The organism is Leifsonia sp. Leaf264 (assembly GCF_001422325.1).
Classification (GTDB): Bacteria; Actinomycetota; Actinomycetes; order Actinomycetales; family Microbacteriaceae; genus Orlajensenia.
In genome coordinates this window covers 1-57,545 of the sequence record NZ_LMMR01000009.1, presented here as the reverse complement: position 1 = coordinate 57,545, position 57,545 = coordinate 1, and the positions used below count along the sequence as shown (strand labels likewise).

The 57,545-nt window shown below is 69.3% G+C and carries 52 protein-coding genes and 2 tRNA genes (1 of these 54 running past the window's edge); 43 read left to right on the top strand and 11 right to left on the bottom strand.

Going from position 1 to position 57,545, the window contains the following annotated elements:
• Together ASF30_RS20730 and ASF30_RS22920 are read left to right on the top strand one after the other, a co-directional pair.
• A protein-coding gene (locus ASF30_RS20730; RefSeq protein WP_235480444.1) for a sugar transferase crosses the window boundary here: on the top strand, positions 1-469 show its end. It extends 986 nt beyond the left edge of the window; the window shows 469 of its 1,455 coding nt (coding positions 987-1,455); its start codon lies beyond the left edge, outside the window; it ends in the stop codon at positions 467-469.
• Between the two features lie 163 nt (positions 470-632).
• Positions 633-797: a hypothetical protein gene (locus tag ASF30_RS22920; protein WP_157497554.1), complete on the top strand. Its 165-nt coding sequence runs from the start codon at positions 633-635 to the stop codon at positions 795-797.
• 51 nt (positions 798-848) lie between these two features.
• On the opposite strand, the gene ASF30_RS20725 is transcribed toward ASF30_RS22920, so the two are convergent.
• The 3 genes from ASF30_RS20725 to ASF30_RS20715 form a co-directional block, all read right to left on the bottom strand.
• Positions 849-922: transfer RNA gene (locus ASF30_RS20725), tRNA-Pro, on the bottom strand.
• 73 nt (positions 923-995) lie between these two features.
• Entirely contained in the window at positions 996-1,982 is a 987-nt protein-coding gene (locus tag ASF30_RS20720; protein WP_055911232.1) for a metallophosphoesterase, read from the bottom strand.
• Positions 1,983-1,984: 2 nt separating this feature from the next.
• Positions 1,985-4,564 carry a transglycosylase domain-containing protein gene (locus tag ASF30_RS20715; RefSeq protein WP_235480442.1) on the bottom strand — a complete coding sequence of 860 codons (2,580 nt, stop codon included), beginning with the start codon at positions 4,562-4,564 and terminating at the stop codon, positions 1,985-1,987.
• A gap of 122 nt (positions 4,565-4,686) precedes the next feature.
• Between ASF30_RS20715 and ASF30_RS20710 the strand changes: the two genes are divergently transcribed.
• Both ASF30_RS20710 and ASF30_RS20705 read left to right on the top strand, forming a co-directional pair.
• Positions 4,687-4,914, top strand: a complete 228-nt coding sequence (locus ASF30_RS20710) for a hypothetical protein (RefSeq protein ID WP_055911228.1) — start codon at positions 4,687-4,689, stop codon at positions 4,912-4,914.
• Positions 4,914-5,384 carry a RidA family protein gene (locus ASF30_RS20705; RefSeq protein WP_055911226.1) on the top strand — a complete coding sequence of 157 codons (471 nt, stop codon included), beginning with the start codon at positions 4,914-4,916 and terminating at the stop codon, positions 5,382-5,384. The genes ASF30_RS20710 and ASF30_RS20705 overlap by 1 nt, the downstream gene beginning before the upstream one ends.
• A gap of 78 nt (positions 5,385-5,462) precedes the next feature.
• On the opposite strand, the gene acs is transcribed toward ASF30_RS20705, so the two are convergent.
• The gene (gene acs, locus ASF30_RS20700) at positions 5,463-7,409 is read right to left on the bottom strand and encodes an acetate--CoA ligase (protein WP_055911225.1); all 1,947 of its coding nucleotides are present in this window, start codon (positions 7,407-7,409) and stop codon (positions 5,463-5,465) included.
• A gap of 460 nt (positions 7,410-7,869) precedes the next feature.
• Between acs and ASF30_RS20695 the strand changes: the two genes are divergently transcribed.
• The 5 genes from ASF30_RS20695 to ASF30_RS20675 all read left to right on the top strand — a co-directional run bounded on the left by ASF30_RS20695 (position 7,870) and on the right by ASF30_RS20675 (position 10,891).
• Entirely contained in the window at positions 7,870-8,937 is a 1,068-nt protein-coding gene (locus ASF30_RS20695; protein WP_235480440.1) for a TadA family conjugal transfer-associated ATPase, read from the top strand.
• Positions 8,934-9,878 carry a type II secretion system F family protein gene (locus ASF30_RS20690; protein WP_055911223.1) on the top strand — a complete coding sequence of 315 codons (945 nt, stop codon included), beginning with the start codon at positions 8,934-8,936 and terminating at the stop codon, positions 9,876-9,878. The genes ASF30_RS20695 and ASF30_RS20690 overlap by 4 nt, the downstream gene beginning before the upstream one ends.
• Before the next feature lie 104 nt (positions 9,879-9,982).
• The gene (locus tag ASF30_RS20685) at positions 9,983-10,174 is read left to right on the top strand and encodes a DUF4244 domain-containing protein (protein ID WP_055911221.1); all 192 of its coding nucleotides are present in this window, start codon (positions 9,983-9,985) and stop codon (positions 10,172-10,174) included.
• On the top strand, positions 10,158-10,535 hold the full coding sequence (locus tag ASF30_RS20680) for a TadE family type IV pilus minor pilin (protein WP_055911219.1): 378 nt from the start codon (positions 10,158-10,160) through the stop codon (positions 10,533-10,535). Before ASF30_RS20685 ends, ASF30_RS20680 begins: the two co-directional genes overlap by 17 nt.
• An 8-nt stretch (positions 10,536-10,543) precedes the next feature.
• Positions 10,544-10,891: an Rv3654c family TadE-like protein gene (locus ASF30_RS20675; protein WP_082468253.1), complete on the top strand. Its 348-nt coding sequence runs from the start codon at positions 10,544-10,546 to the stop codon at positions 10,889-10,891.
• Between the two features lie 12 nt (positions 10,892-10,903).
• Here ASF30_RS20675 and ASF30_RS20670 read toward each other — a convergent pair whose 3' ends face one another.
• Positions 10,904-11,128, bottom strand: coding sequence for a hypothetical protein (locus tag ASF30_RS20670; protein ID WP_055911215.1), 225 nt, complete (start codon positions 11,126-11,128; stop codon positions 10,904-10,906).
• Between the two features lie 184 nt (positions 11,129-11,312).
• Here ASF30_RS20670 and topA point away from each other — a divergent pair, with 184 nt between their 5' ends.
• The 9 genes from topA to ASF30_RS20625 all read left to right on the top strand — a co-directional run bounded on the left by topA (position 11,313) and on the right by ASF30_RS20625 (position 22,306).
• Entirely contained in the window at positions 11,313-14,087 is a 2,775-nt protein-coding gene (topA, locus tag ASF30_RS20665; protein ID WP_082468226.1) for a type I DNA topoisomerase, read from the top strand.
• A 2-nt stretch (positions 14,088-14,089) separates the two neighbouring features.
• A complete protein-coding gene (gene tmk / locus ASF30_RS20660; RefSeq protein WP_055911213.1) occupies positions 14,090-14,743 on the top strand; it encodes a dTMP kinase in 654 nt (217 codons plus the stop codon).
• 76 nt (positions 14,744-14,819) lie between these two features.
• On the top strand, positions 14,820-15,995 hold the full coding sequence (locus ASF30_RS20655) for a DNA polymerase III subunit delta' (protein ID WP_055911210.1): 1,176 nt from the start codon (positions 14,820-14,822) through the stop codon (positions 15,993-15,995).
• Positions 15,996-16,042: 47 nt separating this feature from the next.
• The gene (locus tag ASF30_RS20650) at positions 16,043-17,575 is read left to right on the top strand and encodes an alpha/beta hydrolase (RefSeq protein ID WP_055911208.1); all 1,533 of its coding nucleotides are present in this window, start codon (positions 16,043-16,045) and stop codon (positions 17,573-17,575) included.
• Between the two features lie 140 nt (positions 17,576-17,715).
• A tRNA-Thr gene (locus tag ASF30_RS20645) sits at positions 17,716-17,788 on the top strand.
• Positions 17,789-17,901: 113 nt separating this feature from the next.
• Positions 17,902-18,885, top strand: coding sequence for a Gfo/Idh/MocA family protein (locus ASF30_RS20640; RefSeq protein WP_055911206.1), 984 nt, complete (start codon positions 17,902-17,904; stop codon positions 18,883-18,885).
• Between the two features lie 51 nt (positions 18,886-18,936).
• Positions 18,937-20,394 carry a D-alanyl-D-alanine carboxypeptidase/D-alanyl-D-alanine-endopeptidase gene (locus ASF30_RS20635; protein WP_082468224.1) on the top strand — a complete coding sequence of 486 codons (1,458 nt, stop codon included), beginning with the start codon at positions 18,937-18,939 and terminating at the stop codon, positions 20,392-20,394.
• Positions 20,395-20,420: 26 nt separating this feature from the next.
• Entirely contained in the window at positions 20,421-21,590 is a 1,170-nt protein-coding gene (locus ASF30_RS20630) for a M20/M25/M40 family metallo-hydrolase (RefSeq protein WP_055911204.1), read from the top strand.
• A 71-nt stretch (positions 21,591-21,661) separates the two neighbouring features.
• A complete protein-coding gene (locus ASF30_RS20625; protein WP_055911202.1) occupies positions 21,662-22,306 on the top strand; it encodes an isochorismatase family protein in 645 nt (214 codons plus the stop codon).
• A gap of 39 nt (positions 22,307-22,345) precedes the next feature.
• On the opposite strand, the gene ASF30_RS20620 is transcribed toward ASF30_RS20625, so the two are convergent.
• The gene (locus tag ASF30_RS20620) at positions 22,346-22,960 is read right to left on the bottom strand and encodes a class I SAM-dependent methyltransferase (protein ID WP_055911200.1); all 615 of its coding nucleotides are present in this window, start codon (positions 22,958-22,960) and stop codon (positions 22,346-22,348) included.
• Between the two features lie 61 nt (positions 22,961-23,021).
• On the opposite strand from ASF30_RS20620, the gene hflX reads away from it, so the two are divergent.
• From hflX to metE, 3 genes are all read left to right on the top strand, one after another.
• Positions 23,022-24,572 (top strand): GTPase HflX, encoded by a 1,551-nt coding sequence (hflX, locus tag ASF30_RS20615; protein ID WP_055911198.1) that lies wholly within the window; start codon positions 23,022-23,024, stop codon positions 24,570-24,572.
• Positions 24,573-24,756: 184 nt separating this feature from the next.
• Complete coding sequence (locus ASF30_RS20610; protein WP_055911196.1) at positions 24,757-25,731, top strand: methylenetetrahydrofolate reductase; 975 nt, start codon at positions 24,757-24,759, stop codon at positions 25,729-25,731.
• Positions 25,728-28,067, top strand: coding sequence for a 5-methyltetrahydropteroyltriglutamate--homocysteine S-methyltransferase (metE, locus tag ASF30_RS20605; RefSeq protein ID WP_055911194.1), 2,340 nt, complete (start codon positions 25,728-25,730; stop codon positions 28,065-28,067). The genes ASF30_RS20610 and metE overlap by 4 nt, the downstream gene beginning before the upstream one ends.
• A 94-nt stretch (positions 28,068-28,161) precedes the next feature.
• On the opposite strand, the gene lexA is transcribed toward metE, so the two are convergent.
• The gene (gene lexA, locus ASF30_RS20600; RefSeq protein WP_082468222.1) at positions 28,162-28,881 is read right to left on the bottom strand and encodes a transcriptional repressor LexA; all 720 of its coding nucleotides are present in this window, start codon (positions 28,879-28,881) and stop codon (positions 28,162-28,164) included.
• 265 nt (positions 28,882-29,146) lie between these two features.
• Between lexA and ASF30_RS20595 the strand changes: the two genes are divergently transcribed.
• From ASF30_RS20595 to ASF30_RS20560, 8 genes are all read left to right on the top strand, one after another.
• Positions 29,147-29,506: a LysM peptidoglycan-binding domain-containing protein gene (locus ASF30_RS20595; RefSeq protein ID WP_055911192.1), complete on the top strand. Its 360-nt coding sequence runs from the start codon at positions 29,147-29,149 to the stop codon at positions 29,504-29,506.
• A gap of 56 nt (positions 29,507-29,562) precedes the next feature.
• The gene (locus ASF30_RS20590; protein WP_055911190.1) at positions 29,563-30,654 is read left to right on the top strand and encodes a histidinol-phosphate transaminase; all 1,092 of its coding nucleotides are present in this window, start codon (positions 29,563-29,565) and stop codon (positions 30,652-30,654) included.
• A complete protein-coding gene (hisB, locus tag ASF30_RS20585; protein WP_055911189.1) occupies positions 30,651-31,262 on the top strand; it encodes an imidazoleglycerol-phosphate dehydratase HisB in 612 nt (203 codons plus the stop codon). Before ASF30_RS20590 ends, hisB begins: the two co-directional genes overlap by 4 nt.
• Entirely contained in the window at positions 31,259-31,891 is a 633-nt protein-coding gene (gene hisH / locus ASF30_RS20580; protein WP_055911187.1) for an imidazole glycerol phosphate synthase subunit HisH, read from the top strand. The genes hisB and hisH overlap by 4 nt, the downstream gene beginning before the upstream one ends.
• A gap of 78 nt (positions 31,892-31,969) precedes the next feature.
• On the top strand, positions 31,970-32,716 hold the full coding sequence (gene priA / locus ASF30_RS20575) for a bifunctional 1-(5-phosphoribosyl)-5-((5-phosphoribosylamino)methylideneamino)imidazole-4-carboxamide isomerase/phosphoribosylanthranilate isomerase PriA (protein ID WP_055911185.1): 747 nt from the start codon (positions 31,970-31,972) through the stop codon (positions 32,714-32,716).
• Positions 32,700-33,536, top strand: a complete 837-nt coding sequence (locus ASF30_RS20570) for an SseB family protein (RefSeq protein ID WP_055911183.1) — start codon at positions 32,700-32,702, stop codon at positions 33,534-33,536. The genes priA and ASF30_RS20570 overlap by 17 nt, the downstream gene beginning before the upstream one ends.
• 57 nt (positions 33,537-33,593) lie before the next feature.
• Entirely contained in the window at positions 33,594-38,141 is a 4,548-nt protein-coding gene (locus ASF30_RS20565) for an ATP-dependent helicase (RefSeq protein WP_055911181.1), read from the top strand.
• Between the two features lie 16 nt (positions 38,142-38,157).
• Positions 38,158-38,937, top strand: coding sequence for a DNA-formamidopyrimidine glycosylase family protein (locus ASF30_RS20560; RefSeq protein ID WP_055911173.1), 780 nt, complete (start codon positions 38,158-38,160; stop codon positions 38,935-38,937).
• Positions 38,938-38,980: 43 nt separating this feature from the next.
• On the opposite strand, the gene ASF30_RS20555 is transcribed toward ASF30_RS20560, so the two are convergent.
• Positions 38,981-39,355, bottom strand: a complete 375-nt coding sequence (locus ASF30_RS20555) for a DUF1844 domain-containing protein (protein WP_157497552.1) — start codon at positions 39,353-39,355, stop codon at positions 38,981-38,983.
• Positions 39,356-39,562: 207 nt separating this feature from the next.
• Between ASF30_RS20555 and infC the strand changes: the two genes are divergently transcribed.
• The 13 genes from infC (at position 39,563) to ASF30_RS20490 (ending at position 52,967) form a co-directional block, all read left to right on the top strand.
• Entirely contained in the window at positions 39,563-40,207 is a 645-nt protein-coding gene (gene infC, locus ASF30_RS20550; protein ID WP_082468220.1) for a translation initiation factor IF-3, read from the top strand.
• The gene (rpmI, locus tag ASF30_RS20545; RefSeq protein WP_055825339.1) at positions 40,200-40,394 is read left to right on the top strand and encodes a 50S ribosomal protein L35; all 195 of its coding nucleotides are present in this window, start codon (positions 40,200-40,202) and stop codon (positions 40,392-40,394) included. Before infC ends, rpmI begins: the two co-directional genes overlap by 8 nt.
• Positions 40,395-40,423: 29 nt before the next feature.
• Positions 40,424-40,807: a 50S ribosomal protein L20 gene (rplT, locus tag ASF30_RS20540; protein ID WP_055825341.1), complete on the top strand. Its 384-nt coding sequence runs from the start codon at positions 40,424-40,426 to the stop codon at positions 40,805-40,807.
• An 85-nt stretch (positions 40,808-40,892) separates the two neighbouring features.
• A complete protein-coding gene (locus ASF30_RS20535; protein ID WP_055911169.1) occupies positions 40,893-41,693 on the top strand; it encodes a TrmH family RNA methyltransferase in 801 nt (266 codons plus the stop codon).
• Positions 41,694-41,773: 80 nt separating this feature from the next.
• Positions 41,774-42,814, top strand: a complete 1,041-nt coding sequence (pheS, locus tag ASF30_RS20530; RefSeq protein WP_055911167.1) for a phenylalanine--tRNA ligase subunit alpha — start codon at positions 41,774-41,776, stop codon at positions 42,812-42,814.
• Between the two features lie 2 nt (positions 42,815-42,816).
• Positions 42,817-45,336 carry a phenylalanine--tRNA ligase subunit beta gene (pheT, locus tag ASF30_RS20525; protein ID WP_055911164.1) on the top strand — a complete coding sequence of 840 codons (2,520 nt, stop codon included), beginning with the start codon at positions 42,817-42,819 and terminating at the stop codon, positions 45,334-45,336.
• Between the two features lie 347 nt (positions 45,337-45,683).
• The gene (gene argC / locus ASF30_RS20520) at positions 45,684-46,727 is read left to right on the top strand and encodes an N-acetyl-gamma-glutamyl-phosphate reductase (protein WP_055911161.1); all 1,044 of its coding nucleotides are present in this window, start codon (positions 45,684-45,686) and stop codon (positions 46,725-46,727) included.
• Positions 46,724-47,875, top strand: coding sequence for a bifunctional glutamate N-acetyltransferase/amino-acid acetyltransferase ArgJ (argJ, locus tag ASF30_RS20515; protein ID WP_055911159.1), 1,152 nt, complete (start codon positions 46,724-46,726; stop codon positions 47,873-47,875). The genes argC and argJ overlap by 4 nt, the downstream gene beginning before the upstream one ends.
• Before the next feature lie 9 nt (positions 47,876-47,884).
• Positions 47,885-48,793 (top strand): acetylglutamate kinase, encoded by a 909-nt coding sequence (gene argB, locus ASF30_RS20510; RefSeq protein WP_055911157.1) that lies wholly within the window; start codon positions 47,885-47,887, stop codon positions 48,791-48,793.
• Between the two features lie 29 nt (positions 48,794-48,822).
• The gene (locus ASF30_RS20505) at positions 48,823-49,992 is read left to right on the top strand and encodes an acetylornithine transaminase (RefSeq protein WP_442914991.1); all 1,170 of its coding nucleotides are present in this window, start codon (positions 48,823-48,825) and stop codon (positions 49,990-49,992) included.
• On the top strand, positions 49,989-50,921 hold the full coding sequence (argF, locus tag ASF30_RS20500) for an ornithine carbamoyltransferase (protein WP_055911153.1): 933 nt from the start codon (positions 49,989-49,991) through the stop codon (positions 50,919-50,921). Before ASF30_RS20505 ends, argF begins: the two co-directional genes overlap by 4 nt.
• A complete protein-coding gene (gene argH / locus ASF30_RS20495; protein WP_055911151.1) occupies positions 50,921-52,354 on the top strand; it encodes an argininosuccinate lyase in 1,434 nt (477 codons plus the stop codon). Before argF ends, argH begins: the two co-directional genes overlap by 1 nt.
• 7 nt (positions 52,355-52,361) lie before the next feature.
• Entirely contained in the window at positions 52,362-52,967 is a 606-nt protein-coding gene (locus tag ASF30_RS20490; RefSeq protein ID WP_055911149.1) for a DNA-3-methyladenine glycosylase, read from the top strand.
• A 17-nt stretch (positions 52,968-52,984) separates the two neighbouring features.
• Here ASF30_RS20490 and ASF30_RS20485 read toward each other — a convergent pair whose 3' ends face one another.
• Both ASF30_RS20485 and ASF30_RS20480 read right to left on the bottom strand, forming a co-directional pair.
• Positions 52,985-53,557: a hypothetical protein gene (locus ASF30_RS20485; RefSeq protein WP_055911147.1), complete on the bottom strand. Its 573-nt coding sequence runs from the start codon at positions 53,555-53,557 to the stop codon at positions 52,985-52,987.
• On the bottom strand, positions 53,554-54,189 hold the full coding sequence (locus tag ASF30_RS20480; RefSeq protein ID WP_055911352.1) for a SatD family protein: 636 nt from the start codon (positions 54,187-54,189) through the stop codon (positions 53,554-53,556). The genes ASF30_RS20485 and ASF30_RS20480 overlap by 4 nt, the downstream gene beginning before the upstream one ends.
• Positions 54,190-54,311: 122 nt before the next feature.
• Between ASF30_RS20480 and tyrS the strand changes: the two genes are divergently transcribed.
• The gene (tyrS, locus tag ASF30_RS20475) at positions 54,312-55,613 is read left to right on the top strand and encodes a tyrosine--tRNA ligase (protein ID WP_055911145.1); all 1,302 of its coding nucleotides are present in this window, start codon (positions 54,312-54,314) and stop codon (positions 55,611-55,613) included.
• A 43-nt stretch (positions 55,614-55,656) separates the two neighbouring features.
• On the opposite strand, the gene ASF30_RS20470 is transcribed toward tyrS, so the two are convergent.
• Positions 55,657-56,940, bottom strand: coding sequence for a CoA transferase (locus tag ASF30_RS20470; protein ID WP_055911143.1), 1,284 nt, complete (start codon positions 56,938-56,940; stop codon positions 55,657-55,659).
• Between the last annotated feature and the right edge of the window lie 605 nt (positions 56,941-57,545).

Here is a 57,545-nt window from a genome sequence, read left to right as displayed (position 1 = left end):
CATCGGCCTGCGGGGCGAGCGCTTCGACATGCTCAAGTTCCGATCCATGTACATGGACGCCGAGGACCGCCTGGCCGAGCTCGAGAACGTGGCCCGCGCTGAGGGGAACTCGGTCATGTTCAAGATGAAGAACGACCCGCGCGTCACGCCGATCGGCGGATTCCTCCGCCGCTTCAGCCTCGACGAGCTTCCCCAGCTGTTCAACGTCTTCCGCGGCACGATGTCGATCGTCGGCCCCAGGCCGCCCCTCGAGCGCGAGGTCGAACAGTACGACCAGCACGTGCACCGCCGCTTCCTCGTGAAGCCGGGCATCACCGGTCTCTGGCAGGTCAGCGGTCGCTCCAACCTGAACTGGGAGGAGACCGTGCGTCTCGACCTGTACTACGTCGAGAACTGGAACCTCACGGGCGACCTGCTCATCCTCTGGAAGACGGCCCGCGCCGTCCTCGGCAGCGACGGGGCGTACTGAGCCGCGCGGCACGCTGCGAGCGGTCTCCCCCGGCACCCGGATGCCCCCCCGAATGAGGGGTACGCGGTGTACAGTGACTGCTCAGAGGAGCACCGTAGGCTGACGCCTGACCCGGCATGACCGGGGGAGTGCTCGAGGGGAACGACTCGAGGAGGAGTCGAGAATGGCGACAGCAGTCGTGGCAGGGATCATCGTCGTGTGGGCGCTGGTCGCCTCGGGCGCGGCCATGCTCATCGGAGGCGTCATCGGTCGCGCCGATCGCGAGGAGTGTGTCGTCGTGGAGCCGCACGCATCGGCCTTCTCCGACTCCGTCGCACAGCGCAGCTGACCTTCTCGCGGATACAGCGAAGCCCCCTTCCAGTGGAAGGGGGCTCATCTGTCGGGGTGGCGGGATTCGAACCCACGACCTCCTCGTCCCGAACGAGGCGCGCTACCAAGCTGCGCCACACCCCGATGGCCCGAAGGCCTCACTAAGAATAGCCGATAAAAAGCATCGCGTTGACCAGCGGATGCCGCCGGAGGGGACTCAGCGCTCGTTCTCGGGAACCAGCGTGAGCAGAGTCGCCTCGGGCGGGCAGGCGAATCGCACCGGAGCGTAGATCGAGGTGCCGAGGCCAGCCGAGACGTTGAGGTAGGCGTTGCGCATCCCGTGCCACCAGAGGCTCAGGCCCTTGACCTGCTTGCGCGGGATGTCGCAGTTGGTCACCAGGGCGCCGAAGCCCGGCACGCAGACCTGCCCGCCGTGCGTGTGCCCGGCCAGGATGAGCTGGGCGCCGTGGTTGACGAACGAGTTCAGCACGCGCTGGTAGGGGGCGTGGGTCACGCCGATCGAGACCGTCGACCGGCTCGCCGGGGCATCGCCGCGGTCTGGCCAGGTCTCATCGCCGAGGGGATCGTCGGCGCGCAGCTCATCGATGGCTCGGGTGATCAGTTCCGGTCGATCGAGCTTCTTGTGCGGGTCGTCGACCCCGAAGAACTCGAAATGGGTGCCGGCGATGTCGGCCGAGCTCGCCGCATTGTTGAGGTCGAGCCAGCCCAGGCTGTCGAAGTACTCGAGCAGCGCGGCAGTGTCGAGCTTCTCGGCTCGGCCGGTGTGCTTGGACGGACCGGAGAAGTACTTGAACGGGTTCTTCGCGACGGGACCGTAGTAGTCGTTCGAGCCGTTGACGAAGACCCCGGGGATTCCACGGAAGCGTTCGAAGGCGTACCGGATGCCGTCGATCCCGTCGCGGTGACCCAGGTTGTCGCCGGTGTCGACGATGAGGTCGGGCTTGAGGTCTGCGAGCGAACGCACCCACTCCTGCTTGTCCCGTTGCCACGGGGCCATGTGCAGGTCGGAGAGGTGGAGCACGCGGATCGACTTCGACCCGACGGGGAGGACCGGCACCCGCGCCTCACGCAGCGTCCACATGGTGCGCTCCACGAGCGTTCCCCATGCGAGTGCGGCGAGAGCCGCCGCGACCGTCATGGTGACGGCCGCGGCGGCTCCGGATCGAGCGGGGGATGAGGCCATCGCTAGCCCTTTCCTGGCTTGGAGTCCTTGAACTTTCCAATGCTGATCGTGACCTGCGAGCCGGGCTTGACTCCGGCTCCGGCTCCGGGATCGCTTGACTGCACGATGCCGTTCTGCTTTTCATCGGTCACGGTGACCTCGACGGTCTTGACCGAGAACGAGCCCTTGAGCTGGTTCTTCGCGTCGCCCTCGGAGAGTCCGACGACGTTCGGCATCAGGACCATGGATCCGTTGGACGTGTAGGCCGTCACGAGCGAACCGCGCGGGGCATCGCCCGACGGGTTCGTGCTGGTGACCTGGCCGGCGGGCAGCTCGGAGTCCTGGGCGCCGCCGTCGGCGAAGCCGAATCCGGCTGCCTCGATCAGCGACTGGGCCTCGGCGATCGACTTGCCGCGCACATCGGGGACCGTCGCGGTGACTGTCTTCAGCGACGAGGGATCGGCATCCGGGAATGCGTCTCCGCCGTACTTCGCATTGGCGACGGACATGATGCGCGGCCAGATCTCGTGACGGATGACGGCAGCCTGCACGCCGTTGAAGTAGGTCTGGCGCAGGTTGACGTGACCGCTCGCGTTGTAGACGCCGACGGTGGTGGCGACCTTGGTGCTCGCGCCGCTCATCCATGTGGCCTCTGCGTCGTCGGTGGTACCGGTCTTTCCGATCATCGGCACCTGCGGGTAGGTGCGCGAGTTCGACGACGAACCGGTTCCGCCCGACATCACGCGCTGCATGGCGTAGGCCATGGCCGCGGTGACCTTGGGGTCGACGGACTGCGCGCAGCCGGCGGACGGCGGAGTGATGGACTTGCCGTCCTGGGTCATGACCTTGTCGATCACGATCGGCTTGCAGACCGTGCCGTTGGCGGCGACGCCGGCGAAGGCCTCGGCCATGGTGACCGGAGCGATCTCGTTGGTTCCGAGCACCGATGCCGGACCCTGCTGGAGCTCGTCACCGTCGGCGCGGTGCACTCCGAACGACTCGGCGGTCTTGCGGATGCCGCACAGATCGAGCTGCTTGGCCATGGCCACGAAGCCCGTGTTCTCGGAGTTCTGCGTGTTGTACAGGGCCGTCCACGAGCCACCGTTTCCACCCTCGTCGTTGACGGGGCTCCAACCGGGCACGGAGATCGGACCGTTGCAGGAGTCGTTGAACGTGCCCCAGTCGCTGCGACGGTAGGCGTTCACGTACTCGTTGAGCGAGTGACCCTCCTTGATCCATTCGCCGAGGGTGAAGATCTTGTAGGTCGATCCGGGCTGGAATCCGCTCGATCCGCCGTAGTCGAAGTCGGTGTTGAAGTTCACCGCGCTGGACTGCGGGTCGACCGAGAGCACCTCGGGGTCGTTGGAGAACTGCTTGTTCTGCGCCATGGCGAGCACGCGACCGGTGCCCGGCTGAACCGAGACGGCACTGGCGCCGACGTCGATGCTCGGGTCGGAGCGCGGAACGGTCTCGTTGATCGCCTGCTCGGCGGCAGCCTGCAGGTCGAGGTCGAGGGTCGTGTAGATGTCGAGTCCGCCCTGGCGGAGAAGCTTGAGCCTGTCGTCCTCGGTCTCGCCGAAGGCGGGGTCGTTGGCGATGGTCCAGTACACGTAGTCGCAGAAGAACCCGGCTCCACCGGCCGTCGCGCATCCGGTGCTCGGCTCCTTGATCGAGGGAGCGATGGGCTCCTTGATCGCGGCGTCGTGCTCCTTCTGCGTGATCTTCTTGTACTTGAGCATCGAGTCGAGGATGTAGTCCCGACGCTCCTGGGTCTTGGCGTAGGGAACGACCTTGTCGCCGACCTTGGTCTTCGCGCCGTTCGTCTTCGAATCGGGCTGGTCGAGGCGGAACTTCTCGGGGTTGTTCACGATGGCGAGCAGCGCGGCAGCCTGCCCGAGGGTCAGGTCCTTCGCGCTGGTTCCGCCGAAGTAGTACTGCGCAGCCGACTGGATGCCGTAGACACGGCCGCCGAATCCGGCGATGTTGAGGTAGCCCTTGAGGATGTCGTCCTTCGAGTACTTCTTCTCGACGCCGATGGCGAGGCGCATCTCCTTGAGCTTGCGGTCGGGAGTGGGGTCGGTCGCCTCGGCGTACGCGGCCTGCATCTCCTCCTCGGTCTTCGCAGCGGCTTCGGCCTTCTGCACGAGGACGTTCTTCACGTACTGCTGCGTGATGCTCGATCCACCCTGGGTCGCGCCGCCCAGCACGTAGGTGGAGATCATGGCGCGCGCCGTGCCCTGCACGTCGATGCCGCCGTGCTCGTAGAAGCGGGGGTCCTCACCGGCTACTGCGGCATCCTTCGCGTACTGCGAGATGTCGTCCCAGCTGACCTCTTCGTGGTCCTGGTCGAAGAACGACGCGAGAAGGTACGGGTTGCCGTCGTTCTTGACCGCGTAGACGTTCGTCTTCTGGGCCAGGGCACCGATCTCGAGATAGCTCGGCAGGTTCTCGAACATGTTGATGCCACTGGTGGCGGCCATGCCGCTCACGGCGATGGCAGGGGTCACTGCGGCTGTCACGAGGACGCCGGCCGCGACGCTCATGCCGACGAAGGCCAGGAAGCCTCCGAGCACGCCGCTGGTCGTTCGTTTTTGGGCAGACATATAGTTGAGCTTAAGGGAGCAAGCTGGCAAAGTGCTCAGCCGGTGCTGTGTGCCGCCCTGACATCACGCCGCCCTCCACGCGTGCTCTCCACCCCATCCTCACGCCTCGACGAAGGAGCACCATGCCCACCTGGGAATACGTCACCACCCCGCTCATGATCCACAGCACCGCCGCGATCCTCAACAACTGGGGCTCCGACGGCTGGGAGCTCGTCCAGGTCGTCAGCGGCCCCGAGGGCGGCCTCGTCGCCTACCTCAAGCGTCCCGTCGGCGGGGGAGACTCCGGCGCGGCCAGCGCAGGAGCGTCGGCTGCGGCATCCGCCGCCACCGCATTCGAGGGCGGCAACTGATGTCGCAGATCGCCGATCGTCTCGCCGAGCTCGGGATCAGCCTGCCGGCGGTCGCGACGCCCGTCGCCGCCTATGTTCCCGCGATGGTCAGCGGCAACCTGGTCTTCACCTCGGGCCAGCTCCCCTTCACCGACGGCGTCCTTCCGGCCACAGGCAAGGTGGGCGAGGGCGATGGACTCGTCCCCGCCGCTGACGCCAAGGCCTACGCCGCCACCTGCATCCTCAACGCCCTCGCGGCCGCCGAGTCGGTCATCGGCTCCCTCGATCGCGTCACCCAGGTCGTGAAGGTCACGGGCTTCGTGGCGTCGGACCCGTCGTTCACGGGTCAGCCCGGTGTCATCAACGGTGCCTCGGAGCTCCTCGGCGAGATCTTCGGTGAGGCCGGGAAGCACGCCCGCTCGGCCGTCGGCGTCGCGGTCCTGCCGCTCGACGCCCCCGTCGAGGTGGAGCTGGTCCTCTCCTTCGCCTAGACGGCCGCGCTCCGACACGCGCAGATCGGCCCACCCTCCGAGGCGGAGGGTGGGCCGACCTGCGTCATCCGGATGTCGTCAGCGCACCTGGTCGGTGATCGACTGCATGACCGCGGTGTCGGCGAGGGTCGTGGTGTCGCCGATCTCGCGACCCTCGGCGAGGTCGCGCAGCAGGCGCCGCATGATCTTGCCCGACCGGGTCTTGGGCAGCTCGTTCACGATGAACACCTGGCGCGGACGCGCGATGGCACCGATCTGACGGGCGACGTGTGCTCGTAGCTGCTCGCTCGCCTCCTCGTTCGTCATCTGGATGGTCTGGCGTTCCTTGAGGATCACGAAGGCGACGACGGCCTGACCGGTGGTCTCATCCGCGGCTCCCACGACGGCGGCCTCGGCGGTCATGTCGTGAGCGACCAGCGACGACTCGATCTCCGCCGTGGAGAGGCGGTGACCCGAGACGTTCATGACGTCGTCGACGCGGCCGAGCAGCCAGATGTCGCCGTCCTCGTCGCGGCGGGCTCCGTCGCCGGCGAAGTACTTGTCGCCGAACTTCTCCCAGTACGTCTCCTTGAAGCGCTCGGGGTCGCCCCAGATGCCGCGCAGCATCGCGGGCCACGGCTCGGTGATGACGAGCAGGCCGCCATCCGTTCCCGAGACCGGCTCGCCCTCATCGGTCACGATGTCGAGCGAGATGCCTGGCACCGGGATCTGCGCAGAACCCGGCTTGAGGTCGGTGATGCCGGGCAGCGCCGAGATCATGATGCCGCCGGTCTCGGTCTGCCACCAGGTGTCGACAACGGGGATGGAGCCACCGCCGATCACGTGGCGGTACCAGATCCAGGCCTCGGGATTGATGGGTTCGCCCACCGAGCCGAGCACGCGGAGCGAGCGCAGGTTGTACTTCTGCGGGATCTGCCGGCCCATCTTCATGAACGAGCGGATGGCCGTCGGCGCCGTGTAGAGGATCGACACCTTGTACTTCTCGATGATCTCCCACCAGCGCCCCGGGTGCGGGGTGTCCGGCGTGCCCTCGTAGAGCACCTGGGTCGCACCGTTGGCGAGCGGGCCGTAGACGACGTAGGAGTGGCCGGTGATCCAGCCGACGTCGGCCGTGCACCAGTACACATCGGTCGCCGGATGCAGGTCGAAGACGTTGCGGTGGGTGAACGCCGCCTGCGTCAGGTAACCGCCGGAGGTGTGCAGGATGCCCTTCGGCTTCCCTGTCGTGCCCGAGGTGTAGAGGATGAACAGCGGTTGCTCGGCCGGGAAGGCCTTCGCCTCGTGATCGGCGTCGACCTGTGCGAGCTCATCGCCCCACCAGAGGTCACGGCCGTCCTCCCAGGCCACGTCGTTTCCGGTGCGCTTGACGACGAGCACGTGGGCGACACTCGGCGCGCCCTTGCCCAGGGCGGCGTCCACGGTGTCCTTGAGGCCGAACACGCGCCCCTTGCGGTAGCCGCCGTCGGCCGTGATGACCAGCTTGGCCTCTGCGTCGAGGATGCGGGAGTGCAGGCTGTCGGGACTGAAGCCTCCGAAGACCACGGAGTGCACGGCGCCGATGCGCGCGATAGCCAGCATGGCGATGACGGCCTCGGGGATCATGGGCAGGTAGATGGCGACGCGGTCGCCGACCTCGATGCCGAGACTGGTGAGCAGGTTCGCGGCGCGCTTCACCTCGGCCGTGAGCTCGGCATAGCTGATGTCACGGCTGTCGCCGGGCTCGCCCTCCCAGTGGATGGCGATCCTGTCGCCGTGGCCGGCCAGCACGTGCCTGTCGAGGCAGTTGTAGGCGACGTTCAGCTCGCCGTCCTCGAACCAGGTCGCGAACGGAGGGTTGGTCCAGTCCAGGGTCTTCGTGAACGGCTTGTGCCAGTGCAGCTCACGGGCGCGATCCGCCCAGAATCCGAGTCGATCGGCGGCGGCATCCGCGTACAGGCCCGGCTGTGCGACGGACTGTGCGGCGAACTCGGGGCTCGGACGGAATCGGCGGATCTCTTCGAGGTTGTGATCGATCTGCGCGTTCATTGCTTCTCTGTCGCTCCTTTGCGAGTGGCCTGCGCGGTGCTGCACCGACCGCGGAATCGCAACGATACAGCGTCAGCCCCTCACCCGGCCGCTCACCCGTTCGCGCACTCGTCGAACGGGCGCGTGGCACCCCGGACCTCTGCTCGGATGAGCACCGGATGCGGCGCGGGATGAGAGTTTTCGCCTTGTCCACAGAAATGAGGACACGTGGGCTTGCGCAGAGAGTTCTGTGCCGTAGACTTTCCATGCGCCTGAAAGCTTTTTCGGGTTCGTGCTGCGGAGCGATTCCCCCCAATCCCCGCGACACTGAGGCGGCACCTGTTCCCCCCAATAGGTGCCGCCCCTTTCTTTTAAGCGCCTCGACGGCGGCTCTCCTCCCCAGCATCGATCGATTCGGCGAAAGAACCCGGGCAGTTCTTGTACCCCGATCGGATGCATCGAGCCGTCTAGATTCGCTCGGGTGGATGAGCCGTTCGTCGCAGTGCCGATGCTGCAGGCGGCACGCCCCGGCGCGGAATTCGGGGGACAGGCCGTCGACGATGGTGAACCGGGGCACGGTCGCCATCGCTTCAGCGACACCGATCATGGTCCCCCGCTCGCGCCCGTGGACCTCGAGGTGCTCGGACCTCTCGCTCGCTTCGCCACCGACCAGGTCAGCGACCTCCTCGTGAACGGATCGGCCGGCCTGTGGGTCGACGCCGGGCACGGCCCGCGCCGTGATCCGGAGTGGGAACTCGGCGAGCGCGAGGTGCGCGACCTCGCCGTCCAGCTGGTCGCGAGCGGCGGCCGGCACGTCGACGAGGCCCATCCGTGCGTCGATGTGCGCCTCGGGGGTGGCATCAGGGTGCACGTCGCCCTCCCGCCCATCTCGACGACGGGCACTCTCATCTCGGTGCGGATACCCCGGGGCGAACACTCCGACCTCGCGGCGCTCCGCCGCAGCGGGATGCTCGATGCCGCGCAGGAGCGCGAACTGCTCGCCGTGGTGCGGCGTCGCGAGAACGTGCTGGTCACCGGGGCGGCCGGGGTCGGCAAGACCACCCTCCTGGCGGCGATGCTGTCGGCGTCGTCGACGCACGAGCGCATCGTCGTGGTCGAGGACGTCGCCGAGCTCAGGGTGCGGCATCCGCATGTCGTCGGCCTCGAGGCCCGTCAGGCCAACGTCGAGGGCGCCGGCCACGTCGGGCTCGACGCGCTGGTTCGGGAGGCCCTGCGGATGCGGCCCGACAGGCTCATCCTCGGCGAATGCCGTGGCGCTGAACTCCGCGAGCTGCTGACGGCGCTCAACACCGGCCACGACGGTGGCGCTGGCACCCTGCACGCCAACTCCCTCGCCGATGTGCCGGCACGCATCGAGGCGCTCGGCTCCCTCGCCGGCATGGGAGACCGGGCTGTCGCACGACAGACCGTGAGCGCCATCGGTCTCGTGCTGCACCTGGAGCGGGTCGACGGGGTGCGCCGCCTCGCCCAACTCGGACGGTTCGCCATCGACCATGACGGTCGTCTCACCATCTCCGAGGTCGGATGAGCGCCCGCCGTCCGGCGATCGAGGCGGTCGCCGCGACAGCGCAGCGTCTCGCCGTGCTGCTCGCCGCCGGGGTGCCTCCTGCCGCCTCCTGGAGGTACCTCGCGGCGACGGAGCAGCCCGGCGACGCCGGTCCCGTCGTGCGCGCTGCGGCGCAGGCGACGGGAGGCGACGTCGCACAGGTGGTGGCATCCGTCGGCGGATCGGCCTCGTCGGCGGAGACTGCGAGCGCCTGGCGAGCTCTCGCGGCCGTGTGGTCGCTCGCGCTCGAGACGGGGTCGCCGTTGGCCGGAGCACTGCGTGAGATGGCGGACTCGTTCCGGGCGACCGGCCGACTGCAGCGCGAGGCGCGGATCGCCTTGGCCGGTCCGCGCGCGACGTCGCGACTCGTGGCGCTGCTGCCGGTCGTGGCCGTCGCCTTCGGGATGGTGCTCGGCCTCGACACCATCGACGTGCTCATCACGACGCCGCCGGGATGGGCCTGCCTCGCCGGCGGCATCCTGCTCATGCTGGCCGGGGCGCGGTGGAGCGCCGGTCTCGTACGCCGTGCCGGCGCCAGCGATCCATTCCCGGGGATCGTGATCGACCTGATGGCCGTGGCGCTCGCCGGCGGCGTCTCGCTCGACCGCGCCCGCGGCTCCGCAGTGGCCACGGTCGTCACGTTCGGCGTCGTCGATGCGGACGCCGCCGCCGAACAGGCGACTCGTGCCGATGCCGTGCTCGCGCTCGCTCGTGACGCCGGAGTCCCGGCCGCCGAGCTGCTGAGAGCGGAAGCCGCCGACATCCGTCTCGCGGCGCAGACCGACGGCCAGGAGCGTGCGGCGCGGCTCGGTGTCAGCCTCATGATCCCGCTCGCGCTGTGCGTGCTTCCGGCGTTCATGCTGCTCGGGGTCGCCCCCATGATCCTCTCGGTCGTCTCCTCCACATTCGCCGGGGTCGGCTGAGATCGAACCGATGCGGCATCGCCCGCCCGCCGGCGTGCTCTCGGACTCAGGCTGGACCTGCTCGTGCCGCGATCGCGTCCTCGCGACGCACGAAGGAGATCACCATGAGCATGCTTCGCCGATTCCTGCACTCCCGCTCCGCCGCGCTCCGTGCCGAACGGGGCTCCGCCACGGCGGAGTACGCCGTGGCGACGATGGCCGCCGTCGGCTTCGCCGGCCTCCTCGTCGTCATCCTGCGCGGTGACGAGGTGCGCGGAATCCTCACCGACCTCGTGCGCGATGCTCTCACCCTCTGACGGCAGCCGTGACGGGCGGCGTGGGCTCGCGGGTCAGCGGGGGAGCGTCACCGCGGAGTTCGCCGTCGCCCTCCCGGCCGTGGCTCTCGTGCTGGCGATCTGCCTGGGCGGGGTGCAGGCCGTGTCCGTCCAGGTGCGACTGACGGATGCCGCAGCCGACGCCGCCCGCACCATCGCGAGGGGAGACGCCGCCGAGGTGGCCGTGGCGCGGCTGGCGGTCGCCGTTCCCGGCGCTCGACTCCAGGTCGACGCCGGTGCCGAGCTGGTCTGCGTCACCGCGAGTGCTCCTGCCGGCACCCGCACCGTGTTGGCGGCGCTCGCGGTGACAGCCCGGTCCTGCGCGCTGGGCGGTGGCCGGTGAGGGTGGCAGTGACCGCCCGGTTCCGTGATGAGCGCGGCGCCGGAACCGTGCTCGCGCTGGCCGTGCTCGGTGCCGTCGTCGCCGTCAGCATGGTGACAGCATCCGTGCTGGGGCTGCTGGTGGTGCGTCAGAGGGTCACGGCGGCGGCGGATGCAGCGGCGCTCGCCGCCGCCGACATCGCGATGGGTGCCGTCGCCGGAACCGTCTGCGATGCCGCCGCACGCGTGGCGGAAGCCAACGCCGCGGTTCTCGAGCAGTGCGGTGTCGACGGGGAGGAGGTCATCGTGCAGGTGTCGGGGGACTGGATGGGTGTGGTCGTGCGCACTCGATCGCGTGCCGGCCCCGCGCCGGGGTGATGGGGCGGAGGATCAGACGAAGACGGCTTCAAGGTAGCGGTACTCGACGGCGGTCGGCCGCTCCGTGCCCTCACCGTCGAACTCCAGGCCGCCTCCGCGCACGTAGAGGTAGTGCTTGGCACCACCCGGGATCTCGAGGCGAGGACGCGGGTCGCCGCCCTCGAGGAATTCCGTGGTGATGGTGCGGCCTTCGAGCGGGCCGTCGGTGAGTTTCGCGGTGTACGTCGTCGTATCCATGGCGTCCATTTTCCTCCGCCGCCATCGAGTTTCAAGGGATCGACGCAACGATGTCGATGAATGCTCAGTTTCGGGCGCGTCGAGCGATCACCCGTTCGAAGTGTGTATGGTGTGCCGTTGAGGGTGCCGCTCTCACCGCGGGTGATCGAGCAGCACCGTATTCACCTCTATATAAAGGAGTCTGGTGCCAGGCAAGAAGCTGGTCATCGTCGAGTCGCCCACGAAGATGAAGTCGATCGCCGCCTATCTGGGCGACGGCTACGAAGTCCTCTCGAGCGTCGGTCACATCCGTGACCTCATCGAGCCCAAGTACCTTCCGGCCGAGCTGAAGAAGGGCTCCCTCGGCAAGTTCTCCGTCGACGTCGACAACGGATTCGAGCCCTACTACGTCGTATCGACGGCCAAGAAGAAGACCGTCGCCGAGCTGAAGCGCGCGCTCAAGGATGCCGACGAACTCCTGCTCGCGACTGATGAGGACCGCGAGGGCGAGGCAATCGCGTGGCACCTCCTGCAGGAACTCAAGCCCAAGGTCCCCGTCAAGCGCATGGTCTTCCACGAGATCACCAAGGACGCCATCCTCGAGGCCACGAAGAAGACCCGCGACCTCGACACCGCTCTCGTCGACGCCCAGGAGACCCGTCGCATCCTCGATCGCCTCTACGGCTACGAGGTGTCGCCGGTGCTCTGGCGCAAGGTCGGCCCCGGCCTCTCCGCCGGTCGCGTGCAGTCGGCGGCGACACGCCTCGTCGTCGACCGTGAACGCGAGCGTCTCGCCTTCACGTCGGCGTCGTACTGGGACCTCGCCGCACGACTCAGCCCCTCGCTCGGTGCGGATGGCGCCGACACCGACGCCTTCGCCGCCCGGCTCGTGCGCATCGGCGGGGAACGCATCGCCTCCGGGCGCGACTTCGACGACACCGGCTCGCTCACCTCGAAGGCCACAGTGCTCTCGGAGGACTCGGCCCGTGCCCTCGCCGCAGCCCTCGAGGCGGGCGTCGATGTGACGGTCACCAAGGTCGAGTCGCGGCCGTACTCCCGCAAGCCCGCCGCGCCGTTCACGACGTCGACGCTGCAGCAGGAGGCGGCGCGCAAGCTCCGCTTCTCCGCCCGCCAGACCATGAGCGTCGCCCAGTCGCTCTACGAGAACGGCTACATCACCTATATGCGAACCGACTCCGTGTCGCTCTCGCAGCAGGCGATCACCGCGGCTCGCCGCCAGGCCACAGACCTGTACGGCGCCGAGAGCATCCCCGACAAGCCCCGCGTCTACACGGGCAAGTCCAAGAACGCGCAGGAGGCCCACGAGGCCATCCGCCCGTCCGGGGAGAACTTCCGCACGCCGTCGTCGCTGGCCTCCAGCCTGCACGGCAACGACTTCAAGCTCTACGACCTCATCTGGAAGCGCACTGTCGCATCGCAGATGGCCGACGCGAAGGGTGTCACGGCATCCGTCACCATCGCAGCCGGTCCGACCGGCGAGGCTGCGCATCCCCTGGCCACGAAGACCATCGCCGAGTTCGCGGCCAGTGGAACCGTCATCACCTTCCGCGGCTTCCTGAACGCCTACGAGGAGGGCAGGGACGAGGAGCGCAACGCCTCGAACGAACCGTCCGAGTCGAAGCTGCCGCCGCTGACGGAGGGCCAGAAGCTCGCCTTCGTGGAGATCGAGGCGAGCGGCCACGAGACGACACCGCCGCCGCGCTACACGGAGGCGAGTCTCGTCAAGGAGCTCGAGGCCAAGGGCATCGGGCGTCCGTCGACGTTCGCGTCGATCATCGACACCATCTCCAACCGCGGCTATGTCGAGCACCGCGGTCAGTCGCTGGTGCCGAGCTGGATCGCCTTCTCGGTCGTACGCCTCCTCGAAGAGCACTTCGCCGAGCTCGTGGAGTACGACTTCACCGCCGAGATGGAGAACGACCTCGACGAGATCGCCAACGGCGATGCTGACAGGGTCGGCTGGCTCACGAAGTTCTACTTCGGCGACGAACGCGAGCGTGGACTCCGGCAGGTCATCGACAACCTCGGCGACATCGACGCCAAGGAGATCAACTCCATCCGCATCGCCGACGGCATCACCCTGCGCATCGGCAAGTTCGGACCCTACCTCGAGGTTCCCGACCCTGATGCCGGGCCCGACGCGACCCCGCGACGCATCAACATCCCGCCGCAGCTGGCGCCCGACGAGCTGACGCCCGAGAAGGCGCGCGAGCTGATCGACGCCCCCATCGTCACCGACCGCGTGATCGGCATCAACCCGGACAACGGCAAGCAGATCGTCGCGAAGGACGGCCGGTTCGGCCCCTACGTGACCGAGCTCGATCCGCCGGCCCCCGAGGCCCCCGCACCGGAGCCCGCGGTCGACCCCGCGACCGGCGAGGTCGTGGAGCCGCCGAAGAAGCGTGCAGCGAAGAAGCCCGTGGCCGAGAAGCCGCGCACGGCCTCCATCTTCAAGACCATGGACCTGGCGACCGTCGACCTCGACACGGCTCTCAAGCTGCTCTCGCTCCCGCGCGTCGTGGGCGTCGATCCCGAGGCCGGCGTCGAGATCACGGCCCAGAACGGCAAGTTCGGTCCGTACCTCAAGAAGGGAACCGACTCGCGCTCCCTCACCAGCGAGGACCAGATCTTCGAGGTCGACCTGCCGGCTGCGCTGGAGCTGTTCGCCCAGCCGAAGTACGGAGCGCGTCGCGCTCCGAGTTCGCTCAAGGAATTCGAGCCCGACCCCGTCAGCGGCAAGCCGATCAAGCTGAAGGACGGCCGTTTCGGCCCCTACGTGACAGACGGCGAGACCAACGCCACGATCCCGAAGAGCGAGTCGGTCGACGACATCGAGTTCGCCCGTGCGGTGGAACTGCTCGCCGAGAAGCGCGCCAAGGGACCGGCGAAGCCGCGTGCCACCCGCACCGCAGCCAAGAAGCCCGCGGCGCGCAAGGCCGCGCCCAAGCCGAAGAAGTGAGCGTGGCGAACGCAGCCGCCGACCCGTCCACGACGGGTCGCGGCCTCTTCATCACGCTCGAGGGCGGCGACGGCTCGGGCAAGTCCACCCAGGCGCGCCTGCTCGAGGGATGGCTGGTCGAGCAGGGTCGCACCGTCGTGCGCACGCGTGAGCCCGGCGGCACCGAGGTCGGCGTCGAGATCCGCGAGATCGTGCTGCACCATCGCGGCGACATCGCTCCGCGCGCGGAGGCCCTGCTCTACGCCGCCGACCGCGCGCATCACATCGCGACCAAGGTGCGTCCGGCGCTCGAGCGCGGCGACATCGTCATCCAGGACCGTTACCTCGACTCGTCCGTCGCCTACCAGGGCGCCGGACGGGTTCTCGGCGGTCCGGAGGTGCGCGACCTGTCGCTGTGGGCCGCGGAGGGTCTGCTGCCCGACCTGACGATCCTGCTCGACCTCGACGAGACCGTGGCACGCACGCGGCTGGATGCCGCCCAGAAGCGCTTCGACAGGCTGGAGGCCGAGGCCGGCGAGTTCCACGGCCGAGTGCGCCGCGCCTTCCTCGACCTCGCCGCCGCCGAGCCGGAGCGGTTCCTGGTCGTCGACGCCGGCGACGCTGTCGACGTCATCGCCGCCACGGTCCGCGACCGCGTCGGATCGCTGCTGGCCTGAGTCCGCGGATCCCCGGCAGGAGTCCGCACACGGGTGCTGAGCGTTCGGCGTCGGTCGCATCGCCTACTGTTGGAGCATGACGGTGTGGGACGAGCTGACGGGCCAGACCGACGCTATCGCCGTGTTCCGCGCTGCTGCGGCAGCCGCATCCGCCACCCCGATCGAGGGAGCGGCGGAGCAGGCGATGTCGCACGCCTGGCTCATCACCGGGCCGCCCGGATCCGGCCGGTCCAATCTCGCCTACGCCTTCGCGACGGCGCTCATCTCCGGTGATCCCGACGGCGACGACGCCACGGCCAAGCAGGTCGCCGCGCGCAGCCATCCCGACCTCACCGTGCTCAGCACCGAGGGCGTCTCGATCAAGGTCGACGACGTGCGCGCCGTGGTGCGGTCGTCGTCCTATTCGCCGTCGGTCGGACGTCACCGCGTTCTCGTGATCGAGGATGCCGATCGCATGCCGGAGCGCACCTCGAACGTGCTGCTCAAGGCGCTCGAGGAGCCGCCCGAGCGCACAGTGTGGATCCTGTGCGCCCCCAGCGAGGCCGACCTCATCCCGACCATCCGCTCCCGCGTGCGCTCCGTGCGCCTGCGGGTGCCGAGCATCGACGACGTCGCCGCGCTGCTCGTGGCCCGCGAGGGCGTGAGTGCCGAGGTCGCCGAGCGAGCCGCCCGCGAGGCGCAGAGCCACATCGGCATGGCACGGCGCCTGGCCACGTCGAGCGAGGCACGCGAACGCCGCGACGCGACGCTCGTGTCGGCCCTCGGCATCCGTACGGTCTCGGATGCCGTCGCCGCGGCCGCCCGCATGATCGAGATCGCCGGCGACGACGCCAAGGCGATCACGCTCGAACGCGATGCCGAGGAACGCGAGAAGGCACTCCGCTCCCTCGGCGTCGCTCCCGGTCAGACCCTGCCGCCGGCGCTGCGGAGCCAGATCAAGGCGCTCGAGGACGACCAGAAGCGGCGTGCGACACGGAGTCTGCGTGACGGCATCGACCGCATCCTCGTCGACTTCTCGTCGTTGCACCGCGACGTCCTCATGCTGCAGCTCCAGGGCGACTCGGCCATCATCAACCGGGAGCTGCTGCCGCGCATCGAACAAGCCGCAGCCGGGAGCAGTGCCGCCGAGACGCTGCGATCCCTCGACGCGATCGCCCTCGCGCGCACCCGCATCGAGGCGAACGTCGCACCCCTTCTCGCCCTCGAGGCGATGCTCATGACCTTCCGCCGATCCGAGAGGGCCGCCGCGTGAACCGACGTCCGACGACAACCACCGCACGATCAGCACGCGGCGTACCGGTGCGCCGCGCTGTCAGAGCCAGGGGTGCCGCGGCCATCACCGCACTGCTGGCCCTCGCCCTCACGGGCTGCGTGCCCTGGGCGGGCGGCGGAGCCGGACCTCACACGTCCACTCCGACCGGGGAGACGGCGCCGGCGGGACTCGAGTCGTACTACGGGCAGCAGCTGACGTGGGACGACTGCGGCGACGGGTTCCAGTGCACCACCGCCCAGGCGCCGCTCGACTACAGGGCGCCATCCGGAGACAGCATCGAACTCGCCCTGGTCAGGCATCCGGCGACAGGCGACCGGCTCGGCTCCCTGCTGGTGAACCCCGGTGGACCCGGCGGATCGGGCTACGACCTCGTCAAGGACTCGCTCGACTTCGCGGTGAGCGACAAGCTCCAGGAGCACTACGACATCGTCGGCTTCGACCCGCGCGGTGTCGCGCGATCGACGGGGGTGGCCTGTTACGACCCCGCGCAGATGGACTCGTATCTCTACGACATCACTCCCGGCGAGCGTGGCAGCGATGCCTGGCTCGCAGCGAGGACGGAGCGGGCGACGGCCTTCGCCGACGCGTGCGACAGCAACACCGGCGCCCTCCTCGACAATGTCGACACCGAGAGCGCAGCGCGCGACCTCGACCTGCTCCGGGCGACGCTCGGCGACAGCACCCTGAACTACCTCGGGTACTCCTACGGCACCTATCTCGGCGCCACGTACGCCGGACTGTTCCCGACGAAGGCCGGTCGGCTCGTGCTCGACGGGGCGATCGATCCCGCCGCCACCAATCTCGATGTCAACATCGAGCAGGCCAAGGGATTCGAGAACGCGCTGCGCGCCTACCTGGCCGACTGCCTCGCCGGATCCGGCTGCCCGTTCGACGGCAGCGTCGATGACGCCATGGCCACGGTCAAGGCACTGCTCGATTCCGTCGACGCCGCTCCGATCAGGGGCACCGACGGTCGAATGCTCGGGGGAGACACCCTCGTCACGGCCATCATCTACCCGCTCTATTCGCAGTCCGGCTGGCCCGCGCTCAGTGAGATGTTCGACTCGGTCCTGGCCGGATCGGCCGACCAGGCCCTCTCGTTCGCGGATCAATACAACGGACGCGACGAAGACGGAAACTACGCCGACAACTCCACCGAGGCCTTCAACGCTGTCAACTGCATGGACTACGCCTACGTCTCGGATGCCGCCACCATGCGCGAGCAGGCGCAGCAGCTCGACGCGGCAGCGCCGGTGATCGGCGCCTACTTCGGCTACGGCGACGTCACCTGCACGACCTGGCCGTACACGACGCGCGCCGAGCGCGGGCCGATCAGCGCCGAGGGATCGCCTCCCATCGTCGTCGTCGGCACCACGAACGACCCGGCCACCCCGTATGTGTGGGCACAGGCGCTGGCCTCCCAGCTCGACGACGGACGCCTGGTCACCTTCCACGGCGAGGGCCACACGGCCTACAACAAGTCGAACAACTGCGTGAACGACGCCGTCGACACCTTCCTCATCAACGGGACGGCACCGACGACGGACCCGATGTGCTGAGAGGGCTCGCGCTGATCCCTCTCCGGTGAACGGGCGACCCCCGTCGGGACGGGCGTGTTCGTGAACGCCCGTCGGAGACTGTATGATTTCCTACTGTGCCAAGCGGCATGATCCTCCACGGATGGATCGCCGCATGCCACGCCGCCTTAGCTCAGTCGGCAGAGCGTCTCACTCGTAATGAGAAGGTCGTGGGTTCGATTCCCACAGGCGGCCCTAACACCCCACTCCGGCGACATCGTCGCGGCCCGGCAGCGGCGCGTCCCGTTCGAGGCTGGAGCCGCATCCGCCCGAGCCGCAGACCTCCCGGCATGCCCTAGCCTCGAAGCATGACTGATGCACTGCGCTGGGGAATCCTCGCCACGGGCGGGATCGCCCACGAGATGGCCAACGACCTCGTCCTGAACGGCTTCACCGTGCAGGCCGTCGGATCCCGCTCGCAGGAGTCGGCCGACGCCTTCGCCGCCGAGTTCGGCATCCCGAACGCGCACCCCAGCTATGCCGCCCTGGTGGCCGACCCCGAGGTCGACGTCATCTACGTGTCGACGCCGCATCCGTTCCACGCCGAGCACGCCACGCTGGCCCTGGAGGCAGGCAAGCACGTCCTCGTCGAGAAGCCGTTCACGCTGAACGCCGCCGAGGCGCGCCGGGTCGTCGACCTGGCCACCGAGAAGGGCCTCGTCGTCCTCGAGGCGATGTGGACGCGCTGGCTGCCGCACATGGTTCGGGTGCGCGAGATCCTCGCCGCCGGCACCATCGGCGAGGTGCACACTCTCATCGCCGACCACACGCAGGACCTGCCCGACGACCCGGGGCACAGGCTCAACTCGCTCGAGCTCGGCGGTGGCGCCCTCCTCGACCTCGGCATCTACCCCATCTCCTTCGCCTCCGACCTGTTCGGAACGCCCGAGACCATCCAGGCGTCCGCGACGTTCAAGGACACCGGAGCCGACGCGCAGGTCGCCACGATCTTCCGCTACCCGGGCGGCCAGATCGCCACCACCCTCTCGGCCAGCGACACGAGGGGCCGCAACATCGCCACGATCCTGGGTACAGAAGGCCGCATCGACATCGACACCGTCTGGTACACCCCCACGTCGTTCCGGGCCTATGACGCCTCCGGCGCAGAGATCGAGGCCTTCTCCTCCGAGGTGACCGGGCGCGGGATGCAGTTCCAGGCCGCCGAGCTCGAACGTCTCGTCGCGGCCGGCACCACCTCCGGCGACATCCTTCCCACGGCCGAGACCGTGGCCATTCTCGAGACCCTCGACGCCATCAGGGCCCAGATCGGCCTGCGCTACCCCGGCGAATGACCGGGACGGTGTTGCGGAATCTCTCAGGCGTGACAGCGTAGGCTGCCGCGAATGACTGAAACGGATGCCCCGACTCCGCCGGAGCCCGCACGTCCCGGCGGCACGTTCCGCAGGCACCGCCGCGCCTGGACCATCGCCGGTGGAGCCGTCGCCGTGGCCGTCCTGGCCGGTGCGGCCCTCGCCTCCGGCGCGGCCGTCGGCAGCCCTGCGCCGTCGGCGACCCCAACGGCCTCGGCAGCGGTCACGGCGTCGGCGACGCCGACCCCCACCCCCGACCCGCGCGCCACCCCGGCCGGGGCCCCGGTGACGAGTCGCCTGCGCACCTGCTCGGTGGCGGACCTCGCATCCGACTCCCGGCTGGCGTCCATGCAGGCTCAGGTCATGAATGCCGCGACGGGCGAGGTGCTCTTCGACCGCGGCGGCTCCACACCGTCGCGCGCGGCCAGCGTCATGAAGGTCCTGACGACGGCAGCCGCCCTCAAGGTGCTCGGCCCCGACTACCGCGCCACGACGACAGTGGTGAAGGGTTCGGAGCCCGGCTCCGCCGTTCTCGTCGGAGGCGGCGACCTGACCCTCTCTCGCCTGCCGACGGGGGAGACCTCCGCCTACGAGGGTGCAGCCCACCTCGACAATCTGGCCAACCAGGTGCGCACGGCCTGGGCCGCGGACCCGTCGAACCCGCCCCTCACGAAGCTCATCCTCGACTCCTCGCTGTTCACGGGCCCGGACTGGCAGCCCAGCTGGGACACCAAGGAGCAGTACGACGGCTACATGTCCCGCGTGACGGCCCTGCAGGTCGACGGCGACCGCGACGACCCGTACAGCAACACCTCCGCCCGCAGCGATGACCCCGTCGGCCGCGCCGGTCAGGCCTTCGCCGACCAGCTCGGCGGCATCCAGGCCATCGAACTCGGAACGGCACCGGCCGGGGCGGCGGCACTCGGCACCGTGCAATCGGCACCGGTGTCGACGCTGGTGCAGCAGTCGCTCATCGTGTCCGACAACACCATCGCCGAGATGCTCGCGCGTCTGACCGCCGTGACCGCCGGCACCGGAAGCGACTTCGCCGCCATCCAGCCCGCCGTCATCGCCGCCCTCGACAGCTACGGCGTCGACACCACCGGCATCGTGATCGTCGACGGCTCGGGCCTGTCCGACGACAACGCCATCCCGCCGTCGTACCTCACGCGCCTGTTCGTCACGATCAACGCCCGCGAGGCCAACCTCGGCGTCCTCTACGACGGCCTGCCCATCTCGGGCCAGACCGGGTCGCTCTCCTACAGCGATCGCTTCACCGGCGACGCCTCAGTGGCCGACGGGTCGGTGCACGCGAAGACCGGTTGGATCGACACCGGCTACACGCTCTCCGGCGTCATCGACTCGGCCGACGGCACGCCGCTCACCTTCGCGATCTACGCCCTCGGAGACGTGAGCGATGACGCCAAGACCGCGATCGACGCGCTCACCGCCGGCTTCTACAGCTGCGGCGACAACCTCTCCAACAACTGACCCTTCCTGCACCGAGGACTGATGCCGTGGACGACGACGAGCTGATCGACCTGGTGCGCGAGCTCGTCTCGATCCCGTCGGTCAACCCGTCGCTCGACGGGAACGGATCCGGGGAGGCCGCCATCGCCCGCCACGCCGCCGACTGGCTGGCCGTCCGCGGATTCGAGGTCTGGCTCATCGGCCGCGACCAGCGCCGCCCGAGCGTGCTGGCCATCGCGGCCGGGAGCGGTGAACGCGGCGGAGGTACCGGACGCACCCTGCTGCTCAACGGCCACCTCGACACCGTCGGCGTCGATGGCTACCAGGGTGACCCCTTCGACGCCAGGATCGACGGCGAGCGGATGCTGGGCCGCGGCGTCTACGACATGAAGAGCGGGGCGGCAGCGGCCATGCTCGCCGCGAGCCGTGCGAGCGCGGCGGGACTCCGCGGCGACGTCGTCCTCACCCTGGTCGCCGACGAGGAGTTCGCATCGACCGGCACCGAGGACGCCCTGGCCGCCATCGCCGAGCGCGGCATCAGCGTCGATGGTGCCGTCGTGGTCGAGCCGACAGGATCACGCCTCACCGTCGCCCACCGGGGCTTCGCCTGGTTCACCCTCGAGATCACCGGCAGGCCGGCGCACGGTTCGCAGCCCGAGCTCGGGATCGACGCCATCAGCCACGCCACCGAGGTGCTGCTCGCCCTGCGCGCGCTCGACGCCGAGCTCGCCGAGCGTCCGACGCATCGGTTCCTGCCGCGATCGAGCGTGCGTGTCGCGACGATCGACGCTGGAACCGACGCCGCGACAGTGGCCGCCCACGCGCGCATCACCATCGAACGCCGCACCCTCCCGGGCGAGATGCCCGCCGAGGTGCGGCGGGAGCTCGAGGCCGCCATCGCCGCCGCCCCTCCCGCCGACGGCATCCGATGGACTCTGACCGAGCTCGTGTCCCGTGCTGCCTTCGAGACGCCGACGGATGCGGCGATCGAGCGGGTGCTGAGCGATGCCGTGCAGGCCGTGACCGGAGCCGCAGCCGAGCGCCGGGGCGACCCGTGGTGGACCGACGCCGGGCTCCTCGCCGAGGCCGGCATCCCCACCGTGCTGCACGGAGTGGACGGCGGCGGCGCCCACGCACCGGAGGAGTGGGTCGACCTCGCGTCGGTGCACGCCCTCGCCGCCGTGCTCGAGCGCGCGATCCGCGACTTCTGCGCCTGACCGCGGCACGAGCCCTGCGACACGCGGTCCCGGGCGCGCGATAATCGAGGGACGAGCATCGGGAGGCTGACGTGACACGCGCACTGTTCATCATCGACGTGCAGAACGACTTCACCGAGGGCGGCGCCCTGGGGGTCGACGGCGGAGCAGCTGTCGCCGCCGGGGTGAGCTCCCTGTTGGAGCGGCATCCGGAGGCCTACGACGTCGTCTTCGCCTCCCGCGACTGGCACGACGGCGCCAACGACAACTGCGGCCATTTCGCCACGGATGCCGCCCCCGACTTCGTCGACACCTGGCCGGCGCACTGCGTCTCGGGCACGAGCGGCGCCGACTACCACCCCGACCTCGTGACCGACGGCATCGACGTGCACATCCGCAAGGGGCAGGGAGTGCCCGCCTACTCGATCTTCGAGGGCACCACCGAGGACGGCGAGACCGTGGCCGAGCTGCTGACGGCTCGCGGAGTCACGACGATCGACATCGTCGGCATCGCCACCGACTACTGCGTGCGAGCGAGCGCCCTCGACGCCGTGGAGCACGGCCAGCACGTGAGGGTGCTCACAGACCTCGTCGCCGGCGTCGCCGCCGAATCGAGTGCCGCAGCTCTCGCCGAGCTCGCCCATGCCGGAGTCGAGATCACGGCATCGGATGCCGCAGACGCCGCAGATGCCGCAGACGCAGTGCCCGACGATTCCGCATCCACGCCCGCCGACTGACGCACGACGGTCCGCGCACCGACGCCGGCGGGTGCGCCCTCAGTCGGCCCGGGCCGACGTCGCCTTGAGTACGCGGTAGCCCATTCCGACGGCCTCGCGCACGATCTCCAGCCCGGGGAACTCCTCGTTCATCCAGCGGTGCAGCGAGTCGGCGCCGAGGTTCTTCTGCACCACGAGCCAGGCCTCGGAGTCGGGGGCGAGGCGCGGCATCCAGGACTGCAGCAGCGTGTGCAGCTCGACCTTGCCGATGCGGATCGGGGGGTTCGACCAGATGGTGGAGAAGGTGATGCCCTCGGGAACATCCTCGGGTCGCACGGCGTTGATGTTGGTGACGCCGATGGCAGCGGCGTTGCGACGGACGAGTTCGAGAGCGCGATCGTTCACGTCGACGGCCCACACCGTGGCATCCGGAGCCTCGATGGCCATCGTCAGCGCGATGGGTCCCCAGCCGGAACCGATGTCGAGGAGATCACCGGTCTGCGGGGGAGCGGGAACGTTGTCGAGGAGGACGGCCGTGCCATCGTCGATGTGGTCGGGGCTGAAGACCCCGCCCGACGTCGTGAGCGTGTATTCGCGGCCGCTCAGCTGCACGGTGATCTGCCGCGGCTTCAGTTCGGTCGACGGGTCGTTCGTGAAGTAATGCTCTGAAGCCATGAGAGGGAAACTACCCGACCCGGCTGAGTGAGGCCAATGGGGCAACGATAGGATTGATGCAATGACTGAACCCGATACCACGATGCCGGACGACGACGTCGTCGCCCGCGTCCTCGCCAGCGCCGAACAGCGCGCCGGCTACACCATCTTCGGCGGCTCCGCCCAGGCGCTGCAGGACGACGAGGGCCGCGCCCACCGCGTCGACTCCGACGGCGACCAGTTCGATCGTGAGGACCGCCAGGCGCTGCGCCGCGTCGCCGGACTGTCGACCGAGCTGGAAGACGTCACCGAGGTCGAGTACCGCCAGCTGCGCCTCGAGAACGTCGTGCTCATCGGCGTCTACTCGCAGGGTTCGCAGACCGATGCCGAGAACTCCATCCGCGAGCTCGCCGCCCTCGCCGAGACGGCCGGTGCGACAGTGCTCGACGGCCTGCTCCAGCGTCGGCCGCATCCGGATCCCAGCACCTACCTCGGCAAGGGCAAGGCGCTGGAGCTCGCCGGGATCGTCGCCTCCCTGGGCGCCGACACCGTGATCGCCGACACCGAACTCGCGCCCAGCCAGCGGCGTGCGCTCGAGGACGTGGTGAAGGTCAAGGTCATCGACCGCACCGCCGTCATCCTCGACATCTTCAGCCAGCACGCCACCAGCCGCGAGGGCAAGGCGCAGGTCGAGCTCGCGCAACTCGAGTACCTCCTTCCGCGTCTGCGCGGCTGGGGCGAGTCGATGTCCCGCCAGGCAGGTGGCCAGGTCGGTGGCGCCGGAGCCGGCATGGGCTCGCGCGGACCGGGTGAGACGAAGATCGAACTCGATCGCCGCCGCATCCACACCCGCATGGCGAAGCTGCGCAAGTCGATCGTCGCGATGAAGCCCGCCCGTGAGGCCAAGCGCGCGAACCGCAAGCGCAACACGGTGCCCTCGGTCGCCATCGCGGGCTACACGAACGCCGGCAAGTCCAGCCTCGTGAACCGCGTCACCAAGGCCGGCCTCCTGGTCGAGAACGCCCTGTTCGCCACCCTCGACGCCACCGTGCGCAAGAACACCACCGATGACGGCCGGCTGTACACCATCGCCGACACCGTCGGCTTCGTGCGCAACCTGCCGCACCAGCTCGTCGAGGCCTTCCGGTCGACGCTCGAGGAGGTGGCGGACTCCGACCTCATCCTCCATGTCGTCGATGCGTCGCATCCCGATCCCGCCGGTCAGATCCAGACCGTGCGCGACGTGATCGGCGAGGTGGACGCACGCCACATCCCCGAGCTCGTGGTGTTCAACAAGTCCGATCTCATCAGCGATGACGACAGGCTCGTGCTGCGCGGCCTCGAACCGAACGCCGTGTTCGTCTCGGCTCGCTCCGGTGACGGCATCGACGAGCTGCTCATCAAGATCGCGGAGATGCTGCCCGACCCGAGCGTCGAGGTCGAGCTGCTCATCCCGTACTCGCGCGGCGAGCTCGTGTCGAGCCTGCACGTGCGCGGTCGGGTGCTGGCCACCGAGCACACCGAGCACGGAACGATGGTGCGCGCCCTCGTGCACCCGGAGTTCGCGGCCCAGCTGGCCGAGTTCCGCGTCGCCGCCGGTGCGCTGCCGGCCGGTGCCGTTCCGGCGGTCTGAGAAGTCACCCTTCGTCACACTCTTCCGTGCCCACAGTGCCGCGGTTAGGCTCGCTGCAACGGTGACTCGCGACTGACGCGAGCGCCCGACGAGCGACAGCCGAGCCCGGCACCCGCCCGCGACAGATCCGATTCACCTCGATGAGCATCCGCTTCTCGAGGGAAGATCCCCTTCGTGAGGCAGCATGGCTATCGACCTTCCACCCACCGGCGGCGCAACGCGTGTGCCGGTCTCGTTCGAGTTGTATCCGCCGCGAACGGATGCAGCAGCCATCGCCCTCGGTCGAACCATCGACAAGCTCACCGAGGTCGACCCCGCCTTCATCTCGGTGACGTTCGGCGCCGGCGGCTCGACGCGCGACAGGTCGCTGACCGTGCTCAGCTACATCCTGGAGAACACCGACGTGGAGCCGATGGCTCACCTCACCTGCGTCGGATCGTCGGCCGCCGAGGCCAACGGTCTCGTCCGGCGGTTCCTGGATGCCGGCATCACGAGCTTCCTCGCCCTGCGCGGTGATCCTCCCCTCGACGGCACCCCGCTGTCGGTCGGCGACCTGCAGAGCGCCTCCGAGCTCGTGCAGCTCATCCACCGCGTGCAGCAGGAGCGCGAACCCTTCAGCCAGGAAGCGGTGCGCGGAACCCCCGGCGGCACCAGGCTGCGTGCCAGGCCTCGTCCCGAGCGCGTGGCCGTCGCAGCATTCCCCAACGGCCACGCGTCGTCGCGGGGGCCGCAGCAGGAGATCGACGCCTTGCTGGCCAAGCAGGCCGCCGGGGCGAACCTCGCCATCACGCAGTTGTTCTACCGCGCTGACGACTACCTCGCATTCGTCGACCGGGCCAGGGCCGGTGGAGTGAGCATCGACATCCTCCCCGGAATCATGCCGGCGGCGAGTGCCGCACGCCTGCGGCGCATCGCCGAACTCACCGAGGAGGAGGCGCCGGACGAACTCCTCATCGCCCTGGAGGTCGAGCCGACCGAGGAGGGCCGAACCGAGATCGCCACGGACTTCTTCTCGGACCTCGCCGCCGCCGTCATCGCCGGGGGCGCCCCGGGCCTGCACCTCTACACCCACAACAAGCACACTGCCGTGCTCGATCTGCTCGAACGGATCGGCCACGTCCCAGCCGCACTGAATCGACCCATCAAGGAGAACGCATGACGACGCCCGCCTTCCCGACAGGCACCATCCTCGGCTACCCGCGCATCGGTCGCCGTCGCGAACTCAAGAAGGCCGTCGAGGCGTTCTGGGCCGGTCGCATCGACGCCGTGGAGCTCGAGGCCGCCGCCGCCGAGCTGCGCGCCACGACGCGGGAGCGGCTGGCGGGCCTCGGCCTCGGCCGCACGGACTCGGCCATCCCCGAGTCGTTCTCGTTCTACGACCAGGTCCTGGATGCGGCCGTGACCGTCGGCGCGGTTCCCGCACGTTTCTCCGACCTGGTCGACGCCGACGCCGCGATCGACCTCGCCGGCTACTTCACGCTCGCCCGCGGTGACGGTGAGCGAGCCCCGCTCGAGATGACCAAGTGGTTCGACACCAACTACCACTACCTGGTGCCCGAGATCGGCCCGGACACCCGCTTCACCCTCGCGAACGATCGGATCGTCCGGGAGTTCGTCGAGGCGAAGGCGGCTGGGTTCGTCACCCGCCCCGTGATCGTCGGCCCCGTCACCTTCCTGCTGCTGTCGAAGGCGGCGGCGGATGCTCCGGCCGGCTTCCAGCCGCTCTCCCGTCTCGGCGACCTGGTCGCCGTCTACCAGGAGCTGCTCGCCCGGCTCGCCGACGCCGGAGTCGAGTGGGTCCAGCTCGACGAGCCCGGACTTGTCAACGAGTCGATCGAGATCCCCCGGGCTACCCAGCTCGAGGCCCTCGCGACGGCCTATGACGTGCTCGCGGCCGGAGGGTCGCGACGGCCCGCCATCGTGGTGGCGGCACCCTACGGGAGCCTCGACGACGCACTCGACGTGCTCGCAGCATCCGCCATCGAGGCCATAGCCATCGACCTCGTGCGCGGCACGCTTCCCATCGGGTTGGCCGACGACACCCGCGCCGGCCTCGCGGACAAGACCCTCGTCGCCGGTGTCATCGACGGTCACAACATCTGGCGCGGTGACCTGGCTGCCGCCTTCGACACCGCTGCCGCCGTGCTCGACCTGTCCCCGTCAGTGGCTGTCAGTACCTCGACCTCGCTGCAGCACGTCCCGCATGACGTCGACGACGAGTCGGCCCTCGACCACCTCAACGGCTGGCTGGCCTTCGCCGACCAGAAGGTGGCGCAGGTCGCCGTGCTCGCGCGCGGACTGGTGGACGGTCGCTCCGCGATCGCCGCCGAGCTGGATGCGGCCTCGGCTGCCCTCGCCCAGCGACTCTCAGCGCCCGGCGTGCGCGACGGCGCCGTGCGTGCCCGTGCGGCCGCGCTGACGGATGCCGACTTCTCACGCGGCGACTACGCCGAGCGACTGGCGGTGCAGACCGAGGAGCTCGACCTGCCGCCGTTGCCGACGACCACGATCGGCTCGTTCCCGCAGACCGGCGAGATCCGCAGGGCCCGGGCCGCCCACAACCGCGGCGAGCTGAGCGAGGCCGACTACGTGGCCGAGATGCGTGCGGAGATCTCCCGGGTCGTCGACCTGCAGGAGGAGATCGGCCTCGACGTGCTCGTGCACGGAGAGCCCGAGCGCAACGACATGGTGCAGTACTTCGCCGAGAACCTCGACGGCTTCGACGTGACCGAGAACGGCTGGGTGCAGTCCTACGGATCGCGCTGCACCCGTCCGTCGATCCTCTGGGGAGACGTCTCGCGCCCGGCGCCCATCACGGTGGAGTGGTCGGCGTACACACAGTCGCTCACGGAGAAGCCGGTCAAGGGCATGCTCACCGGACCGGTCACGATCCTCGCCTGGTCGTTCGTGCGCGACGACCAGCCGCTCGGCGAGACGGCCAGGCAGGTCGGTCTCGCCCTCCGCGACGAGATCGCCGACCTCGAGGCCGCCGGCATCCGCATCGTGCAGGTCGACGAGCCAGCCCTGCGCGAACTCCTGCCGCTGAAGAAGGCCGACCACGCCGACTACCTCGACTGGTCGGTCGGCTCGTTCCGGCTGGCGACGGCCGGTGCGCGCACGGCGACCCAGATCCACACCCACCTCTGCTACTCCGAGTTCGGCGTGATCATCGACGCGATCCTCGGGCTGGACGCCGACGTCACGAGCATCGAGGCCGCGCGCAGCCGGATGGAGGTGGTCGCCGACCTCGAGTCGAGCGGATTCGACCACGGCATCGGGCCGGGGGTCTACGACATCCACTCGCCCCGGGTGCCGAGCGTGACCGAGCTGACCGAGCTCATCGAGCACGCCCTCGACGCCATCCCGGAGCGCCAACTCTGGATCAACCCCGACTGCGGACTCAAGACCCGCGGCTACGACGAGACCGTGGCGTCGCTGCGCAACATGCTCGACGCGACTCGCGGCGTGCGGGCATCGGTCACCGCCTCCGTCTAGGGAACGGATGCAGAAGGCCCGCCTCCCTCGGGAGGCGGGCCTTCTCGTTCGTGTTCGTCGCGACCCGGACGGAGTCCGCGGCCGAAACCTCGTGCTAGACCGCTCGCAGAACGGCGACGACCTTGCCGAGCACCTCGGCGAAGTCGCCGACGATGGGCTCGTAGGCGGAATTGCGCGGCAGCAGCCAGGTGTGTCCGTCGCGCTGGCGGAACACCTTGACCGTGGCCTCGCTGTCGAGCATGGCCGCGACGATCTCGCCGTTCTCGGCGGTGTTCTGCTGGCGGACGACCACCCAGTCGCCGTCGCAGATGGCGGCCTCGATCATGGAGTCGCCGACCACCTTCAGGATGAACAGCTCGCCCTTGCCGACCAACTGGCGGGGGAGCGGGAACACCTCTTCGATCTGCTGCTCGGCCGTGATGGGGATGCCGGCCGCGATGCGGCCGACCATGGGGACCATGGCGGCATCGCCCATCGGGGCCGGGGAGACGTACCCGTCGCCGTCGGGGGCGGGATTCGACTCGGAGGTCGACGGCACCTCGATGAGGACCTCGAGCGCGCGCGGCCGGTTCGGGTCGCGGCGCAGGTAGCCGCTCAGCTCGAGCTGGTTGAGCTGGTGCGTGACGCTCGAGAGCGAGGCGAGCCCGACGGCGTCGCCGATCTCGCGCATGCTCGGCGGATAGCCGCGCTGGCTGACGGACCTCTGGATGACCTCGAGGATGGAGAGCTGTTTCGCGCTCAGGCTCTTGCGCCGGCGAGTACCGCCGCGCTCGGACGCGCCGCGGTCCTTCGGCGACTCGGTCTCGTTGGCCACTGCGCTCACCTACTTCTCTGACGGATGTCGATCCCCTGCCGACCGAGTGTCGGTGGGTGCTGATTGCCTTGCAACCAGCCATTCGAACTGTATCCGGGTCGATGGCCTTCGACAAACATCTGTTCGAGTGTGTCGGGAACGAAATTCTCTCCACATACGAAAACAATGCTTGAGTATTCGAAGACTCGAAGATATATTCGGAACACAGCTTCGCATCTGGCCCTCCCGGCCGAGGGCCAGATGCGAAAACCATCTGGAGGTCGCCATGAGCACGTTCGCCTACAACACCGCCGCCCGCCCCGTCGCGCTGCCTGTGGTTCGCACCCGGCTGCACCTCACCCGCCGTGGCCGCGCCGTGTTCACGACCCTCGCCGCCCTGCCGATCGTCGTCGGAGCGTTCGTCTTCGCCCTCAACGGCGGCATCGCGGCAGCCGGCGGCGAGCAGGCGGGCCAGTCCTTCGCCTACGTCACCGTCGAATCCGGCCAGTCGCTCTGGCAGCTCGCCGAGACCCTGGCACCCACGGCCGACCCGCGCGACGTCATCGCCGACATCGTCAGCCTCAACCAGCTCGCCGGCACCGACATCGAGCCCGGCCAGCGCCTCGCCATCCCCGCGCAGTACTGAAGGCTGCATCCGCCGCCCTTCGTAACAGGGTGAGGGCCGCCGGTACGATTGTTGGAGTGACGACTCTCGATCAGCTTCCCCTCCGCGACGACCTGAGAGGGCGCACGCCGTACGGCGCACCGCAGAAGGTCGTGCCCGTCGCCCTCAACGTCAACGAGAACACGCATCCGATCCCGGATGCCGTCGCCACCGACATCCTCGCCGCCATCAGCACCGTGATCCCCGGTGTGAACCGCTACCCCGATCGCGAGTTCAGTGTTCTGCGCGACGCGCTGGCCGGTTACCTCGGCCACGGCCTCACCCGCGACGACATCTGGGCGGCGAACGGCTCGAACGAGGTGCTCCAGCACGTGCTGCAGGCCTTCGGCGGACCGGGTCGCACCCTGCTCGGGTTCAGCCCCACCTATTCGATGTACCCGCTCCTGGCTTCCGGCACCGGCACGGCCTGGATCGGCGCCGAGCGAGACTCCGACTTCGAGCTCACGCCCGAGACCGCTGCCGCTGCGGTGCGCGAGCACGCGCCTGACATCGTCTTCCTGTGCTCACCCAACAACCCGACGGGCACCCCGCTCTCGCTCGAGACCATCGCCGCTGTCTACGACGCCACCGACGGCATCGTCCTGGTCGACGAGGCGTACGCCGAGTTCGCCCACGATGGAGAGGCGAGCGCCCTCGCCCTCCTCGAGGGTCGGCCGCGCCTCCTCGTCTCGCGCACCATGAGCAAGGCCTTCGCGTACGCCGGCGTTCGCCTGGGGTACCTCGCCGCCGATCCCGCGGTGACGGATGCCCTCCGCCTGGTGCGGTTGCCGTACCACCTGTCAGCTCTCACGCAGGCTGCGGCGACAGCGGCCGTGGCGCACGCCCCCGAGTTGCTCGCCATGGTCGACGACATCCGCCTTCAGCGCGACCGCATCGTGACCCGTCTGGGCGAACTCGGCTTCCAGCCCTACCGCAGCTCGAGCAACTTCGTGCTGTTCGGCGGCGTCGACGACCCGAATGCCGTCTTCGAGGCGCTCCTGGCCTGCGGCATCCTCGTTCGCGATGTCGGGATCGCGCACACCCTGCGGGTGAGCGCGGGCACCGAGGCCGAGACGACGGCCTTCCTCGACGCCATCGCCGATCACGCGCCGAATAGGATCTCAGCATGAGCGAGAATGCACCACGCACGGCCCGCGCCGTGCGAGCGACGAGCGAATCGAACATCGACCTGACCGTGAACCTCGACGGAACCGGCACGAGCGACATCGAGACGACGGTCCCGTTCTTCAACCACATGCTGACGGCTTTCGCCAAGCACTCGCTCACCGACATCACCGTGCGCGCGAGCGGCGACACCGACATCGACGTGCACCACACCGTCGAGGACACCGGCATCGTGCTGGGCCAGGCCATCCGCGAGGCGCTGGGAGACAAGCGCGGCATCGCCCGGTACGGCGACGCGCTCGTCCCTCTCGACGAGTCCCTCGCGCAGGCGGTCGTCGACATCTCCGGCCGCCCCTACCTGGTGCACGTCGGAGAGCCGGCCGGCTTCGAGTTCCACCTCATCGGCGGGCACTTCACCGGATCCATGGTGCGCCACTTCTTCGAGGCGATCACCTTCGCCGCCGGTCTCACGGTGCACCTCGAGCTCGTGCGCGGCCGCGACCCGCACCACATCGCCGAGGCCGAATTCAAGGCTTTCGCGCGCGCCTTCCGGCAGGCGAAGGCCTTCGACTCGGCCGTGGTCGGCATCCCGTCCACCAAGGGAGCCCTGTGACGAAGGTCGTCGTCCTCGACTACGGCTCGGGCAATGTGCACTCGGCCGCGAAGGCCGTGGAGCTCGCCGGGGCGGAGGTCGAGATCACCCACGACCGTCGCGCCGTGATGGATGCCGACGGCCTCCTCGTTCCCGGGGTCGGCGCGTACTCCGCCGTCATGGACGCCCTGAAGGCCGTGCGCGGTGACGAACTCATCGATCGCCGGCTCGCGGGCGGCCGCAAGGTGCTCGGCATCTGCGTCGGCATGCAGGTACTGTTCGAGCGCGGCATCGAGCGCGGCGTCGACCGGGAGGGCCTGGGGGAGTGGCCTGGCGTCGTCACCCGGCTCGACGCCCCGGTGCTGCCGCACATGGGCTGGAGCACCGTCGACGCGGCCGAGGGTTCGGTGCTGTTCGACGGCATCCGCGACGAGAGGTTCTACTTCGTGCACTCCTACGCCGCTCAGGCCTGGACGCTCGACGTCATCCCGCCGTTCCCGCAGCCGAGAGTGACCTGGGCCGAGCACGGCGGGCGCTTCCTGGCGGCTGTCGAGAACGGCCCGCTCGCCGCCACCCAGTTCCACCCCGAGAAGTCGGGTGAGGCCGGCATCCGTCTGCTCCGCAACTGGATCGGATCGCTCCGCGACTGAGCTCTTCCCACCGACCCCCACGCCCACCCGGCGTACTATCAACGCGCGGCCGTACGCTGCGAAGGAACCGAGGATGACATGAGCGACTTCCACTCCACGCCCGGACTGGTGCTGCTTCCCGCCGTCGACGTCGCCGACGGGAAGGCCGTGCGCCTGACCCAGGGCGAGGCGGGCACCGAGACCAACTACGGCGACCCCGTGCAGGCCGCCGAGGACTGGGCGTCGCAGGGCGCCGAGTGGATCCACCTCGTCGACCTCGACGCCGCTTTCGGCCGAGGCGACAACCTGGATGTGCTCCGTCGGGTGATGCGCCAGATGCACGGCATCAACGTCGAGCTCTCGGGCGGCATCCGCGACGACCGCTCCCTCGAGGCAGCCCTCGACAGCGGTGCCAAGCGCGTCAACCTCGGCACCGCGGCGCTCGAGAACCCCGAGTGGGCGGCGAATGTCATCGCGAAGTACGGGGAGGCCATCGCCGTCGGCCTCGACGTGCGCGGCACCACTCTCGCCGCCCGCGGCTGGACCCGTGAAGGCGGCGACCTCTGGGAGGTGCTGGAACGCCTCGAGGAGGCCGGATGCGCCCGCTACGTCGTCACCGACGTCACCAAGGACGGCACCCTGCAGGGCCCCAACATCGAGCTGCTCAAGCTCGTCATGGAGAAGACCGAGCGCCCCGTCGTCGCCTCGGGCGGCATCTCCAGCCTCGACGACATCCAGGCCCTCCGCGACCTCGTGCCGCTCGGCCTCGAGGGAGCCATCGTGGGCAAGGCACTGTACGCAGGCGCCTTCACCCTGTCCGAGGCGCTGGATGTCGCAGCCGACTGACCCGCCCGGCGCGGAACCCGGGCAGCGCCATCCGGCAGCTCCCGAGTCCGCACCGTCCCTTCCCGCCCATCTCGCCGACTCGGCCGGCCAGCCGTGGGCCGGGCGCTCGTTCGAGCCGAACACGAGTGCCTCCGATGACGGCAGTGCGCCGCCCCGACTGATCGAGGCGCTGCGACGATTCCGGGCGCGCGAACTCGGGCAGGCTGAGGTGGTCGACGCCGTGCGGGACTCCCGTCTGCTCATCCCTCTGGTCGCCCAGCTCGGAGAGGCCGGGGTGAACGAGAACGGCCACACCGTCGACAAGAGCCAGGAGCTCGCCATCGTCACCGTCGCCGGTCCCGACGGTCGCGACGTGCTCCCGGTCTTCAGCTCGGTCGCCGCCATGGCGGCGTGGAATCCGGCCGCCCGCCCGGTGCCGGCCGACGGAGTGCGCGTCGCCCTGGCTGCCGCCAGCGAGGACACCGAACTCGTCGTCCTCGATCCGACCTCGGAGACCGAGTTCGCCATCCGACGCCCGGCGCTCTGGGCCGTCGCGCAGAGCCAGCCGTGGACGCCGAGCTTCGAATCCCAGAGCGTCGCCGCCGCATTCGGACGTTCCATCGAGTCGGAGCTCGCCGTCCTCGGCGTCGGTCTCGCCTCCGGCGACCCGCACGCCCGCCTGGTCGGTCCCGAACTCGTCGTCGAACTCGAACTCGTCGACGGCCTCGACAGTGCCGAGCTGGACACGATCCTCGGTCGACTGGCACAGCGCTGGGCGGCAGACGACCAGATCGCGACAGCCGTCGACTCGCTGAAGGTGCGTCTGGTCGCCTCGCGCTGAGCGACGTCGTCCGGTCGTCCGGGCGATGTGTCGTCGGGTAGCGGCAGGATAGGACGCATGGGTTCCGCCCTCGACCGGTTCTCGCCGGCCACGCGCACGTGGTTCGACGAGGCCTTCAGCGCGCCCACTCTCGCGCAGTCCGGCGCCTGGGACGCCATCGGCCGCGGTTCGCATGCTCTCGTCGTGGCACCGACGGGATCCGGCAAGACCCTCGCCGCCTTCCTGTCGTCGCTCGACGCGCTGCACGGGAAGGCCGCGGACGACCAGCCCGGCACAAGGGTGCTCTACATCTCTCCGCTCAAGGCCCTCGGCGTCGACGTCGAGCGCAACCTGCGCGCGCCGCTCGTCGGCATCGCCAGGGTCGCCGACAGGCTCGGCATCGAGCCGCCGCACGTGAGCGTCGGCGTGCGCTCGGGCGACACCCCGGCATCCGACCGCCGCACCCTGCAGAAGTCGCCGCCCGACATCCTCATCACGACGCCGGAGTCGCTGTTCCTCATGCTCACCTCGGCCGCGCGTGACACCCTCCGCACGGTCGAGACGATCATCGTCGACGAGATCCACGCCGTCGCCGGCACCAAGCGCGGCGCTCACCTCGCCGTCTCGCTCGAGCGCCTCGACGATCTGCTCGAGCGGCCGGCCCAGCGCATCGGCCTCTCCGCCACGGTGCGCCCACCCGAGGAGGTGGCGCGCTTCCTCTGCGCCAGCGCCCCGGTCGAGATCGTCGCCCCGGCATCCGAGAAGCGCTTCGACCTGCGCGTCGTGGTTCCGGTCGACGACATGGCCGACCTGCCTCCGGCGCCCGAGCGTGAGGGTGCGACGTCCGCGGCATCGCCGCAGACGGGATCGATCTGGCCGCATGTCGAGGAGGCGATCGTCGACCGCGTGCTCGAGAACCGATCATCGATCGTGTTCGCGAACTCCCGTCGCCTTGCCGAGAGGCTCACGGCACGGCTCAACGACATCTACGCCGAACGAACGGGCGAATCCCTGTCGACGGATGCCGCCCCTCCGGCCGCCCTCATGGGGCAAGCCGGGCAGATGCAGGGCGCGGAGCCGCTGCTGGCCCGAGCGCACCACGGATCCGTGAGCAAGGAGCAGCGAGCCGAGATCGAGGACGACCTCAAGTCGGGTCGTCTGCGCTGCGTGGTCGCCACTTCCAGCCTCGAGCTCGGCATCGACATGGGCGCCGTCGACCTCGTCGTGCAGGTCGAGTCGCCGCCTTCGGTGGCCAGCGGTCTGCAGCGCGTCGGCCGTGCCGGCCACCAGGTGGGCGAAGTGTCCCGCGGGGTGATCTTCCCGAAGCACCGTGCCGACCTCGTGCACGCCGCCGTCACGGCCGAGCGTATGCTCGCCGGTGCCATCGAGACGCTGCACATCCCGGCGAATCCGCTCGACATCCTCGCGCAGCAGACCGTGGCCGCCGTGGCGCTCGACCAGCAGGGCGTCGACGCCTGGTTCGACACGGTGCGGCGGAGCGCCCCGTTCTCCGCGCTTCCCCGCTCCGCCTACGAGGCCACACTCGACCTGCTCGCCGGGCGCTATCCGTCCGACCAGTTCGCCGAGCTCCGGCCGCGCATAGTGTGGGACCGCGAGGCCGGGATCCTCACCGGGCGGCCCGGGGCCCAGCGCCTCGCCGTCACGAGCGGCGGCACCATCCCCGACCGCGGCATGTTCGGGGTGTTCCTCGTCGGCGGCGACGAGCTCACGGGCCGTCGCGTCGGTGAACTCGATGAGGAGATGGTCTACGAGTCGCGCGTCGGCGACGTCTTCGCCCTCGGCGCCACCAGTTGGCGCATCCAGGAGATCACCCACGACCGCGTGAACGTCACGCCGGCATTCGGCCAACCCGGACGCCTGCCGTTCTGGAAGGGCGACTCGCTCGGCCGTCCGGCCGAACTCGGTCGCGCTCTCGGCGAGTTCATGCGCGACGTCTCGTCGGCGACGGATGCCGACGCGAGAAGCCGCATCCGTGCGGGTGGACTCGATGACAGGGCGGCGACGAACCTCATCGCGTTCCTCGCAGACCAACGGGCGGCGACAGGCCAGGTCCCGACCGACCGCACACTCGTGGTCGAGCGGGTGCGCGACGAGCTCGGAGACTGGCGGGTCATCCTGCATTCCCCGTACGGCATGAACGTGCACGCGCCGTGGGCGCTCGCGGTGAGTGCGCGCGTGCGCGAGCGTCATGGCATCGACGGCGCATCCATCGCCAGCGACGACGGCATCATCGTGCGCATCCCCGATACCGGGGTGGAGCCTCCCGGAGCGGAACTGTTCGTCTTCGAGGCCGACGAGCTCGAGCAGCTCGTGACCGACGAGGTCGGCGGATCCGCACTGTTCGCGTCGCGGTTCCGCGAGTGCGCGGCGCGGGCCCTGCTCCTGCCGCACTACAGGCCGGGCACGCGTTCCCCGCTCTGGCAGCAGCGCCAGAAGTCGGCCCAGCTGCTCGACGTCGCCCGCACCTTCCCGACCTTCCCGATCATCCTCGAGACCCTGCGCGAGTGCCTGCAGGACGTCTACGACCTGCCGTCGATGCTGGGCCTGGCCCGGGAGATCGGATCGCGCGGCATCCGTCTGGTGGAGACGACGACGGATGCTCCGAGCCCGTTCGCGAGCACCCTCCTGTTCGGTTACGTCGGCGCCTTCATGTACGAGGGCGACAGCCCGCTCGCGGAGCGGCGGGCGGCGGCGCTCGCCATCGACTCCACCCTGCTGGCCGAGCTGCTCGGGCGGGTGGAGCTGCGGGAGCTGCTCGACCCCGCGGTCATCGACGACACCGAGCGCGAGCTGCAACGACTGGCGCCCGACCGCCGGGCCAAGGGGCTCGAGGGCATCGTCGACCTCCTGCGCGGACTGGGGGCGCTCTCCGTCGAGGAGATCCGTGCACGGGTCACGGCCGAGACCCTGCCCGCGGTGGGCGAGCACGTCGAGGAACTGCTGCGCGCCAAGCGCATCATCCGCACGGCCGTGGCCGGGGCCGATCGACTGGCAGCCATCGATGACGTCGGGCGGCTGCGCGATGCCCTCGGCGTCCCGATCCAGGTCGGCGTGCCCGAGGCGTATCTCGAAGCCGTCGCCGACCCGCTCGGCGACCTCATCAGCCGGTACGCACGCACCCACGGACCCTTCGCCACCGAGGAGGTCGCCGAGCGACTCGGCATCGGCATCGCCGTCGCCCGGTCCGCCCTCCGCCGGCTGGCCGAGGCGCGGCGCATCGTCGAGGGGGAGTTCCGGCCCAACGGCACGAGCGCCGAGTGGTGCGATGCCGAGGTGCTCCGCAAGCTCCGACGACGTTCCCTCGCCGCATTGCGGCACGAGATCGAGCCGGTGGAGCAGCGTGCCCTCGCACGCTTCCTCCCGGCGTGGCAGCACGTCGGCGGCAGGCTTCGTGGGCTCGATGGAGTGGCATCCGTCATCGAGCAACTCGAGGGCGCCCGGCTGCCCGCGTCGGCCTGGGAATCGCTGGTCCTTCCCGCCAGGGTCTCCGATTACAGCCCGGCCATGCTCGACGAGCTCATGGCGACGGGTGAGGTGGTGTGGTGCGGCTCGGGATCGCTCGCCGGCGACGACGGCTGGATCAGCCTGCATCTGGCCGACACCGCCGCGCTCACCCTGCCCATCTCGCTCGAGGCCGAGACGACGGCCCTGCAGCGCGAGGTCCTCTCCAGTCTCGGGTCCGGTGGGGCGTTCTTCTTCCGTCAGCTGTCGGATGCCGTCGGCTCGGAGGACGACTCGGCCCTCGTCGACGCGCTCTGGGACCTCGCCTGGTCGGGACTGGTCACGAACGACACCTTCGCCCCGGTCCGGGCTCTGGTGGCCGGCGGGCGCAGTGCCCACAAACCGCAGCGTGCGGCGCCCCGCGCGCGGATGCACCGGGGTCGAGCGCTGCCGCGGGCGAAGATGCCCAGCCGGGGCGGACCGCCGACCGTCGCCGGTCGCTGGTCGATCCTGCCCCTCCCCGACGGCTCGGCCACCCGACGGGCGCACGCGCTCGGCGAGACCCTTCTCGAGCGCTACGGCGTGGTGACCCGTGGCGCTGTCGTGGCCGAAGGCGTGATCGGCGGCTTCGCGCTGGTGTACCGCACCCTGCGCGAGTTCGAGGACTCTGGCCGCAGCCGCCGCGGCTACTTCGTCGACAAGCTCGGTGCCGCTCAGTTCGCCGCTCCGGGAGCGGTCGACCGCCTCCGCAGCAACGCGGACCGTGACGACGGATCGGCGCCGCCGGCACCTGTGGCCTTCACTCTCGCCGCGACGGATCCGGCCAACCCCTTCGGTGCCGCCCTCGCCTGGCCGGCTCTCCCCGAGGGCACCACCCATCGCCCGGCCCGCAAGGCCGGCGCCCTCGTCGTCCTCGTCGACGGCGGCATCGCGCTCTACGTCGAGCGCGGCGGCAAGACGATGCTGGCGTTCACCGACGACGAGACCGTGCTCGCGGCGGCAGCGTCCTCCCTGGCGTCGGCCGTGTCCCGCGGAGGCATGCGCAAACTCGCCGTCGAGACCGTCAACGGCCTGTTCGTGCTCGGCGTCCCGGCCGGACTCGCCCTCCGGGGCGCCGGTTTCAGCGAGACTCCCCGCGGCCTGCGCCTGAGCGCGCGGGTCTGATCGGGCGCCGACGACCATGCCAGAGGGTGACACCGTCTTCCGCACCGCCAGGTCGCTGAACTCGGCGCTCGCCGGAGCGCTCATCACCGTGTGCGACATCCGTGTTCCGGCTTTCGCGACGGTCGACCTCAGCGGCCGCACTGTCGACGACGTCGTCTCCCGAGGCAAGCACCTGCTGCTGCACGCGGGCGATCTCACCGTGCACTCCCACCTCAAGATGGAGGGCGCCTGGCATCTCTACCGCCACGGCACCACGTGGCAGCGACCCGCGTTCCAGGCGCGCATCGTCCTCGAGACGGCCGACTGGGTCGCCGTCGGCTTCGAACTCGGCGTGCTCGAGATCGTCGCCACAGTCGACGAGAGCACTGCGGTCGGCCATCTCGGACCCGACCTGCTCGGCTCCGACTGGAACGCCGGCCTGGCCGTCGCCAACCTCGAGGCGCATCCCGAGGTCCCGGTGGCGGTGGCGCTGGCCGACCAGCGCAATCTGGCCGGGCTCGGCAATGTCTTCGTGAACGAGCTGTGCTTCCTGCGCGGCATCCGGCCCCAGCGTCCGATGCAGGAGGTTCCGGATGCCGCTGGCCTGGTGGCGCTCGCTCATCGCCTCATCACGGCCAACGTCGACAGAACCGCCCGCACGACCACGGGCGTCGACCGCAACGGCCAGCGGCTCTGGGTCTACGGACGCGCCGGCAAGCCGTGCCGCCGCTGCGGCACGCGCATCCAGCACGGGCAGCTCGGCCGCACCGAGCTCGAGCAGCGCGAGACGTGGTGGTGTCCGCGCTGCCAGAGTTAGTCGTTCGCTGAGGCCCGGACGGAGTCCGCAGCCGCAGCGCAGCCTAGGTGACCGGGCCGGTCCACTTCTCGCCGGGGCCCTTGCCGATCGGATCGGGGATGCTCGACGCCTCCCGGAACGCGAGCTGCAGCGAGCGCAGGCCGTCGCGGAGGCTCCTGGCGTGCATGTCGCTGATCTCGGGAGCACCGGCCGTGATCAGTCCGGCGAGGGCGTTGATGAGCTTGCGCGCTTCATCGAGGTCGATCTGCGACTCCGGGTCGTCGGCGAGGCCGCACTTCACCGCGGCGGCGCTCATGAGGTGCACGGCGGCGGTCGTGATGACCTCGACGGCCGGCACCTCCGCGATATCGCGGGTGGCGCCGATGGAGGCGTCCTCGGCGTCGTCGTAGGGGCTGACGTGCTCTGAACTGTGACTCACTGAAATCCTCTGCTAGACTGATGCAGGCTTCCGGCCATTTCTGGTTGGAAACGAAAGTGGAGATTCTCCCACCCGCGCTTGACCGCTTCACTAGGTTACCGGGTTGATTGCACTCCGCTTCCTCGTCTCACGATGGGGAAGTAGACAGGGTGCCGTAGTACAGCGTGTTGTGAAATCACGCGAGGACTATGTGGATTTCCCCTCTCGATGCCGTGCGGCATCCCGTCGCGCGACAGCGTTGAAGCACGATTAGAGGAGACTCGCATCACCGATCCCCGTACAAACGACCGCATCCGCGTTCCCGAGGTCCGCCTCGTGGGACCAGCTGGTGAGCAGGTCGGCATCGTCAAGATCGAGGCAGCACTGCGTCTTGCGCAGGAGGCCGACCTCGATCTCGTGGAGGTTGCTCCCAACTCCAAGCCGCCTGTCGCCAAGATCATGGACTACGGCAAGTTCAAGTACGAAGCGGCGCAGAAGGCCAAAGAAGCCCGACGCAATCAGGCGAACACGATCCTCAAAGAGGTTCGTTTCCGTTTGAAGATCGACAAGCACGACTACGAAACCAAGATGAAGCGCGCAGTGGGCTTCCTCAAGGCCGGCGACAAGGTCAAAGCCATGATCCTGTTCCGCGGCCGTGAGCAGTCCCGTCCCGACCAGGGCGTGCGTCTTCTCCAGAGATTCGCCGAAGATGTGGCGGAGTTCGGTTCTGTCGAATCGACCCCCATGATCGACGGTCGCAACATGGTCATGGTCATCGGCCCTCTGAAGAACAAGTCAGAGGCAAAGGCCGAGGCCAACGCACACAAGGCCGCCACCAAGGCGGCATCCAAGCAGGAGGAAAACAATGCCTAAGCAGAAGACCCACTCCGGGTCCAAGAAGCGCTTCAAGGTGACCGGCAGCGGCAAGATCATGAAGCAGCAGGCCGGCATGCGTCACAACCTCGAGGTGAAGGCCTCGAAGCGCAAGGGCCGCCTCAACCAGGACCAGGTGCTGGCTCCGGCCGACGCCAAGGTCATCAAGAAGCTTCTCGGCCGCTGAGCCGCGCAACACGTTAGGAAGACAGAGAAATGGCAAGAGTAAAGCGGGCGGTCAACGCCCACAAGAAGCGTCGGGTCATCCTCGAGCGCGCCCAGGGTTACCGCGGCCAGCGTTCGCGCCTGTACCGCAAGGCCAAGGAGCAGGTCACCCACTCGCTCGTCTACAGCTACGCCGACCGTCGCGCCCGCAAGGGTGACTTCCGTCGCCTGTGGATCCAGCGCATCAACGCGGCTTCGCGTGCGAACGGCCTCACGTACAACCGTCTCATCCAGGGCCTCGGCCTCGCGGGTGTCGGTGTCGACCGTCGCATCCTCGCGGACCTCGCCGTGAACGAGCCCGCCACCTTCGCCGCTCTCGTGGAGACCGCCCGCAAGGCTCTCCCGGCCGACGTGAACGCGCCCGTCGCGCGCTAGTCGCCCTCGCGCTCAGCGAATCCCGAACGGCCCCGTCACCAGCAGGTGACGGGGCCGTTCGCATCCCATCGGTAGACTTGGCCGCATGCTGGAGAACCCGCGCTCGCCCCGTGTCCGCGCTGTCGCCAAGCTCGCCAAGAAGCCCGCCCGTGTCGACAGCGGGTACTTCCTCCTCGAAGGTCCGCAGGCGGTTTCCGAGGCCCTCACGTTCAAGCCCCATCTCGTGATCGACCTGTTCGCCACGCCAACGGCCCTCGAGCGCTACCCGGAGCTGGCCCAGCTCGCTGCCGACGCCGACATCGAGGTCGAGTACGTCACCGAGCAGGTGCTCGAAGCCATGAGCGACACCGTCACCCCGCAGGGCTTCGTCGCCGTGTGCCAGCAGTTCCCGACGTCGGTGAAGGACATCTTCGCTGCGGGCCCCCGCCTCATCGCCATCCTCGAGGAAGTGCGCGACCCCGGCAACGCCGGAACGATCGTGCGGGCAGCGGATGCCGCAGGCGCCGACGCCGTCATCCTCACCGGTCGCAGCGTCGACCTCTACAACCCCAAGGTCGTGCGCTCCTCGACCGGCTCCATCTTCCACCTGCCGATCGCCGTCGACGTCGAGCTCGAGGACGTCCGCGACCGCGCCCGTGCCGCCGGCCTCCAGATCCTGGCAGCCGACATCAAGGGTGACGACCTGCTCGCAGCCCGCCGCGACGGACTGCTCGACGCACCGACCGCTTGGCTGTTCGGCAACGAGGCCCGGGGCCTGCCCGACGACAAGCTCGCTCTCGCCGACCGTGCCGTGTCGGTACCGATCTACGGCAGCGCCGAATCGATGAATCTCGCGACGGCGGCCTCGGTCTGCCTCTACGAATCGGCGTTCGCCCACAGGTCGTAGCGTGCGATCGCGGCACAGTCGACTCCGGTGATCCGGACACGTTCGCGGCGGGCCGCGCCGCGCCGGTAAACTTGTGCCTCGTGTCTGAACCCACCGAAATCACCGAGGCGAGTGTCGGCGCCGCCGTCGAGGCGGCCATCGCGGCCATCGCGGCAGCATCCGACTCCACCGCCCTCAAGACGGTCCGCACCGAGCACACGGGGGAGTCATCCCCGCTCGCGCGACTCAACGGCCTGCTGCGCAGTGTCCCGAACGACCAGAAGGCCGCCCTCGGCAAGCTGGTGGGCCAGGCGCGCGGACAGGTGAACCAGGCCTTCGCTGCTCGCGAGTCGGCCATCGTCGAAGCCGAGGCATCCGCCCGGCTCGAGGCGGAGCGTGTCGACGTCACTGCAGCCGCGGTGCGTCAGGCCAGCGGTGCCCGCCACCCCCTCTCGCTGCTGCAGGACCAGGTCATCGACGTCTTCGTCGGCATGGGCTGGGAGATCGCCGAGGGGCCGGAACTCGAGAGCGAGTGGTTCAACTTCGACGCGCTCAACTTCGACGCCGACCACCCCGCGCGCGCCATGCAGGACACCTTCTTCATCGATCCGCCCGAGGCGCACCTGGTACTGCGCACGCACACGAGTCCGGTGCAGGTGCGCACCATGCTCGAGCGCGAGGTGCCGATCTACGTTCTCGCCCCCGGCCGGGTCTTCCGCACCGACGAGCTCGACGCCACCCACACCCCGGTGTTCACGCAGTTCGAGGGGCTGGCCGTCGACAAGGGCCTCACCATGGCGCACCTGCGCGGCACTCTGGAGCACTTCGCGCGCACGCTGTTCGGCGACGGCGCGAAGATCCGCCTGCGCCCGAACTACTTCCCGTTCACCGAGCCGTCGGCCGAGCTCGACGTCTGGCACCCCACCTTCGTCGGCGGGGCCCGCTGGATCGAGTGGGGCGGCTGCGGGATGATCAACCCCAATGTGCTGAAGGCAGCGGGCATCGACCCCGAGGTCTACTCCGGCTTCGCTTTCGGCATGGGCATCGAGCGTGCGCTCATGTTCCGCAACGACGTCGAGGACATGCGCGACATCGTCGAGGGCGATGTGCGGTTCAGCCAGCAGTTCGGAATGGTGGTCTAGTCGTGAGAGTTCCCCTGAGCTGGTTGGCGGAGTACGTCGACCTCGTTCCCGGTACGACGACGGGCTCGCTCCATGAGGCCCTCGTCAGCGTCGGCTTCGAAGAGGAGGACGTGCACGGCTTCGAGCTGAGCGGTCCGATCGTCGTCGGCGAGGTCCTCGAGTTCGTCGAAGAGCCCCAGTCCAACGGCAAGACCATCCGCTGGTGCCAGGTGCGCGTCGCCCCCGACGGTGAGACGGCGGCTGACGGCGGCGACGCCGTACACGGCATCGTCTGCGGTGCCGGCAACTTCTTCGTCGGAGACAAGGTCGTCGTGACCCTGCCCGGATCCGTGCTGCCCGGCCCGTTCCCGATCGCCGCTCGCAAGACCTACGGCCACGTCTCCGACGGCATGATCGCCTCGGCACGCGAGCTCGGTCTCGGGGACGAGCACGACGGCATCCTGCGCCTGGCCGAGCTCGACCTCGATCCCGCCGTGGGAACGGATGCGATCAGCCTGCTCTCGCTCGACGACGCCGCCGTGGAGATCAACGTCACCCCCGACCGCGGCTACGCCTTCTCCATCCGCGGCGTCGCCCGCGAGTACGCCCACGCCACGGGCGCTGCCTTCCGCGACCCGGCCCTCGCCGGAGCCGGCAGCGGTTCGAGCGCGTTCCCCGTCACCATCGCCGACGACGCTCCCGTGCGCGGCCGCGTGGGTGCTTCGACGTTCGTCACCCGCATCGTGCGCGGCGTCGACCCGACACGGCGCACCCCGGCGTGGATGATCGCGCGCCTGAAGCTGGCCGGCATCCGTTCCATCTCGCTCGTCGTCGACATCACCAACTACGTGATGCTCGAACTCGGCCAGCCGCTGCACGGCTACGACCTCGACACCCTCGTCGGAGGCATCGTCGTGCGCCGGGCCGCAGCCGGCGAGAGCATCGTCACCCTCGACGAGAAGGAGCGCATCCTCCACCCCGAGGACCTCCTCATCACCGACGGGTCGGGGCCGATCGGTCTGGCGGGTGTCATGGGCGGTGCCCGCACCGAGATCGGCAGCGACACCGTCAACGTCCTCATCGAGGCCGCGAACTTCGACCCCGTGTCGATCGCCCGCAGCGCCCGCCGCCACAAGCTCCCGAGCGAGGCATCCAAGCGCTTCGAGCGTGGAGTGGACCCGGCCGTCGCTGAAGCCGCAGCGGCCCGCGCCGCCCAATTGCTAGCCGAACTGGCCGGCGGCACCGTCGAGGAGGCCGCCACCAGCACGGCACGACCGGAGCCCCGCGAGTCGGTCTTCCTTCCCGACGGCTTCGTCTCCGGCCTCATCGGCGTCGAGTACACCGACGAGGAGATCCGCACGGTGCTGGTCGAGATCGGCGCGCAGGTCGAGCAGGGCGACGGCGGGCTCGTCGTCACACCGCCGAGCTGGCGCCCCGACATCGTCGGCAAGGCCGACCTCGCCGAGGAGGTTGCACGCATCAACGGCTACGACCGCATCCCGGCCGTCCTGCCCGTCGCGCCTCCTGGCCGTGGCCTGACCCGCGCCCAGCGCCTTCGCCGCATCACCCTGAACGTGCTCGCGGGGAGCGGCCTGACCGAGGTTCTCGCCTATCCGTTCGTGGGGGCGACGGATGCCGCTGCCTTCGCCAGCCTCGAGGGCGAGATCTCCCGGCCCGTGCGCGTCGCGAACCCGCTCGACGGCGCTCGTCCGTTCTTGCGCACCTCGTTGCTGCCAGGCCTGGCCGAGATCGCGCACCGCAACCTGTCGCGCGGCACCACCGATCTCGCGATCTTCGAGACCGGGCTCGTCTCGCTGCCGTCGTCTTCGGGCGCCTTCGGATCGGCGACCCTGCCGATCGGCGACGCGCGACCCGACGACTCCGTGCTCGCCGAGCTCGACGCCGGAATCCCGCGGCAGCCGCAGAACGTCGCGGCGCTCCTCATCGGCAACGCCGTCGCCCGCCAGCCCGGTCAGGCGGCTGTCGCCTGGGACTGGCAGGACGCCATCGGCGTCGCCCGCCGGCTCGGCACGGCCCTCGACGTCGAACTCGTCATCGAGCAGGGCGCGCACCCGGCGTTCCACCCGGGTCGCACAGCGCGGATCGCCGCGGCAGGGGAGACCGTCGGCTTCGCCGGCGAACTGCTGCCCGACCTCGCCGCATCCGCAGACCTGCCCCGCACGGTGGCAGCCGTCGAGCTCGACCTCGACGCGCTGATCCGCCTCGGCCGGTCGGAGATCCACGCGCGCCCGGTGCAGACCAAACCGGCGGCGACGCAGGACCTGTCACTCGTCGTCGCGACCGATGTGCCGGCAGCCGCCGTCCGCTCGGCCGTCGTCGACGGTGCGGGCGAGCTCCTCGAGGACGCCCGCCTCGTCGACGACTACCGCGGAGCCGGGCTGCCCGATGGCACCAAGAGCCTGACGTTCGCGCTGCGCTTCCGTGCCGCCGACCGCACGCTCACGGCGGCGGAGGCGACGGAGGCGAAGCTCGCCGGTGCCGCACGGGCCGCGGAGCTTTTCGGGGCGCACCTGCGCGACTAATGCCGCTGCGCTGTTGAATCTGCACCGCGCCCCCGAAGCATCGGTGGCGTGGCGCAGATTCGACAGCGCAGCCGGTTCGGATGCGGCCCCATGGAGCCGCAGTTCATCCGCAGTGAGCGCGCATCACGCCAGATTCTTGCGTCATTTGCACGATTGTGTCACCGCCCGGTAGGGTCGCTGCATGTCCACCGCACAGCCCACCGTCTCGCGCATCGCGCGCGTGGGTTCCGTGCTGCTCCGACGCCGGGTCGAGCGCCGACTCTAGGCGACCTCGCAACGACGGTGAAGCCGTTCGTCGTGAGCGTCGCCGCATCAGCCTCGACTGCTCTCGACCCTAAGGTGGAATCATGACGTTCTCGGTCGCCGTCTCCGGCGCATCCGGCTATGCAGGCGGCGAACTGCTCCGCCTCCTCGCCTCGCATCCCGATCTCGAGGTGCGCACTGTCACCGCGCACCAGAACGCCGGGCAGAAGCTCATCGCGGCGCAGCCCCATCTGCGCAGCTACGGCGACCTCGTGCTGCAGCCGACGACTCCCGAAGTGCTCGCCGGCCATGACGTCGTCTTCCTCGCGCTTCCGCACGGCAAGTCGGGGGAGGTGACCGAGCACCTCGCGCCCGAGACTCTCGTCATCGACTGCGGCGCAGACCACAGGCTCGAGAGCGAGACCGACTGGGCCGCGTTCTACGGCGGAGAGCACTACGGGGCATGGACCTACGGCGTTCCCGAACTCCCGCGCACGACCGGCGATCAGCGCGCCGACCTCGCCGCATCCCGCCGTATCGCAGCCCCGGGCTGCAACGCCAGCACCGTCGCACTCTCGCTCGCGCCCGGCATCCTGGCCGGCGTCATCGAGGAGCGCGACCTCGTCTCCGTCCTCGCGGTCGGGCCGTCGGGTGCCGGCAAGAGCCTCAAGGTCAACCTCCTCGCGAGCGAGATCCTCGGCTCGGCCAGCCCCTATGCCGTCGGTGGGAGCCATCGCCACATCCCCGAGATCCAGCAGGCTCTGCGGGCGGCCGGCGCCACGTCCCCCACCATCTCCTTCACGCCGATGCTGGTGCCGATGTCGCGCGGGATCCTCGCCGTGTCGACAGCGCGCATCGTTCCCGGCACGGATGCCGCGAGCATCCGTCGCGCCTGGGAGACCGCGTACGACGGCGAGCGGTTCGTGCAGCTGCTGCCCGAGGGAGATCAGCCGCGCACGGCCGATGTCCAGGGAGCGAACACGGCTCTGATCGGGCTCTCCATCGACGAGGCCGCCGGTCGTGTCGTGGTGACGGCCGCGGTCGACAATCTCGTCAAGGGCACAGCCGGTGCCGCCATCCAGTCGGCGAACATCGCCCTCGGCCTGCCGGAGACGACAGGTCTCCCCGTGAACGGAGTAGCACCGTGACAGTCACAGCCCCCCTCGGCTTCGAGGCATCCGGAATCTCAGCGGGGATCAAGAGCTCCGGCGCCCCCGACCTCGCCCTCATCGTCAATCGCGGCCCGTCGCAGCAGGCGGCTGTCGTGTTCACGAGCAACCGTGCCAAGGCGAACCCCATCCTCTGGTCGCAGCAGGTCATCGTCGACGGCGTCGCCAGCGCGATCGTGCTGAACTCCGGCGGGGCCAATTGCTTCACCGGCCCGCAGGGCTTCCAGGTCACGCATCGCACGGCCGAGGCCGCGGCCGAGGCGCTCGACGTCTCCGCCGGTGACGTGCTCGTCTGCTCCACCGGCCTGATCGGCGATCAGCTCGACGCCGAACTGCTGGCAGCCGGAGTCGCGACCGCCGCAGCCGCGCTGAGTGCCGACGGGGGAGCCGACGCCGCCAGGGCGATCATGACCACGGACTCCAAGCCGAAGACCACCGTCGTGCAGCGTGACGGCTGGAGCCTCGGCGGCATCGCCAAGGGGGCCGGCATGCTGGCACCGGGCCTCGCCACCATGCTCGTCGTCATCACGACGGATGCCCTCCTCACGGCATCCGCCCTCGATGCGTCGCTCCGCTCGGCCACCCGCGTGACCTTCGATCGGCTCGATTCCGACGGCTGCATGTCGACCAACGACCAGGTGTCGCTGCTCGCCTCCGGCGCCTCCGGGATCACGCCGGAGATCGAGGACTTCACGGCGGCCCTCACCGAGGTCTGCCGCGACCTCGCGCTGCAGCTGCAGTCCGACGCCGAGGGTGCCAGCCACGACATCGCCATCGAGGTCGTCCGGGCGGCGAGCGAGCTCGAGGCCGTCGAGGTCGGCCGCTCCGTCGCCCGCAACAACCTCTTCAAGGCCGCGATCTTCGGCAACGATCCGAACTGGGGCCGCGTACTGGCCGCCATCGGAACCACCAGCGCGACGTTCGATCCCTACAACGTCGACGTCTCGATGAACGGCGTGCGCGTCTGCTCCGAAGGTCGCCCCGACCGCCCCCGCGACGAGGTCGACCTCTCGCCGCGCGCCGTGCACGTGCTCATCGACCTGCAGGTCGGCGAGGCGCAGGCCACCATCTGGACCAACGACCTCACGCACGACTACGTGCACGAGAACAGCGCGTACGCGAGTTAGGAGGCACCGATGACCCTCGAAGACACGATCCCCGATGCCGCCGCAGCCACGGCTGCCTCCAAGGCGCAGATCCTCATCGACTCGCTGCCCTGGCTGAAGCGCTTCCACGACCAGATCATCGTCGTGAAGTTCGGCGGCAACGCCATGGTCAGCCCCGAGCTGCAGCGTGCATTCGCCGAGGACATGGTCTACCTCCGCTATGCCGGCATCCGCCCCGTCATCGTGCACGGCGGTGGTCCGCAGATCTCGTCGATGCTCGACAGGCTCGGCATCGCCAGCGAGTTCCGAGGCGGCTACAGGGTGACGACCCCCGAGACCATGGACGTCGTGCGTATGGTGCTCTCCGGCCAGGTGAACCGCGAGCTGGTGAGTTCGATCAACGGACACGGTCCCCTCGCGGCCGGACTCTCCGGAGAGGACGCCGGACTGTTCAAGGGGCGCCGGCGTGGAGCCGTCGTCGACGGCGAGGAGATCGACCTCGGGCTCGTCGGCGACGTCATCGAGGTCGACCCCGCCGCGGTCCTCGCTCAGTTGGATGCCGGCCGCATTCCCGTCGTCTCCTCGATCGCGCCGGATGTCGACACTCCGGGGCAGTCGCTCAACGTCAACGCCGACTCGGCGGCGGCTTCGCTCGCCATCGCACTGGGGGCCGCGAAACTGGTCATCCTCACCGACGTCGCCGGGCTCTACCGCGACTGGCCCGATCGCGAATCGCTCGTCTCGGTCATAGACGCCCCCGAACTGCGCGAACTGCTCCCCACGCTGGAGTCGGGCATGATCCCCAAGATGGCCGCCTGCCTCGACGCCGTCGACGGCGGCGTCGCGAAGGCCGCCATCATCGACGGTCGCGAGCCGCACGCGATCCTGCTCGAGATCTTCACGCAGAGCGGCATCGGAACGGAGGTGGTGCCCGCATGAACGCCTGGCATGATCGTTTCCACCAGTCGATGATGGGCAGCATGGCGACCCCGCTGGGGATGCTCGACCGCGGCGAGGGCTGCTGGGTCTGGGACATGGACGGGATGAGCTATCTCGACTTCCTCGCCGGAATCGCTGTCAACTCGCTCGGCCACGCGCATCCGGTGTTCGTCGAGGCTGTCTCGGCGCAGGCGGCACGCCTCGCCCACGTCTCGAACTACTTCGCCACCGAGCCGCAGGTCGCCCTCGCCGAACGCCTCAAGCGGCTCACCGGCGCAGGGGAGAGGGGCCGTGTCTACTTCGGCAACTCCGGCGCCGAGGCGAACGAGGCCGCCTTCAAGCTCGCGCGCCTGCAGTCCACGGGGGAGCGCACCCGCATCATCACCCTCGTCGACTCGTTCCACGGGCGCACCATGGGCGGCCTCGCCCTCAGTGGCAAGCCGTCGATGCGCGCGGACTTCGAGCCGGTACCCGGCGGCGTCGAGCACATCGAGCCGACCCTCGACGCGCTGGAGCGAGCCATCGACGGCACCGTCGCCGCGCTGTTCGTCGAGCCGATCCTCGGAGAGGCCGGGGTGCGCCCGCTGCCCGACGGCTTCCTCGAGCGCGCCCGCGAGCTCACCACCCAGCACGGTGCGCTGCTCATCATCGACGAGATCCAGACCGGTGCCGGGCGCACGGGTCGCTGGTTCGGCTTCCAGCACGCCGGGATCGTTCCGGATGCCGTCACGCTGGCCAAGGGCATCGGCGGAGGCTTCCCCATCGGCGCCCTCGTGACCTATGGGGCGGCATCCGAGCTCTTCGGTCCGGGCCAGCACGGCAGCACCTTCGGCGGCAACCCGCTCGCAACGGCAACGGCCAACGCCGTCCTGCAGGAGATCGAGTCGGCCGGCCTCGTGGCGAACGCCGAACTCCGGGGGCAGCAGCTGCGCGCGGCCATCACCGGAATCGACTCTCCCCTCGTCACCGGGGTGAGGGGAGCGGGTCTGCTGCTCGGCATCTCCCTCTCCGAGCCAGTCGCCTCCGAGGTCGTCGCAGCGGCCCTGCGCGAAGGCCTCATCATCAACGCCCCGAATCCCGTGAGCATCCGCATCGCCCCGCCTCTCATCATCGGCGACACCGAGATCGCGGAGTTCACAGCCCGTTTCACCCGCGCTCTCGAGAGCGTCCGCCCCGTCACCGCGAAAGAGACCACATGACCCGCCACTTCCTCCGCGACGACGACATCACGCCGGCCGAGCAGGCCGCCATCCTCGACCTGGCCGTCGAGCTGAAGCGCGACCGCTACGCCGTGAAGCCGCTCGCCGGACCGCAGACCGTCGCAGTCATCTTCGACAAGTCGTCGACGCGCACCAGGGTCTCCTTCGCCGTCGGAATCGCTGACCTCGGCGGCTCGCCGCTCATCATCTCCACCGCCAACAGCCAGCTGGGCGGCAAGGAGACCCCGAGCGACACCGCCCGCGTTCTCGAGCGCATGGTCTCCGCCATCGTGTGGCGCACCTACGGCCAGGCCGGTCTCGAGGAGATGGCCGAGGGAACGACAGTTCCGGTCGTCAATGCCCTCTCCGACGACTTCCACCCGTGCCAGCTGCTCGCCGACCTGCTCACCCTGCGCGAGCACAAGGGAGAGCTCGCGGGTCTCAGCCTCACCTTCCTGGGCGACGGCGCCAGCAACATGGCGCAGTCCTACCTGCTCGCCGGCGCCACGGCCGGGATGCACGTCAAGGTGGCGTCGCCTGCCGGGTTCGAGCCGTCCGATCAGGTCGTGGCCGATGCGCGCGCCATTGCAGCGACAACGGGCGGGTCCGTCACGGTGGGGGCGGATGCCGCCGCACTGGTCGATGGCGTCGACGTCGTGGTCACGGACACCTGGGTGTCGATGGGCAAGGAGGACGAGAAGGCCGCGCGCGTCGCCGCCTTCGGCGCCTACAGCGTCGACGCGGATCTCATGAAGCGGGCTGCAGCGGATGCCGTGTTCCTGCACTGCCTTCCCGCCGACCGCGGTTTCGAGGTCGCCGCCGATGTCATCGACGGGCCGCAGTCGATCATCTGGGACGAGGCCGAGAACCGCCTGCACGCCCAGAAGGCCCTGCTGGTCTGGCTGCTCGAGCAGAACGGAGCGAACTGATGGCCGAGAAGCACGGGACGAACGAGGGATCGCTCTGGGGAGCGCGCTTCGCGTCCGGACCGTCTCCCGAACTCCAGCTGCTCAGCCGGTCCACGCACTTCGACTGGCGCCTGGCCGGGTACGACATCGCCGGATCCCGAGCTCACGCGCGGGCGCTCGCCGCCGCCGGCTACCTGAGCGACGACGAGCTGTCGGCCATGCTCGCGGGCCTGGACACCCTGCTCTCCCGCATCGAGAGCGGCGAGCTCATCGCAGCGCCGAGCGACGAAGACGTGCACGGCGCCCTCGAGGGCGCACTCATCACCGTCGTCGGGCCGGAACTGGGCGGAAAGCTGCGTGCCGGCCGCAGCCGCAACGACCAGATCGCCACCCTCGTACGCCTCTACCTGCGCGACCACGCCGCACGCATCGCCGAGCTGCTCATCGACCTGATCGACGCTCTCGCCGCCCAGGCCAGCGCCCACGACGGTGCGATCATGCCCGGACGCACGCACCTGCAGCACGCCCAGCCCGTGCTCCTCGCGCACCACCTCTTGGCGCACTGCTGGCCGTTCGTCCGCGACCTGGACCGCCTCGCCGATTGGGGACGCCGAGCGGATGCCTCTCCCTACGGCTCCGGCGCGCTCGCCGGGAACACTCTCGGCCTGGATGCCGCCCTCGTGGCCCGCGAGCTCGGCTTCTCCAGCGTCGTCGAGAACTCCATCGACGGGACGGCGAGCCGCGACCTCGTCGCCGAGTTCGCCTTCATCACGGCGCAGATCGGCGTCGACCTCTCCCGCATCGCGGAGGAGATCATCCTCTGGAACACGCGCGAGTTCGGTTTCGTCACGCTCGACGACGGCTACTCCACGGGGTCGTCGATCATGCCGCAGAAGAAGAACCCCGACATCGCCGAGCTGGCGAGGGGGAAGGCCGGTCGCCTCATCGGCAACCTCACCGGTCTCCTCACCACCCTCAAGGGCCTGCCGCTCGCCTACAATCGCGACCTCCAGGAGGACAAGGAGCCGGTGTTCGACTCGGTCGACACGCTGGAGGTGCTCCTGCCGGCGTTCACCGGAATGGTCGCCACCCTGCGCTTCCACACCGATCGCATGGCCGAGCTCGCACCGCAGGGATTCTCGCTGGCCACGGACATCGCGGAATGGCTGGTCAAGCAGCATGTCCCGTTCCGTGATGCGCACGAGTTCTCCGGTTCCGTCGTCGCCTACGCCGAAGCGAACGACCTCGACCTCCACGAGGTCCCGGATGACGTCCTCGCCGGCATCTCCCCACACCTCACCCCTGCCGTACGCGAGGTGCTCACGGTGTCGGGATCTGTCGCCAGCCGTACTGGTCTGGGAGGCACGGCTCCCGAGCGTGTCGCCGAGCAGCTCGCCGCCCTCACCGCGCGGGTGCGCGTGCTCGCCGAGGGCCTGACGCCGACGCGAGCCTGATCCGGCCATGCTCGACCGCTCAGCCCTGTCGCACGATGCCGTCGAGCTCGCGCCTCGGCTGCTGGGCGCAGTCCTCAGCCACCGCACGCCGGAGGGCGTTGTCGCTGTCCGCCTCACCGAGGTCGAGGCGTATCGCGGCACCGGAGAGGACCCGGGCTCGCATGCTCATCGGGGCATGACCCCGCGCACTGTCGCGATGTTCGGGGAGGCCGGCCACCTCTACGCCTACTTCACCTACGGGATGCACACCTGTGTCAACATCGTGTGCTCGGCACCGGGTACGGCATCCGCCCTGCTCCTTCGCGCCGGCGAGGTCATCGACGGCGTCGACCTCGCGCGACGGCGCCGCCCCTCGGCGACCTCCGATCGCGATCTGGCGCGCGGTCCGGCTCGACTCGCGAACGCCCTCGGAATCAGCCTCGACGAGAACGGCGCCGACCTCTTCGCGGGCCCCTTCTCCCTGATGGAGGCGGATGCAGCAGCCGACGTCGCGAGCGGCCCCCGCGTCGGCGTCTCAGGCGCCGGCGGAGGAGCAGCGTTCCCTTGGCGGTTCTGGATCCCCGGCGACCCGACGGTCTCGGTCTATCGTCGGCACGCGCGCTCGCACGACTGAGCGAATGGCCGTCGGCCTCAGTTCAGGGCGAGGTGCACGACGGCCCCGCACAGGCAGGCCCAGATGAGACTGGCCATGGTGCCGATGATGAACCGCTCGCGAGCCTCGGACGATTCGAGTTCGGTGAACCTGCCGACACCCTTGACGGCCACCACGATCGCCAGTCCTTCGGGGAATCCGGCGATGATCGTCGCCACTGTGGCGAAGCGCTCCAGGACGCCGATGGTCTGGCCGCCTCGCAGGATCTCGCGGCCTGTCGGCTCGCCATCGGAGCGGATGCCCTCGACGAGGATGCCTCCGTGCACGCCGTTGCGCACGCTGCCCTTCGTCGCGAGGTCGAGCGCGAACACCGCGGCCGGTCCGCCGCCGAACACCGCGAGCGTGACGGCCCCGACCACCACGACGATCGTGAGCAGCGGCTCGACCTGGCCGATCGCCAGCCAGGCGAGCACGAATGCCGCGCCGAGGGAGCCTGCTGCAGCCCAGGTCATCGTCCGATCCGGTCGCAGGAAGGCGATGACGGCGAAGGTGGCTCCGGCACCCAGCACGAGGACGAGCAGCAGCCAGACGATGATGGTGACAGCGATCATTCGGTGGTGTCCGTTCCATTCCGCGTCGGTGGCGACGCCTCTGCATCGAGTTCGGCCAGGAGGACGCCGAGGGATTCTCGAGCGTCTTCCTCGACCCGCCAGAGCGCAGCCCGCAGGCGTTGGCTCACGGCGGCGGCCGATATCCCGAGTATGCCAGCCGCTTCCTTCTGGGAGTGCCCGGCGCGCATCAGGTCGGCGACCTCCCACCCCTGTTCGGAGCGGCGGGAGCGGATGAGCAGGAGCATGCTCATGAGGGGCTCGACGATGTCGGCGCGCTCCGGGGCGTCAGGTGCGCGCAGCGCGAACCGCGAGTCCGAGCGTTTGGCGGCGTCGACGGCTTCCCTGGCGCCGATGAAGGCCGGGCCTGTCGCCTTCCGCGCCGCATCGGGCAGGGGTGCGCGTACGTCTCCCACGCCCAGGCCGATGCTCCAGTGCCCGCTGCGGGCGAGGGCCACCACCATCGCGAGGGCCGACGCCGCCGTGGGGGTGAGGATCTGGATCTCATCGCCGGCCGTCTGGTCGATCGGGAGGGCGAGGTCCTCGCCATAGGCGGACTCGAGCGCGGCGAGTGCGGCATCCGCTCGGTCGACGTCGTGCCGGGAATCGACCTGATCTGCCGTGATGACGAACATGAACACCTCCCAGTGAAGGTTGCAAGCTTACTCCAAATGATTGAAGTTCTGAAGCTTCATTTCGGCGACATTAGGCGAGAGGCTTCATTCCGCCGCCCACCCCCGCTGGTAACCTTGCAGGCGTGTCCGACCCAGCCATCCTCGCCGAGCAGGCCAATGACCCGAGCTTCTCCGACATCTGGGAGGAGCTCGTCTGGCGCGGCCTCGTGCACGTCTCGACCGATGCGAGCGAGCTCCAGGAGCTTCTGGCGGGCGACCCCATCACCTTCTACTGCGGCTTCGACCCGACAGCTCCGAGCCTGCACCTCGGCAACCTGGTGCAGCTGCTCGTCATGCGCCGACTCCAACTCGCCGGCCACAGGCCGCTCGGCCTCGTCGGCGGGTCGACGGGCCTGATCGGTGATCCCCGGCCCACCGCGGAGCGCACCCTGAACACCCGCGAGACCGTGTCCGAGTGGGTGGGGTACCTGCAGGGGCAGGTCTCCAGATTCCTCAGCGCCGAGGGCGACAACGGCATGCGCCTGGTCAACAACCTCGACTGGACGGCGCCGCTGTCGGCGATCGACTTCCTCCGCGAGATCGGCAAGCACTACCGCGTCGGAACGATGATCAAGAAGGACGCCGTCGCCGCCAGGCTCAACTCGGACGCCGGCATCAGCTACACCGAGTTCAGCTACCAGATACTGCAGGGCTACGACTACCTCGAACTCTTCCGTCAGTACGGATGCGTCCTCCAGACCGGCGGCAGCGACCAGTGGGGCAACCTCACCAGCGGCACCGACCTCATCCACCGGGCCGAGGGAGTGAGCGTTCACGCCATCGGGACGCCGCTCATCACGAACAGCGACGGCACCAAGTTCGGCAAGAGCGAGGGCAACGCCATCTGGCTGGATTCGGCCCTGGTCAGCCCGTACGCCTTCTACCAGTTCTGGCTGAACACCGACGACGCCGACGTGATCAGTCGCCTGAAGGTGTTCACCTTCCTCGACCGGAGCGAGATCGAGCGGCTCGAGGCGCTCGTCGCCAGTGAGCCGTTCCGTCGTGAGTCGCAGCGTACCCTCGCGCGGGAGGTCACGAGCCTGGTTCACGGAGCGGATGCCACAGACAAGGCGATCGCGGCCGCCGACGCTCTCTTCGGTCAGGGCGACATCGCCGCCCTCGACTCCGAGACGCTCGAGAGCGCGCTGCGCGAATTGCCGAACACCACGACGTCACCGACGGCCACGGTGGTGCAGCTCCTGCTCGACACCGGCCTGAGCGGAAGCATCAGCGAGGCTCGGCGGGCCATCGCCCAGGGCGGGGTCTCCATCAACGGTGTCAAGGTCACCGACGACGCGGCGACGATCGCGGACTCCACGCTGCCGTCGGGCATGGCTGTTCTCCGTCGAGGGAAGAAGACCCTGGCCGGCGTCTTCGTCCTGTGACTCCTGCTCGCTGAGGGCCGTCGAAGCCTGCGCCCGACGAACGTCAGCGGGCGAGCCACCCCGCGGAATCGGTTCCCCACGGATGCGGCCCGGCAGTGAACCACTCGGGCGAGCCGTCGAAGTGCGGCGCGGGCCCGACCGATCGCACCAGCCCCGCCGACGTCGCGAACTCCTGCGTCTGGTCGCCGAGCCCGAGGTCGGACTCGGCTCCGGCATCATCGGGCAGGGTCAGCAGCTCCGCCGCGACCCTGGCGAGCGATACCGACACGAGATGGCTTCCGCCCTCGGCCCGCTGGCGTCGCACCCGCGACATGATCCCGGCGGCGAGCAGGTAGCCGGCCGAATGGTCCAGGGCCTGCGCCGGCAGCGCGCCGGGAGCGGTGCCGTCAGCCGACTCGATCCATGAGATTCCGGATGCGGCCTGCACGATGCTGTCGAAGCCCCGGCGCCCGGCATCCGCCCCGTCGAAGCCCCAGGCCGACAGCCGCCCGATCACGATTCCGGGATGTCGCGCGGCGATGGCGGCGGGGGCGAGGCCCAGCCGTTGCAGAGCCTCGGGCCTGTAACCGAGTACCACCACGTCGGCCTCGGCGAGCAGGTCATCGAAAGCGTGCCGATCGTCGAGCTCCTGGAGGTCGAGCAATGCGCTCCGTTTGCCGGCGCCGGTATCGAGGTGCTGCCACCCGATCTCCGGAAGGCCGGGGGAGTCGATCCGAAGCACATCGGCCCCGAACAAGGCGAGGGTGCGCGTCGCCACTGGTCCCGCGATCACGCGGGTGAGGTCGAGCACGCGGATGCCGCTGAGCGGCGAACCGCCACCGCGCCAGGAGCGAGCCGGCGCGCGGCCCACGCTGACGGCCTCGAGCAGGAGACGAGTGGCAGCGCGCTCGGCCGCTTCGGCCCGTCGCCCGACGGGGACGGCGATTCCACCGGCAGCGCTGATCAGGTCGGCGATCTCCGCGGAGCCCGAGCGCGACACCCGCTCCCGCATGGCAGCGGCGTCGGCGTCGGGATCGAGGCCGAGCGCTGTGCGGAGTCGCTCGGCGTGATGCGGGTAGTTGCCGTGGGTGCGCACCCAGCCGTCGGTCGCCTTCCAGAACCCGGACAACGGCGCCCAGGCGTCGGGTGTCTCGCCATCGACCGCGAACCATCGCTCGCTCGAGTAGGCGGCGGCGATGCGACGCGGGTCGGAGCCGACGGTGGGGAGCGAGCCCGTCCTCGCGAGCACGAGCGCGGCCGCCTCGAGGGCGGCCGCGTCGACGCTGTCCTGTGCGAGGGAGCCGATCGGCAGACGGGAAGCCAGCGGAACGGCGTTCTCAGGATCCACGACGGCCGCTGCGAGCGACGCATCGTCGCCCAGATCCGCGAGAATCCGGGGGAGTAGCGGGCGTACCCGAGAGGGACTCATATCGTCAGTATCCGTCAAGCTGGGAGCGACACGCCCGGCGTGCACGGCCGATTTGCGAGGTCTCCTGCGGCCACGTAAATTCTTACTCATCACCCCAAAGGTGCGGCAGAGCGGATCAGCTCGCCGGCCTCAAGTGGGGATCGAATCTTAGCCATAAGGTCCGCAACCTCGAGTTGCGAAACACGGCTTTCAAGCCTAAGATTGCAAGTCCCGGTCGCGAAGCTCACAAGCTTCGAAACGCGAGAACAACCGCGTCTCAGTTCATCTGAGAATCAGTGGTCATGACCGCGTGAAGATCGTGTAAGATAGAGAAGTTGCCTTCGAGTTGATCGCCTTTTTGGGGTGTGAAGCGGGGAGCATCCGATCCTTGAGAACTCAACAGCGTGCACAATGTCAAATGCCAAAACCTCGTGCAGTTTGATCCGTTTCTAGCGGTGATGATTGTGGGAGATTCCTTTGGAAAACATTTATAACAACAAAGCAAGTCAGTAATGATTTGTTCTGAGCACCGCTTCGGACACGTC

Bases quoted from the DNA above. Each gene is read 5' to 3' on its own strand.
- ASF30_RS20480 (WP_055911352.1), bottom strand. From the start codon at position 54,189: ATGTTCGTCATCACGGCAGATCAGGTCGATTCCCGGCACGACGTCGAC.
- ASF30_RS20565 (WP_055911181.1), top strand. From the start codon at position 33,594: ATGGGTTCCGCCCTCGACCGGTTCTCGCCGGCCACGCGCACGTGGTTC.
- priA (WP_055911185.1), top strand. From the start codon at position 31,970: ATGAGCGACTTCCACTCCACGCCCGGACTGGTGCTGCTTCCCGCCGTC.
- ASF30_RS20705 (WP_055911226.1), top strand. From the start codon at position 4,914: ATGTCGCAGATCGCCGATCGTCTCGCCGAGCTCGGGATCAGCCTGCCG.
- ASF30_RS20505 (WP_442914991.1), top strand. From the start codon at position 48,823: ATGATGGGCAGCATGGCGACCCCGCTGGGGATGCTCGACCGCGGCGAG.
- ASF30_RS22920 (WP_157497554.1), top strand. From the start codon at position 633: ATGGCGACAGCAGTCGTGGCAGGGATCATCGTCGTGTGGGCGCTGGTC.
- ASF30_RS20715 (WP_235480442.1), bottom strand. From the start codon at position 4,564: ATGTCTGCCCAAAAACGAACGACCAGCGGCGTGCTCGGAGGCTTCCTG.
- ASF30_RS20560 (WP_055911173.1), top strand. From the start codon at position 38,158: ATGCCAGAGGGTGACACCGTCTTCCGCACCGCCAGGTCGCTGAACTCG.
- ASF30_RS20655 (WP_055911210.1), top strand. From the start codon at position 14,820: ATGACGGTGTGGGACGAGCTGACGGGCCAGACCGACGCTATCGCCGTG.
- ASF30_RS20720 (WP_055911232.1), bottom strand. From the start codon at position 1,982: ATGGCCTCATCCCCCGCTCGATCCGGAGCCGCCGCGGCCGTCACCATG.
- ASF30_RS20535 (WP_055911169.1), top strand. From the start codon at position 40,893: ATGCTGGAGAACCCGCGCTCGCCCCGTGTCCGCGCTGTCGCCAAGCTC.
- ASF30_RS20485 (WP_055911147.1), bottom strand. From the start codon at position 53,557: ATGATCGCTGTCACCATCATCGTCTGGCTGCTGCTCGTCCTCGTGCTG.
- hflX (WP_055911198.1), top strand. From the start codon at position 23,022: ATGACTGAACCCGATACCACGATGCCGGACGACGACGTCGTCGCCCGC.
- metE (WP_055911194.1), top strand. From the start codon at position 25,728: ATGACGACGCCCGCCTTCCCGACAGGCACCATCCTCGGCTACCCGCGC.
- rpmI (WP_055825339.1), top strand. From the start codon at position 40,200: ATGCCTAAGCAGAAGACCCACTCCGGGTCCAAGAAGCGCTTCAAGGTG.
- infC (WP_082468220.1), top strand. From the start codon at position 39,563: ATGCCGTGCGGCATCCCGTCGCGCGACAGCGTTGAAGCACGATTAGAG.
- ASF30_RS20570 (WP_055911183.1), top strand. From the start codon at position 32,700: ATGTCGCAGCCGACTGACCCGCCCGGCGCGGAACCCGGGCAGCGCCAT.
- ASF30_RS20640 (WP_055911206.1), top strand. From the start codon at position 17,902: ATGACTGATGCACTGCGCTGGGGAATCCTCGCCACGGGCGGGATCGCC.
- ASF30_RS20690 (WP_055911223.1), top strand. From the start codon at position 8,934: ATGAGCGCCCGCCGTCCGGCGATCGAGGCGGTCGCCGCGACAGCGCAG.
- argC (WP_055911161.1), top strand. From the start codon at position 45,684: ATGACGTTCTCGGTCGCCGTCTCCGGCGCATCCGGCTATGCAGGCGGC.
- ASF30_RS20610 (WP_055911196.1), top strand. From the start codon at position 24,757: ATGGCTATCGACCTTCCACCCACCGGCGGCGCAACGCGTGTGCCGGTC.
- ASF30_RS20595 (WP_055911192.1), top strand. From the start codon at position 29,147: ATGAGCACGTTCGCCTACAACACCGCCGCCCGCCCCGTCGCGCTGCCT.
- ASF30_RS20685 (WP_055911221.1), top strand. From the start codon at position 9,983: ATGAGCATGCTTCGCCGATTCCTGCACTCCCGCTCCGCCGCGCTCCGT.
- ASF30_RS20635 (WP_082468224.1), top strand. From the start codon at position 18,937: ATGACTGAAACGGATGCCCCGACTCCGCCGGAGCCCGCACGTCCCGGC.
- argB (WP_055911157.1), top strand. From the start codon at position 47,885: ATGACCCTCGAAGACACGATCCCCGATGCCGCCGCAGCCACGGCTGCC.
- hisB (WP_055911189.1), top strand. From the start codon at position 30,651: ATGAGCGAGAATGCACCACGCACGGCCCGCGCCGTGCGAGCGACGAGC.
- rplT (WP_055825341.1), top strand. From the start codon at position 40,424: ATGGCAAGAGTAAAGCGGGCGGTCAACGCCCACAAGAAGCGTCGGGTC.
- ASF30_RS20680 (WP_055911219.1), top strand. From the start codon at position 10,158: ATGCTCTCACCCTCTGACGGCAGCCGTGACGGGCGGCGTGGGCTCGCG.
- ASF30_RS20710 (WP_055911228.1), top strand. From the start codon at position 4,687: ATGCCCACCTGGGAATACGTCACCACCCCGCTCATGATCCACAGCACC.
- ASF30_RS20670 (WP_055911215.1), bottom strand. From the start codon at position 11,128: ATGGATACGACGACGTACACCGCGAAACTCACCGACGGCCCGCTCGAA.
- ASF30_RS20620 (WP_055911200.1), bottom strand. From the start codon at position 22,960: ATGGCTTCAGAGCATTACTTCACGAACGACCCGTCGACCGAACTGAAG.
- argH (WP_055911151.1), top strand. From the start codon at position 50,921: ATGGCCGAGAAGCACGGGACGAACGAGGGATCGCTCTGGGGAGCGCGC.
- acs (WP_055911225.1), bottom strand. From the start codon at position 7,409: ATGAACGCGCAGATCGATCACAACCTCGAAGAGATCCGCCGATTCCGT.
- ASF30_RS20490 (WP_055911149.1), top strand. From the start codon at position 52,362: ATGCTCGACCGCTCAGCCCTGTCGCACGATGCCGTCGAGCTCGCGCCT.
- argF (WP_055911153.1), top strand. From the start codon at position 49,989: ATGACCCGCCACTTCCTCCGCGACGACGACATCACGCCGGCCGAGCAG.